Raw genomic sequence first — 57,671 nt, forward strand, 5'->3', positions numbered from 1 at the left:
ATAAATTGAAATGGTGGACAAGTACAAACTCTTTTTATTTTGGATATTCGATTGCTAATTCGACTTCAGCAGTAACGATCGCGCAACAAAAAGGATATCAGTCTTATTTTACGACCAACAATGATTTTATACTAAATTCAGACAAATCCTTTTTATTTAGTTTAAATTATTGGTATAGTTTTCCAGGAGTAGTTAGTTTGGCGCATAGCACAGCTTCACAATCATTGTCACTATCACTAAAATATATGTTGCTCAGCAAAAAACTTCAGTTAACACTTACTGGAGAAGATATTTTTAAAACAGAAATCGCTACTTATACCAAGTACAGCAATGGTATAAAACAAGAATTCCGTAATTATTACGACAGCCAAATGGTTCGATTATCACTAAAATATAAATTTGGGAATAAACAGCTGAAAGTTCAAGAAAGACGTTTTGGAAATGAAGAAGAACGATCTAGGGTTGAAAATTAAAAAAAAATTTAAACATTCTCGAGTCATGACAGAAAGCTACTGTTATGTATTTAGTTTGTTCTAAATAATGCTTGCGCAGGCGATGTCCAAGAAGGGGTTTACGACAATAAAAGGTATTCTATTATTTTAAACAATTAATATTAAAATTATGAAAAAAATTCAATTAAAAAAGGGGTTACAAATTAACAAAGATGCAGTTTCAAAATTACAAGAAAATCAAATGAAAGATATAAAAGGTGGACAAGCTCCAGCTGCAGTTTCTTGTGATGATCATTCTTGCAACAAAAAATAATAGACTGATTTAATTTAGAAGCAGTCGAAGGTTTTTTCGACTGCTTTCTTTTTACAATTACCTCTTTACAATACAAACTTAAGTGTGCACTAATCATAGTTTTATAGTAAAATAAAGTAATTAGTCTGCTTTTTTAAACTAGAAAACTAGCCAGTGTTTTTTGCAACTACCTAAAATATCTTTTTAAAAAGGTTTATGATTCTGGCAATATTTTTTGTTGAATTATTAGAATTGTAAAATTGATAGTTTTCAACAGTTACGACCTATTTTTTTAATGTGTTTTTTGTAAAATTTAATTTTGTTAATTATAAAAAAATGGTTAAAAATCAATATATTACTGAATCTCTTATCAAAATAGATGAAATTCAAAAAAGTATAGCAAAGAGTGAGGATTTAATTAATTACATTGGTTATTCTGATGGGATACTTGGTTTTTCATTGTTTTATTATTACGAATATTTATACTCAGCAAAAGAAAAATCTCTTCAAACTGCAGTCTATTACTTGGAACAGTCGATGTCTAAACTAGACGAAAATTATAAAAGTCCAAATCCTCAAATTGAAATCATAGAAATTGGCTTGTATCTAATGTTTCTCTATAAGAAGGGAATATTAAGTGATGATATTTTAGATTATTTGGATGATTTAGATGATGTTATTGAAGCCAACTTGTTAAAAAAAATAGATGAAGGAGATTTAGGTTATACAGCTGGTCTTTTGAAAGTGGGCTATTATTTTGTTAAAAGAGAAAACAACAATAGAAATCACCTACTTCATAAAATTCTTGATCGTATAGAGAACTTATCTTTATTTGAAGGGGATCTCAGATATTGGAAGTTTTACTTTAGAAATCCGAAAAACCCATATGTAGAATTAGGATTAGGACATGGTGTGGCAGGAGTAGTGTCTTTTTTGCTTCATTTATTTAAAGCTGGAATAGAAACAGAACGTTGTGAATTACTCTTGAACTCAAGTATTGCTTTTCTCTTATCACAGAATAATAAATCTGGGGTCAATTGGTTTCCTGTAAACGCCTTTGAAAATGATAGTTATCAATATCACAACCTTTCTTATGGAGATATTGGTATTGGATATACTCTCTATAAAGCAGGCCAGATTTTAAAAAATAAAAATTATTGTAAAGAAGCTTTATTAATACTCGAAAATGCGGCTTATTTTAGAGATGAAGACAGGGAATATATAAGAGATGCTAATTTAGTTTATGGAGCCTCGGGATTGTATATAGTCTTTAATTTACTATATGATTTAACACAGAGTGATAAAATTTTATGCGCTAGAGATTATTGGTATAATAAGATTTTAGAATTCGGTAATGAGACTGACTCAACTGATTCTGCAGGATACAACACTTATTTCAATGGGATTTACGATTATGCACAACTAGGATTTTCGCAAGGAATAGCTGGAATAGGTATGGCATTGATGGCACAGGAAATAAAGATAGACAATGACTATTTAAGCTTTTTAAATTATGATTTATAAAATAAATGAAACCGAAGAAAAAGCAATAGATTTAATTGAATCCTATAACAAAAAGATACTAGCTTTTGATTTCAATTCTATCCCAGATGATTTGTTAAAAGGAAAACTGGGTGTAATAATATATTTACTATCAATTTACGAAACTACAAATGATACAGTTTATGTTGATAAAATAGCTGAATTACTAGAATCCATATTTGAAAACTGTGATACTCAAACAGAAAACAGTTTATATTCTAATGCTACACTATCGCATGGGATTACCGGGTTAGGATATGTGTTGTCTATTCTTATGGAATTTGGAATTTTAGATGAGAATTTTAAGCAACAAATTGATGTTATAAGCGAGATAGTTTATGAGAAAGCATTAAAAATGCTTTCCGAAAATAATTTTGGCTATTTCAATGGACCTATCGGTATTCTTTTCTATTTAATAACCGTAAACGAGTTACAAAAAATTGATAACATAATAGAGTTATTGTTTGAGAAATGCAAAAACGATCATTTTTTGTTTTATACAGAAATGGACGATTCTTATGTCGAAGGAATGAATTTTGGATTAAACCACGGTCATCTAGCCCTTATTCAAACACTATTAAGGATTTATGAAAATAACAGCAAAGCTTTATTTATTATCAATAGTTGTCTGAAAAACATCAGCTCAAATTTAGACTATAACTATAAAGTAGAGGACAAACATATATTTAAACCTTATAAAATTTTCTTCAAAGAAAATGCATTAGTCAGACATCAAAACAATAGACTTTGTTGGTGTAATAGTGATTTGTCTTTTTCTTATATACTGCAAAGAACGGGGATATTGCTTAAGAATCCTGAGAACGTATGGTTGTCACAAATCATCGGAAAGGAAACCACCAAAAGAAAAACATTTAGGACTACAGGAATAGAGAACCATCATTTTTGCCATGGTAGTTCAGGGGTGGCACAATTGTATAAAGAATTATCATTATTTGGTCCTAGAGAATATTACGAGGAGAGTTATAACTATTGGATTAATAGAACCTTAGTATATATGAGCACAGATGATAATGACGATTTTATAGCTTCAGATCTATCTTTATTATATGGTAAGTTAGGCACATTAATGGTTATAAATAATAAAATTAACAAAAAAAAATATTTAAACTTTTTAATTTAGAGATATGAATCCAATTAAATTAGGTGTAATAGATTTAGGATATAGGGAAATTAATGCAGTAAATGCCATAGAAGAAATAATTGAATATGCAGTAGAGGCAGAAAGACTTGGATTTTCAAAATTTTGGCTGGCAGAACATCATTACTACCATATAAAGAACCACCCTTATACTACTCCCGACATATTAATCTCATTAATTGCAGGGATGACCGAAAGAATAAAGATTGGCTCAGCTGGTACTTGTGTAAGTGTACATTCGCCTTATACTGTGGTTACTAATTATAAATTTCTTAATAATTTATTTTATGGACGAATAAGTTTAGGACTTTCCAAAGGTTTTCCAGACAGTTCAGCTATAAATCAAATGTTAAATAAAGAACTGAAACTCGGAAATAGTATTTCGTTTTTTAAACAAAATTTAAACACTATTATTGATCTTTTAGATAATGAAGAAGAGAATCTAAAAACCAAGTCCATTTTAATACCTCCCTATGGTGGATTAAGACCCGATCTATGGTATTTGTCAACCTCTTTCAGTAATTTTCAGGAAGCTATAGATCTTAGGTTGAATTATTGCGTTTCTATTTTCCATAATTTCGGACAGGATATTAATAATTTAAACATTAAAAAAGAGGAAATAATGTTGCTGAAGGAAAGTTTTTACAAACAACATAACTATTATCCAGAAGTAGCAATTTCTTTGGCAATAATATTAAAAGATACTTTGGAAGAGGCAGAAAACCAGTATAATGTATCAATGGAATACGTGCTCAAAGAAGCAAAAGAACCATTTTATATCATACCAACTACATTAGATTTGTTACAGGAACGTCTAGAAAAATACCAAAATGACTTTGGGATAGATGAATTTATAATTTATGATTTATCCTCTAAGAACGAAGAAAAAATCAAAAACATTCAATTAATCGGTGAAAGATTTAATCTATCAGTCGAAGCAACTGTATAATTTATGAATCCTATTTGTAACTTAGAAAATGCATTGATAAGAAGGCCGCTATATTCTTTTAAAGATTATGGCTTGATTCCGAGTGATACAAAAAAATTAGATGCATTTATAAACGAATTATGGAAAGATGTTATTTTTAAAGAAGCTTTGCTGCTGGCCTCTTCAGAATTGTATCACGAATGGGAAAAATTAATTATAAGTAATAACTCGGAAAAAAGTAAAGTTTTAAAAATTAATTTTTCTATCCTAAAGTATTATATACGTATAACAACTAGAAGTACTCCTTTTGGTTTATTTTCCAGTTATTCCGATTTTAAAATTGGAGACGAAACTGCATCAGATAGTGAACTTAGAACAAGCGAGGATAGATTAGAAAGATTTACAACTTTTGATTTGGCTTTTCTTTATAATCTTATTCGTAATATCAACAATAATATTTCCGCTAGGGAAATACTTAGATATTCTATAAACAATTCTATTTATAAAATAGGAGATAGTTATAGATATGTTGAAGTACTATTTAAAAATAACAAAAGGGAGCATGTACTTACATCTTTAGAATCGGATGAAGTATTAGCTTTGATTTTTCCATATTGCGAAACTCCTCGAACAATTCATGAATTGTCGAATCTCTTGGTTGAAAATGTCGAAGAAGTTACTTATAGCCAAGTTACAGAATATATAAATGGCTTAATCGATTCTCAAATCTTAAAAAGTAATTTAGACATCTCCCTAAATGAAACTTCTCCATTAGAGCAAATCTTGACTTTTTTTGAAGAACATGCAATCGCTATAGAAAGAGATGACTATTTGAATACGTTATTTTCTGTTCTCAAAAAGCTTAAAACAAAACTAAATGAACTAGATGAAACCATCGGTAATGATTTTGAAAAATATAGTGAAATTTATGCTCTAGTGGATCAAACCAACATTAGTTATGATAAAAAATTCATTCTAAATGTTAACTTAAGAAACAATTTGAACAATCAGTCTTTAAATTCAAAGGATCTTAAGAATGTCAAAAAAGCTATAGAAGTTCTCAGTCATTTTTCAGAAGAACCATCGAATAAAAATTCAAATTTAGTAAGATTTAAAGAAGCTTTTTATAAAAGATATGAGGACAGAGAAATTCTTTTGGGAGTTGCTTTGGATAACGAAGTAGGGATAGGTTATATTCAATCAAATAATGAAAATAATGATTTCTCCGATTTAATTGATGACATAGAATGGGAATATAAAGAAAATAGACTAGAAGACATAAAATTTGACAATAAAATTCATCGCTTTTGGAATAATCATTTTAATAAAGCTTTAAAAAGCAATTTGAAAGAAATTGATTTAAAAAATGTTGATTTGTCTGCTTTTAAAGATAACAGTGATAAATTATCGAAGACTTTTTCGGTGATGTTCAATAAAACAGATGATAAAATCATTATCGATTCTATTGGAGGATCTAGTAGTTTAAATTTGATAACCCGCTTTTCAAGTGCAGATTCGAAACTTGAGAAAATGATTAGACAAAGTGCTGATTTTGAGGAAGCAAATGAAGATATAATTTATGTAGAATTGCTGCATGTTCCGAATGATAGACATGGTAATATATTGTTAAGAAAAATTGACAGACAATATGAATTGCCTTATTTAACAAAATCTTCAAAGGAGGCCCATAGTATATCAATTGAAGATATTTTTTTAAGCATAAGGAGAGGTAAAATTATTTTAAAAAGTAAATCTTTAAATAAACAAATAAAAATATACAATACCACGGCGCACAATTTTCATTATAACTCATTGCCAATTTATCAGTTTCTGTGTGACTTACAATATCAAGATATTTTGGGAGGACTATCATTAAATTTTGGGAGATTAAATAGCCATGCGTTTAACTATTCTCCTCGTGTCATCTACGGAAAGAACATCGTCTTGTCAGCCGCTTCTTGGAGAATAAATTATGATGACCTAAGATTTTGCTATAACGAAAAAGAGAACATTATAGATATTCGGAAATTTACAGCATTTAAGAAAGAGCATGATATACCGAAGCTTGTTTATTTATCCGTGGGAGATAATAAATTATTAATAGACACAGATAATGCAATACTTCTGCAATTTGTTTTTGAAGATCTCAAAAAGAAAAAAGAACTAGTTCTTACGGAATGTTTGTACGACTTGACTAAAGATTTTTCGGATAATGAAATAATAGTCCCATTTGTTAATAATAATTATGTAGAAAACAGTTTAGTTTTAAAAAATGAAACAGCGAAAAATATTAGAAGCAAATTTATTCCAGCAGAGGATTGGTTGTACTATAAAATATATACTGGTGTAAAAACAGCAAACAAAGTACTAGTTGAAACTTTAGCTCCATTGGTAGAGATATTAAAAGAGCAAGGTCTCATAAAAAAATGGTTTTTCATAAGATATCGAGATACAGATTTTCATTTAAGAATTAGATTTGCTTTTAACGAAAAGATGGAAGGAAGTGTCCAGAAAATAATGGAGTTGTTTAATAGTTATTTAAAAACCTATGTTGAAAATCATCTAGTTTGGAAAATTGAATTAGCAACCTATGATAGAGAATTAGAAAGATACGGATGGGAGCTTATCGATTTGGCAGAAACTTTTTTTTGTCGCGATAGTGATTTAATCATTAAATTGATCGAACTCACCAAAGAAAGAAAAGAGGAAAATGCACTTTGGATGTTGTCACTTAGATGTATTGATGGCTACCTTGATTTTTTTAAATTTTCGCCTGAGATGAAACACAAAACGATGGAATCTTTGTATAATTCTTTTCAACAAGAGTTTGAAGTTGGTAAAAGTGTAAGGAAACAAATAGATACAAAATATAGAACTTATCTGCCAATTATAAAAGAAATTTTGGAGACAAAGTCTGGTAATTATAATAGCTACGTTATGCTCATTGATAATTCGATTAAAGATATTTTTGAAGAAATGAGTCAATTACAAACTAAAAAAGCTCAAAAACTAATAAATAGCTTTATCCATATGCATATAAATAGGCTTGTTAAATCAAGTCCTAGAACCCACGAATTAGTGATGTACGGGATCTTAGAAAAATATTATAGAATGAAATTGACACAAGAGAAATATTTAACAAAATCAAATAATTACGATGAGGTTCATTCCGCAACATGATCAGATGGATTGTGGTCCCGCATGTGTGGCAATGATTTCTTCTATATACGGTAAAAAATATACATTGCAGTATCTTAGGGATAACGCATATTTATCTAAGGAAGGAGTGAGTCTTTTAGGTATTTCATTAGTTGCGAATAAAATAAATTTAGAAACCTACTCGAGTAAAATAGATATAGAAACTTTAGATAAGGAAGGTACGCTCCCTTGTATATTACATTGGAACCAAAATCATTTTGTTGTATTATATGATCATAAAAAATCATACTTTACTGGTAAATATAAATTCAAAATCGCCGACCCAGGACATGGCTTAATTTCTTTGAGCCAAGAAGAATTCAAAAAATCGTGGCTTTCAGATGACAACAAAGGCGTGGCACTTTTCTTGAGCCCAAATGAGGAGTTTTATAAGCAAACACCACCTAAAGAGGAAAAACTAAATCTAAAATTTATTCTTAGCTACCTGATACCTTTCAAAAAACAAATCGGAATCATGTTTGGATTGTTGTTTTTGGGGAGTTTGCTTACTTTAATTTTTCCGTTTTTAACCCAAAACCTCATTGACAAAGGTGTAAATCTCAAGAACATGAGTGTTGTTTCAATTATTCTGTTGGCTCAATTAGGTGTTTATCTAGGAACAATAAGTATTGAAATTATCCGAAACCAGCTGATGCTTTATGTAGGTACAAAAATAAGTATAACCATTATTTCCGAATTTCTAAAAAAGTTATTGCAGCTCCCTATCAAGTTTTTTGACACCAAAATGATGGGCGATTTCAATCAAAGAATTCAAGATAATGAAAGAATAGAGGAATTTTTGACCTCGCAAAGTCTGCTTACATTCTTCTCAATCATTAGCTTTTCGGTCTTCTTTGGTGTGCTTTGGTATTATGATTTTAAGATTTTGGTCGTTTATTTGGCATTAACATTCCTGTCTATAAGCTGGTCTTTTTATTGGCTGCATAAACGTAAGATTCTTGATTATTTTCGTTTCCAACAGCGCTCCCAAAATAAAGAATCTATTTATGAAATCATCAATGGGGTAACCGAAATGAAGCTTAACCAATTCGAAGATTTCAAACGTAAAGAATGGGAAAATATCCAACAGAAACTCTTCAAAATTAACATCAGAATCCTGAAAGTAGACCAATTTCAACTTTCTGGTTTTGAGTTTTTGAACCAAATAAAAAATATATTGGTAACATTTCTCGCAGCTACTTTTGTAATAAAAGGTAAGATGACACTAGGGGAACTTTTGAGTGTTTCTTATATTGTTGGGCAAATGAATTCGCCTGTAAACCAGTTAGTAAACTTCTTTCGTTCAATGCAAGATGCGAGACTGAGTTTAGAAAGGCTTAATGAAGTGCAGAATCATCCAGCTGAAGAAAACGCAAATGATACATCACTTATATTATCTAAAATAAATACAGATAAAGCAGAAATACAATTCAACAATGTAACTTTTCAATATGACGGACCAAAAGCACCATATGTTTTAAAAAATATTAACTTCCGAATTCCAAAAGGCAAAATAACTGCGATTGTTGGGGCAAGCGGTAGTGGAAAAACTACATTAATGAAATTACTGCTGAAGTTTTATGAACCAACGCATGGTGAATTGTTTTTTAATGATGAAAATATAAACAACATTTCAGCAAAAAGCCTCCGCCAAAACTGCGGTGTAGTTATGCAAGATGGTTTTATATTTTCTGATACCATAGAAAGAAATATTGCTACAGGTGATGAAAAGATAGATAAAGAAAAACTACAAAATGCCGTAAAAACTGCCAATATTAAAGAATTTATTGAAGCTTTACCATTAAAATACAATACTAAAATTGGAGCATCAGGTAATGGAATTTCAGGCGGGCAAAAACAGCGAATCCTCATTGCAAGAGCAGTTTATAAAAACCCGCATTATATCTTTTTTGACGAGGCAACATCTGCACTTGATGCCGAAAACGAAAAAATTATACATGACAATTTGCAGGAATTTTTTAAAGGAAAAACGGTCGTTATTATTGCACATCGTTTAAGTACCGTAAAAAACGCAGATAATATTATAGTATTAAAAAATGGCGAAATCGTAGAACAAGGAAATCATTCTAAATTGGTTTATAATAAGGCTGATTACTTTAATTTAGTTAAGAATCAATTAGAGTTAGGAAATTAATTAATTCTCATGTTATTTTTGAAAAGCACCTAGATATTAAAAGGAATAAGTCTTAAAAAAAACTCATCCCTTTTACTTATATAGAAAAATACTAAAGCTAACTTTAGATTTGAATAAGGAAGATTAAAACAAAAAAGCTCCAGATTTCTCTGAAGCTTTTTTATTTTTATAAGTAGTCCGTGGGGGAATCGAACCCCCCTTACCAGGATGAAAACCTGGCGTCCTAACCGATAGACGAACGGACCTGTTTTTCTAATGCGGGTGCAAAAATGTGATTAATTTTTGAAATGAACAAAGGATTTCAAGAAAACTTTTTTAGTTATTTTGAAGAAGTTAAAGGTCAGTAATTTAGGAATTACAAACGTCTCAAAAGTTTCTGACTTTTTTTGTTTTGATACATTATTTCGGTTGTTTGCTTGGTTCTTTCTGTTTCATTGTTTCCAAAATCAGAAATACTTTTTTTAAGTCTGCGGCAGAATTTGCACTGGCAAAAGCGTGAATATATTGGTTCCAGCCTTCATTGCTTCCGCTTTCAACAATTGACTGAATAGAATATTTGCCTTTGCAGTTATAGACTGTCCAATCTGCATTTTTGTTTAGAATCTTATGCTGCATTTTTTCTGTTTTACAGCTATCACTAGCTGATTCAAACTGACTTGGATGATTGCCAAAATAGAAACCGCCTGAAAAAGCCGCTGTAGCTGTCGTGTCTGTAGGATAGAAATAATAAACAGAAAAGTCAGGCCCTCTGTTTTCCTTAATAGTATAATTTTTTGGGATAGAAATATAGTAATTGGTATCTCCAATTTGCTTTTCGGTTAATTGCTTCAAATAAGGATTTTCTGGAATATGTTTTGTTTTTTTATCAGAACAGCCTAAAATGGTTAAGCTTAAAAAGACAGAAAGAAATGGAATTTTCAGATTGATATTCATACTTATTTAAATAAAGATTAATGTTCTTTTATTTGCCCATTGCATAGGTGATTCCTCCAAGCAAATGCTGTGTAAAAAGAGGATCGCTGTAACTTTCAGGGCTGTGTCCTAAAGCAGTATAAAACGCTCTGCCGCCATCATATTTGTGATACCAGGCCAAAGGATGATTATCGCCATGTTTACCACCTTTGTACGAAGTTTCATCAATTTTTATAAGCACATTTACGTCTGGATTTAAATATTTAAAATTGTACCATTCATCTTTTCGTTCCCAAATTGCTGGAAGATGTTTTGTAGATGGATGTTCATGATTGACAACTATTAGTTTAGCATTTTGCGGTTCAGGATGCCCTTCAAAAATTCCGCCGATCATTTGTGTATACCAAGACCATTCTGGTTCGCAGTTTGTAGCCGAATGAATGCCTACAAAACCATTTCCTTTTTCTATAAATTTTTGCAAAGCTAATTTTTGATTTTCGCCCAAAACTTTACCAGAAGCACTTAAAAATATAACGGCTTTGTATTGTTTCAAGTTCTTTGAATTAATTGCCAGAGAATCTTCAGTAGCATCTACCAGAAAATGATTTTCTTGTCCCAGTTTTTTTATCGCTGCGATTCCGGCAGGAATGCTTTCATGCCTGAAGCCGTTAGTTTTAGAAAAAATCAGCACTTTTTTGATTTTACCAGAAACAGGTTGTTCTGTTTTTTTTAAGTGAAAAGAAACTAGAAAATAGCTTGTCAGTATAATGAAGCTAAATAAAAATGATTTTTTTATTGAAAACAGGTGGTTCATTTTGCAAAATTTTATTTTGGGAAGATAGAAAAAAATATTCTTGCCGGTTGTATTTTCAGATGTTGAAGGCTTATTATTTTTTTCGGATTGTCAGTTTGCTCCTTATACAGAATGTGTAGCAGGAAAATATGCTTTCAGGAGATTTAAAGTTGTTTCATAGATCGATTTTTGTCTCACTTTTGCCAGTAACCAGGATAAAAAACTCATGATTACAATGTCTTTAGGGCCATTTTGAGCAGTAATTATAAAATCTTCTATTGCTTTTTGAAATTTTTGTGTTTGTATAATTTCAGGTTTCATTACATATTGTTCTACAAACAAAAGATATTGAACAACACGTTCTTCATTTACTGTTAAGAGGTATTTTTTATAACGTCGTTTAAAACTTTTTATTCGGGACAAAGCTAGTTCAATGTTTTCTTGCTGTGCGTGGAGGAGAATTTCAACAAGACACTTTTTTATTGTCCAGTCCATGCCCATTTTCTTTTCGTACCAGCTATCAGTATGGTTTAATTTTACCATTTCTTTTACAGCATTACGTCCGACATTTTGCTGTATATAAAAAACGATAAGCATAAGCCGAATGTCGTTACTGTCATTAGGATCTGCTTTTTTGTTTGAAGAAAGAGATTTTTCAGCAATTTCTATTGCTTTTTGAGCATTGCCAAGATAATTTTCATTGAAGGCTAATAATAAAAAATATCTAAGGCAGAAACGCTGATAATACTTGCTGGATTGTTTCTGAAGTTCTGTAAACATCAAATTAAGATAGTTTAAAGACTCAGTAAACTGCCCATTACGAAAATAGAAGTTAGCTATAAAATACAAGATGTAGATATGATAGTATAAATGCCTGTCGGTCAGATCGGTTTTTTTGCTAATAAACCTATAGCTTTTAACAACAAAAGGCTGTATAAGTGAGAAATTGTTGTTTATAGAAGCATATTCATTGGCAATAAATAATATTTGATATAGAGATTTAAAGGTTAATCCTTGTTTCAAAGATATTCCATGTGTTTCAATAGTATTTTTTATAAGTGCCTGAAAATCTACTATTCGGCCTTCATGATAAATAGCTGCAAGTTCCCGACGCAAAACGGCATAACCTAAATTAAGCTGTTCCTCATATTCGAGCTGTTTTTTATTCGCTTTAAATTTTGTTATTATTTTTTCGATTGGTTCTGACAAATTGAAATGAGCAAATTGTATCTGAGTCAAATATATTTCATTAAGAAGACTGAAATGTTCAATACTCAATGCAATCTCTTCAGCTTTTATAAGACATTTAAAAGCTGTTTTTATAAGTTTATGTTCAAAAAATAAACGACTTACAACAATAAAACGAAGTATTGAATTTTCTTCTGAACTATCATTTTCAAAACTCCGATTGGCCATGAAATTAATCATGTTGTCATAAAGTCTTTTTCTAAGAGCATGATAGGCATCAATATTTTTTTTATTTTCTAAAATCTTTTTGTTAAGTTTTATATCATCAGTTTTTAAAGAATTAAATAATTCGATATTACCTGTGTCTTTACGTTTATTCTTTTTTGATAAATACTGTATAAATGCCTTTTTTTCGACGTCATTCATCATATTTGATATTTCTTCAAGTGTATTCATAAGTATAGTTTTATCAGGATAAAAATAGTAAAATGGATTTTTATATCGTCAGTTTTATGAATAAATTAGTTTTTAGAACTCCTTTTTCATGCTGACATTTGCCTCATAATTATAAAACATAAAATTATGGAACCGCTAAAATCAAATGAATCAAACAACAATTCAGAATCAAAAAATGCAAGATCAAATTATGGAAACAACCCTTTAAAGCCAAGTGCCGCTTTCGTTGGCGCATCCTGGATGACGTTAATTATAGGTATGACTTCCTATTGTATTGGTCTTTATAATTCGGCTATGGCTTACAATGAAAAGGGATATTATTTTACTATTCTCCTTTTCGGTCTTTTCTCTGTAATATCAGTACAAAAAAGCGTGCGAGACAGGCTGGAAGGAATCCCCGTAACCGATTTATATTATAGTATAAGCTGGTTCAGTACCATAGCTTCGATAGTATTATTAATAATTGGGCTTTGGAATGCCAGTTTATTACTCAGTGAAAAGGGATTTTTCGGAATGTCATTTGTATTAGGACTGTTTTCTGCTCTTGCTGTACAAAAGAACACGAGAGATCTTAAACAATTTGAATCGACTAACATATAGTTTTAGCGGGCCTCATTACTGTCACACAATTGTGCAGTTTTGAGGTTTTCTAACTTTAAAAATCTATGTATATGAAATATAAATACAAAACGTCTATTTATATTCTTGGTGTATTGTTGCTGGTAATTAGCATCTTAGATAAGATTTACTGGATATATATGTGCACTAAATACACTGATTTCGAAGAAACCAAAGCAGCTTATCTTAGTTTATTTCCTGAGTTTATAGCTAATGCTTTTTTCTTAACTATTATTGATATAATCGTATCGGGAATAGCAGCTATTATCTTTTATGAATCTAAAAAGACAGGTTATTTGAAGAGACCATCTAAAGTTTTGATGATAGTATCTTTGATCCTTTGTGGATGGAGTATATTTTCTTTGATGTAACTGATATGTTTTTAATAATCAAGATTTAAGTAAAAAGAAAGCTTCAGAGAAATCTGGTGCTTTTTTAGTAACGGGAACCATTCTGACAAAAACTTTAGAATTAAAAACTGAATTCGTATATTGTTCTTCTAAAATCTGATAGGCAAAATATATACATTTTAAAATATTTGTCTTCAAACTTTTTCAGTTCATTTTAATAGAAATTATCTAGATTATGAAAAATTCATTAATACTCTTTATTGCAACCTTAGCTTTTACAGCGTGCTCAAAACATGAAGGAAAAAAAAGTATCGCGATCACAGGAATAGATTCTACATTGCGGCCTGGTGATGATTTTTTTAAATATGTAAATGGAAAATGGTATGATTCTGTATCAATACCTGCATCTCAAGCCGGAGTTGGCGCCTACATGTTTATGAATTTTCCACAACGAATTCGCCTGCAGGGAATACTGGATAGTGTTTCGCAAAGCAAAAATGCAACAGGAAGTATTGCACAAAAGGTAGGAGATTTTTATGCATCAGGTATGGATACTGTAACTATTGATAAACGAGGTTTTACGCCTATTAAACCTTTATTGTTTAAAATTGAGGCAATTAACGATTTGCCATCCTTAATGAACTTTGTAGTTAATGAAGTAAAAGCAGGTAATCCTTCTATCATTGCTTTTGGAGTATCACCCGATCAGAAAAACAGCAGCATGAACATTGCTGAAATCTATCAAACCGGTATAGGATTACCAGACAGGGATTATTATTTCAAATCAGATTCATCAACTGTTGCCATACAGGAATCATACAAAAAATACTTAACTGCATTATTTCAACAAACTGGCAGCGATGCTATAGAGGCTAAAAAAAATGCTGATTTGGTTTATGATATTGATAAACAACTTGCCGCTTCGCATAAAACAAAAGTTGAACTTAGAGATGTGCAGGCAAATTATAATAAAATAGCTGTAGCAGACCTTGTAAAAAGGCATCCCAACATAAATTGGACTACTTTTTTAAATAATTTAGGTGCTCAAACCGATTTTATTAATGTTGGTCAGCCGGCCTATTATGATGCCCTTAATAAGCTTTTAAAAACCATTCCCATTAATGATTGGAAAATTTACCTAAAAGCAAATTCTCTGGAAAGATATGCGGATGATTTAAGTAAACCTTTTGTAGATGCCTTATTTGAATATACCAAAGTACTTTCTGGTCAGGCAGTTCAAAAATCACGTGGCGAAAAAATGGCCAATGTCATTGACAATTACTTAGGCGAAGCATTGGGTGAATTGTATGTAAAGAAATATTTTTCGGAAGATGCCAAAAAACGTATGCTGGTTCTCGTGAATAATTTGCAAAAAGGCTATGCCAAAAGAATTGATAAATTGGAATGGATGAGTCCGATTACGAAGCAAAAGGCTAAAGAAAAATTGTTTGCCATTACTAAAAAAATAGGATATCCAGATAAATGGAGAGACTATAGTAATGTAGAAATAGCCAGAGATACTTATTTTGAAAATATGGTTTCGGCCTCTAAAGCTGCATATCAATTTCAATTGGCAAAATTGGGCAAACCAGTCGATAAATCAGAATGGTATACTACAACTCCAACAGTTACGGCCTATAATAACCCTACTGCAAATGAAATTGTTTTTCCTGCAGGTATTTTACAGCCTCCATATTTTGATAATAATGCAGATGATGCGCTGAATTACGGAGGAATTGGAATGGTTATAGGTCACGAAATAACCCATACTTTTGATGATCAGGGTGCTCAATATGACAAGGATGGAAACCTGAAAAACTGGTGGACAAAAGAGGATTATGCACAGTTTAAGTCAAGAATACAACAAGTTGTTAATTTGTATAATACCTATACTGTTTTAGGAGATTTACATATTAATGGCGCAATGACAGTTGGCGAAAATACGGCGGATATTGCCGGAATAGCAGTTGCCTACGACGCCTTTAAAATGACCGAACAAGGAAAAGGAAACACAAAAATCGACGGTTTTACTCCAGATCAACGCTTCTTTATTTCTATAGCCAAAATATGGAGAGTAAAAATGAAAGACGAGTTCCTGCGTTTGTGGATTAACAATAACCCACATTCGCCGCCAAACTGGCGTGTTAATGGCCCTCTAATGAATACGACACCTTTTTATAATGCATTTAATGTAAAACCTGGAGATAAAATGTTTTTGGCGGAGAAAGACAGAATAACGATTTGGTAGTATTCCGCTCTTACGAACATAAACACAACAATCATATAATCAAAAGTGAAAATTCAAAACTTATTCTTCTCACTTTTAGCTATTGTTGCATTTTCCTGTAATAAAGACGATGATAATAAAGAACGTGCCCTCGATTGTCAGCCAACAAATATATCAATGAAGATAAACGGCGAACTGCAAACTTTCCAGGCAATAGGTTATGGAATCGATCTCATTTCAGAGGGATACGTATTACACTTAAACGGTGCCAGAAGAAGTAATGATCCTCTTAAAGAACAAGGAATCGCTATTATTTTGCCGTATAAAAAAACCGGACAAAATGTAATCAAAAACTTTTTTTACCATCAATATATCAACGAAGTATCATTTGATGGAGATTTTACTGAAGGTGAATTTCAATGCAACGTTAAAATAAATAGAAAATCCTGTTTCTTGGCAACATTCTCAGGAAAACTAAGTGATGGCAAGCAGGAAGTAATCATAACAGACGGAATTATTAGTTATCAATATGAAGATCCTTTTGATAATTAAAAAGTAACATAGAGGATGCTGCGTACTATTTTTAATTCCATGCTGGCGTGAGTATCATGCTCGTGAACGTGACGAAAAATAGATGTACAGATAAAGTATCAATTAAATTTCTTAAAAATAAAAAAGCTTCAGAGAAATCTGGAGCTTTTTGTTTTAGTTTGTTATATCTATGTTTGATACTTATCTCAAATTTCACTTGAATTAATATCTTTTTATAAAGTTTATTTATCCTTTAATAATTTCTCTAAAACCTTAATATGTTCATCTTTGGTTTTCAAAAGTTCCAAATTTAAACGTTTAATTTCCTCTAAAGCTTCGATCCATTTTTCTATTGGATTTACATTGAAAGTTGGATAATAGTTGTAACCATTAGAAAGTATTTGAAATAATATTAATTGCCTGTTCCTCATCAAAATTCTGAAAAGCTTCAACAGGAATTCTCAATGAATTAGAAATTTGTTTAAGCAGATTATCTTCAATAACATCTTTCTGCTCCAGCAAAGAAATTTTCTTTTGATTTCAGTCTTCTCCCAAATCAAAAGCCAGTGCTTCCTGTTTGATGCCAAGCATTTCTCTAAACCGTTTTACGTTTCTTCCCTGATGTATTTTCTGTTCCGTAAATGAATTTAATTTTCCGAAAGCTCAAAGATAAAGCCATTTCGATTAAAAACCTGAATTTCAAAGATAAAAAATACCCGCTCCTAGAAGAATTCCAAACCTGAATAAAAGCTGCGCAAAGTCTAGAGACATTTGCGCAGCTTTTTTATTTACTTTTCAAAGTGTACAGCCTAATCATACTCTACAGAGTGTGCAGCATTAAAATAATAAGCCTTTGCAATTTCTTTGATTGCATCGATTCTTCTTTTTTCTAAATCAATTACTTTGTTTTCGTCTTTCTCTACTTTGCCAGAAATTTGACCAATCAGTTTTTCTACTTCTGCATAACAACTTGAATTGGTATCAATGATGTTCAAATACGACAAAGCATTTTCATAATTTTTTATTGCAATTTCTGCTTTTGCTTTTACAATATTTTCTTTACAAAGTTTAGATTGATATCCTTGATAATAAGTAAGTGCATTTTTTTGAGCTTCTAAATAACAACTATTTCCTGTTTCTGGAATTGACTGAGCTAAACTTAATGCTTGCTCAAAATCATGCTTAGCACTTAGTCCTTTTGCTTTGCTTAAAATATTTTTACAATTTTCGTTATAGTACTTAAAAATATTTTCTTTTCCTTTTGTTATAAAAGCCAACAGATCTTTATCATCTACTTTAATTAACGAAAAAGCATTTGTAACTGCAAGTTCTTCAGTTTTCCCACTTCCTTTTATCTTTTTTGAGACAATATTAAACGATTTATTTGATGAGATTTGTTTGATACTTAAGGTCAAATCAATTACTGCTACAGTAATTTTTTCAAGACCACCCTGCACAATGCTAACATCATCAACATTAATTACTGGGTGAATAACAAAATCATTATTGTAACCATAACTTACAACACCAGATCTATTTATTACATTAGAAAGTTTACTTTCTAATTTTGTAATTTGTGATTCGGTTATTTTTTGATTCGGTTCTGGCAAGATTAAACCAATTGTTAAATCGTTATGTTGTGCAAAACAAAAATTCGTAACAATAATGGTAATAATTAAAACAATTTTTTTCATTTCTAATTGATTGTAATATATATTGTACTTCCTTTTATTTCTTTACTAGGTTCAAGATTTATTGTCTTTAAATATTTAAAAATTTCAAGAGCAAACTTATTGGCTGTATAATTATTTTGATTTTTATCTTTTAGCGGTATTTTAACATCGTCAAAAATCATTTTTAAGTTTGTGGTACCTTGAATATGATAATTATTATTAAAAGAATTCATTGAGAACCATTCTTCAAGAACATCCGATAAAGGTAATTTATCATTGCCAACCTGACTAGTCATATTATAAGTGGAGTTTTCAGAAAAAGAAAAATCAACCAAAACAGAACGTCCATTTTTCGCAATTTCAGCAAATTTTACATTCATAACCGCGATAAATTCTTCCATTGTTTTATCGATTGCTTTAGAAACCAATCTTCCAACATCATTGGTTTCGAATTTACCAGAATTACTAACTTTATTTGAAAGTGAATTACCCGTTGAGGTATCATACGATGAAATAATAACACTGGCACTTGCCGTATTATATTCTTTTTTCACGTCGGTTTCTGCTACAACATAAACATCACAGCCTGACATTTCTATAATTTTTGATTTTATATCACTCTGATTATCTGATGTAAAAATTTGATTATCTTTAGCAGCTTTTAATTTCCCGACAAAATCTACTGTCGTAAAACCTCGAGTATCAAATCCTTCTTTTATTTTTGTAATTGCAATTCGGCTGTTTATATTTTCATCTAAAATCGTTCTTAGATCTTCTCCATCTTTTATAAATGGAATCACCATTATTTTTGGCAGTTGTACAGATGTCTGTGCAAAATTAATAAGAGTTGAAAAACAGACTATAAGTAGATAGATTAGTTTTTTCATAGTTTTACTGACTAATAATTTCGCATTTTAAGTTAGACCCTGATTCTGATTTTGCCGTAATAACAGCTCCTCCTGAAACAACATTACAGATAGAAAAATTCTCATCCTCTACTTTTTCTACAACAATCTGACCTATTTCTTTCTTTCTAGGTATTTTTTTACCGTCCACCATTAATGATGTCAATTCAAAAACTTTTAACGTCGTTTGAGGTTTTAAACCAATTCCTGTTCCGCCGGAAATCAAAATTTTTACAGCCTCATTTGATGCATTCTTTTCTTCAATACTTGCAATAGATGCCGTAATTTTAAAATTATCTTTTATGAATTTTTCAATATTAGGTTTAACAAGATCCAAAGCTTCATCGTAGCCATTTTTCCCTTTTCCTTCAGCAGAAAATTTTTCGCTTGCCATAATTTCTCCAGTCGAAACATCAATTACTTTTATATTAAATGATATCTTGGCTTTTCTGCTAGGAATACTAAAACCTCCAATACCACTCAATTCGCTTTGTTTCTCTTCAAATAATGCTTCTGTTACATTTCCGGTAACTATATAACTGGCTCCCATTGATTTTGATTGTTCAACAGTTTGTCCATCAATATAGTCTTCACCCATTTGTGTCTTTTTTTCGCCTTTAATCAATGCCATTTTTTCTCTTTCAACTAGCGTGAATCTTTTTGCTGCTAAAAAAGCATCAGAGACAGCATCTTGAATAGCAATTATATTTTTAGTCTGGTTTTGATTCTGGTTTCTGTTGTAATTGCTCTCATTACTGTTAAAAGGCATTATTCCTACAATCGTTTTTGATTGTGAAAATCCTGCAAATGTTAATAATGTAAAAATTGTAGTTAAGTAAATGTGTTTCATCGGTTTTATTTTATTTGTTCTTGATAATTCTTTGTTTAATAGTTCAATCGCATTTTGTAATTCTATTGCAATACTATGATCAATTTTAAAGTATTTTTTACGTTTTTCCGTAACTCAATATTTTTCAATTAAATTAAAATGAATCAGCTTAAATTTATTTTATACCATTTCCAAAAGAGTTCTAAAAAAATGCAATTAATTTATCATCATGAATTGAAATTTGCATGATAAAAATTGTTCTCAAAAATATAAATTCACCCATATAATCTGCCCCGTATATATACCTGTTTTTAACATATTTTTCACAAGAAATTTAAGCCTGCCAAAGCAGTTTCCCAATTGTAAAGAGTAGTATTATAAAATTTGATACCCGTAAATATTCTTTTTGTCAGATATTATATCCAAATCCGGAATGATTTGGCAAATCCGAATAATGGACTTAATTTAGTCCCAAACCTTTTCTAATAGCGGGATATTAGTTGCTGGCTTAGAAAAACCTAATAATATATGAAACACTTTTTTTTATCCATTATTTTTTGCTTTATAGGAAACATTGCTCTTGGGCAAAATAGTCCAAAAGAAATATCTCCGGAAATTTTAAAAAAAATAAAAGCAGAAGTAGAAGCCCAAATCCCTAAACTAAAACTAAAGCTTGCAAAACAAGAATTAAATCCTGATGAAATAGAATTCAAAATAGACACTTTCCGAATAGAAACAATAGCTTCTAAACGAATGGATATTGATTATTCGACAGCAGGAATGAATATAACAGTTGATGAATTGACTACTAGTTATGACAAGTTACTGAATAAGTATTATGGTAAACTTATGAAATCGCTAAAACCCGAAGACAAGAAGGTTCTTATCACTGCGCAAAAAGCCTGGCTAGCTTTTCGTGATGCCGAAATTAAGCTAATTGGGACAATGACTGAAGATCAATATTCTGGAGGCGGAACAATGCAGTCAAATATAAGAATGGGGCAATATTCCTCTTTAGTAGTTGAAAGAACGATTGATATTTTTCATTATTATAATGAAATTCTTAAAGATTGATAAAGTCAGCAGAGGAAAAATGATAAAATAAATTTAGTATATGCAAACAGAATATTCATTTAGAGAGGTTGTAAATAAAAGGGCTTATAGTGTAAGAATAGTATTTGATATAGACCGTTTTAATTATGAAGAAAGAAAAATTAGATAATTATGATTTTGTTTATTCTGCTGATGATAGATGGAGATTAACTTGTGAGTTTGCAGTTAAGCTTTTTTTCAATCTTTCGGAACTAAACTTATTGAAGAAAGAGTGATTATTAAAATACCTTTTATTGATTGGGACCCTTTTCATACAGTAGATACTATTGTTTTGTACTCAGTAATTAAAGGATTATCTGAAGCGTTTAATTTGAATTCTGATGAATTTGAGTTTAACATTGAAGATAGAAAAATTTGTTTACCGTTAATATAACTGATATTCAGATATTAATTATAATATAAGTTGATGAAAAAAAATAACTTAAGTTTTTTAAAGAATAAAACAGTTATAAACATTTATATGGTTTCTATTAAAGAAGACAATTCTTTATATGATCTGTCGGATACCTTAATATTGAGATTAAAGGATAATTCTATAATCCAAATTATAATTGACTATGAAATATCTATTTATGAATTATCTTCAATAGATAATCTCATCATTATTGGAGACTATGATCTAAAAAATATTGAAGTGACACTAATAGAACTAAATCAAATACAGAACGATCAAATAGTTTATATTCATAATTATTCGCAATCTGCTTATCATTTTGGATCAAAATTTTTAAACATAAATAATGAGTTTATATTTGGGTTTTGCTTTGGATGGGATGAAATTGTACTATTAAATGAAAAAGATTTTATGTTAATGTTAAATTCTTATGAAGACAAAGTAGAGGCAATTGTTTAGAATATTATATTCAATTCCCTAATGGCGTGAGCGTTCCGTTCGTGAACTCAAAGTTGGTTTATAAAAAATAAAAATTATGGCACGAGCGTGACGCTCACACCAGCAGGGGGCGTGGTTAAATAAAAGTCCTTTTGATAATTTATAATGAAAAAATTATATATTTGAAAGTATATGCTGTATAATTCTATTATACATATCAACTCAAATTTGGTTAGCCTTTTGCGTTATTGTCACACATATAAAAGTTTAACGGTAAAATTACTTTAAATGAACATAAAAGAGAAGATTTTAGACTTTAAAACCATTATACTTCAAAAATATTGGACTGACCCTGTTTGGAGCAAAGTAATATCTGCAATTATAATTGGAATTGGTACAACAATTTATCTTTTAGTAAAAAGTATTTATAATAAAGTGCCATTTAGTTATGTTACCCAACAACTACTTTCGTACTTACAATCGGGTACAGAAATAAATAATTTTATTGTTTGGATAAGCTTATTAGTTATTTTTTGGTCATCAATAACATTCATAAAACCTTTTGTCACGAAACTAAATAAAGGTAAAAAAGAAGTAAATCTCAAAGAAATTATTAATGAGCTTCCAAAAATACAAGAGCATTCGACTGTATTTTTTTCATATAGAATTGCAAGTGCTTTTCCAGGCCTTAGAGGTTTAAAATGGTATGATTCTAAAACATCTGTCGAAAGACTTGAAATCTTTTTTCAAGACCCAATTAATTTTGAGCCGAATACAAATACTGAATATGTAACAGACCCTTTATGGTGGTTTAGAGGACATTCAGCAATGTTTATTAAAAATTTTCAAAAGTTATCAAAAACAAAAATTTTATTGGGTGTTGAAGAATTAGAAATTAGTAGAATTGCCGTTTTTGCCAGTGAATCTTATTATAAATGTTTCATTTATGTTGAAGTAAAGGGTGAAAAACCCATTGGTCTATATAGTCAAACTAAAGAAGATTTACAGAGTCAAATGGATTACAGAGGATACTCTAGGGAAGAATATGCTCTTTTAGGAAAAAGGCCAATTAGTCGTGAAGATTATGATGATGGTGCAACAATTGTAAATGGAAAAGTTATTGAAGCTTTTGGAGCAAAATTAAGGGTCAGGTACTTGTCGAAATATAATTTTCTACTTTCAGCTAAAGAATCACCATATAACTCAAGAAAATTTGAAATGGAGTCAAAAAACTATTTTGAAAAAATACTTAAAGGAGAGATAACGGCAGAAACATTTTTTGATTATTTAGAAACTTATTCGAAAAATGAACAATAACCAGAAATAAAAAATGAAATTAACAATTACAATTGGACTTCTTTTAATTGCACATCTTACATTTGGACAAGACAGAATTCGAAAAATTGACAGTTTACTCAATTCTCTGTATTCAAAAGAGAAAATCAATGGAAATTTTCTAATTGCAGAAAAAGGGAAAGTTATTTATAGCCATAGTTTCGGACTTGCAAACGAAACAACAAAAGATAAATTGAACGAAAATTCGATTTTTGAATTGGCATCTTGCTCAAAGCAGTTCACAGCTATGGGGATAATGATACTTAAAGAAAAAGGGAAGTTGAATTTGGACGATGGCATCGAAAAATACTTACCCGAACTTTCTTTTTATAAAGGTGTAACTGTAAGAAATTTATTGAATCATACTGGAGGTCTACCAGACTATATGCAGCTTATGGATAGTTTATTTGACAAATCTAAAATTGCCACTAACAAAGACATAATTAATATATTTAGTAAACATCAACCAAAAATAGTATTTGAGCCAAATACTAAATGGGAATATAGCAACACGGGCTATGCACTATTGGCTTCAATAATTGAGAAAGCATCGGGTATGACATACGCTGACTATTTAAAAACAGCTATTTTCCAACCGTTGAAAATGAAAAATACCTTTGCGTACAATCGTAGATTATCGCCAAAGAAAATTGACAATTATGCTTTTGGATATGTTTACTCAGATAGTTTGAAAAAATATGTTTTACCAGACGAATTGGAAGAAACTAAAATAGTTATTTGGCTTGATGGTGTTGTTGGAGACGGAGGAGTTAATTCAACTGTAAAAGATTTATTGATTTGGGATAGAGCATTATACACCAATAAATTACTCACAAAAGAGGATATGAAATCAGTTTTTGAATTAGCAACTTTGAAAGACGGAGCTAAAAGGAATTATGGTTTTGGTTGGGGAATTGAAGAAAATGCTGATTTTGGAAAAATTGCAAACCATGATGGGGGTTGGCCAGGTTATGTAACTTTTATCGATAGACATATTACAAATGATAAAACAATAATAATACTTCAAAATCACAGCAACGTTACAATCCCTTCAAAAGCAATTAGAAGTATTCTATATAATAAACCATTGCCTGTGCAAAAAATTAGAAAAGAAATTAGTATTACTACTGAAGAACTTCAAAAGTTTGTTGGGACTTATGAAGTTGAAAAAGATTTTGAAATCAAAATTTCATTAGATAAAGACCAACTATTTTCACAATTGACAGGACAAGATGCGTTCCGAATATTTGTAGAAAGTGAAATGTTATTTTTCTATAAAGTAGTAGATGCACAAATTCAGTTTGAAAAGAACGAAAAAGGAGAAATTTCAAATTTGTTCTTATTACAGAATGGAAAAAAGATAGAAGCAAAACGGACGAAATAAAAACTCGCTCCCCGCAGAGTTCTTATGGAAAGCTGTGCGAATGTCGCCTGCTGGCGCGATCGTCACGGTCGTGAACCCAAGCTTGGTTATAAAAAAATAAAAATTTTAGCACGAGCGGGACGCTCGCGCTAGCAGGGAGTAAGTCGGATTTTATCAGATATATATACAAGTTAGCGATAATGCCACGGAAAATTAGAAAATTCAGCTATCTATAACTTAAAGCCCACTTTGAATTTTAAAAACACGAATGGAAAAGAAACTCAGAATATACACTCCAAACAATTCTTTTAAGATTGATAAGCGTTTACTAATTCTATTACTTTTATTTTCAATTGCGTTTTTAATCTATTCAACAAAATCTAACTTTCCTTCAAATGAAGAGAATCTAGAATTATTTGGATTTGTTTTTGTAATCATTACTTTTCTATATTCACTTTTTTTTATGATAAGCAACTTTTTTATTTGTGAAACCACAAATGGAGAATATAGTGGTTACTTGATTATAGATACCGATAAAATTACTTGTAATCTTGATGTTTACACAATTTACGATATTGAAAAAATAAGCATTTTAAGTATTTATTTTCGCGGAAAATTTAATGGTAATATAAAAGCTTGGGAACGTAAAAAATCAAATGGCGTTAAAAATTATATTGAAATATATAAAAAGGGTGGAGAATGTCAAAAATATTTTTTTCTACAGACTAAAACTGAAAACATAAGAATGTTTTCAGACGAACTTAGAACTTATTATCGATTTGGAAAATTAGAAGAGCAGAATTATAAAAATATTGTTAACTAAAGGTACTATCGCTAACAGCGATTACAACGGATTTGGGCAATTGGCTTAATGGAAATATGGTTTGTATTTGAATGATCAGCCCTTAATAGGACTCGAACCAAATTCTCTTGAAAATACAGGCTTTTAAATTTCCAAGAAACTGAAACAAAATTTATCGAACCACAAAAAAAGCCGATAATCTAGATTTATCGGCTTTTAATTTTTAATAGTAGCGGGAACAGGACTCGAACCTGTGACCTTCGGGTTATGAGCCCGACGAGCTGCCTACTGCTCTATCCCGCGATGTTTCGGGTGCAAAGATACGCCGATTTTTGAGAATTCCAATGAAAATTTTAAAAAATGTTTTATTTTCTGTATTAACTTGATATGACTACCTTTGCAAAATAAATAATATGCAAATGTCACATAAAGCAGGTTTTGTAAACATAATCGGGAATCCAAATGTTGGAAAATCGACACTAATGAATGCCTTTGTTGGAGAAAGATTATCCATCATAACATCAAAAGCACAAACAACACGTCATAGAATTCTAGGAATTGTAAATGGCGAAGATTTTCAAATGGTACTTTCAGATACTCCCGGAATTATAAAACCGGCTTATGAAATGCAGGAGTCGATGATGAACTTCGTAAAGTCGGCTTTTGAAGATGCTGATGTTTTAATTTACATGGTCGAAATAGGGGAACAGAACTTAAAAGACGAAGATTTCTTCAATAAAATCTTTTATGCTAAAATTCCCGTTTTACTATTGCTGAATAAAATCGACAACTCAAATCAGGAACAATTAGAAGAGCAGGTTGGTTTTTGGAAAGAGAAACTGCCAAACGCAGAAATTTTCCCAATCTCGGCTTTACAGAATTTTAATGTTCCGGAAGTTTTTGGCCGAATTATCGAATTGCTTCCAGAATCACCACCTTATTATCCAAAAGATCAATTAACAGACAAACCGGAACGTTTCTTCGTAAACGAAACTATTCGTGAGAAAATCTTATTGAATTACAGTAAAGAGATTCCGTATGCAGTAGAAATTGTAACAGAAGAGTTTTTTGAAGATGAAAAAATTATTCGAATCCGTTCTGTAATTATGGTAGAGCGCGAAACGCAAAAAGGAATTATCATTGGACATAAAGGCGCAGCACTAAAGAAAGTTGGAACCGAGGCCCGTGCCGATTTAGAAAAATTCTTCGGAAAACAAATTCACATCGAACTTTACGTAAAAGTGAACAAAGACTGGAGAAGTAATGCCAATATGCTGAAACGATTTGGTTATAATCAATAATCTAGTTTGGGCGTGTCCCTCCGGGTCGGGCTATCCGTTGCAATCTTTTGTTCCATTTCATTTCACAAAAGGATTTCCACTTCTATCCCTCACGCAAACAAAACTAATAAGAACTTTGATTTTATAAGAAAATAAATGAAAGTTAAAAAGACCGTTCTCATCATTATTTCAGTCTTAGCTTTGGGCTATGCAGGATTAAAAGCTGTCAAAAAAACAAATCTAAATTCAGATTATAAAATAGGGCAGGCGCTGGATAGTTTGAATGGTATAAAAGTTTATTATAATGGCGGTGTAGATAATGTCTCCGGAAGAAATGTTACAAAAGATAATTACAATTTAGGACTTAAATATCAATGTGTTGAATTTGTAAAACGATATTATTACGAGCATTACAATCATAAAATGCCGGATGCTTATGGTCATGCAAAAGATTTTTATGATTCGAAAGTTAAAGATGGTGATCTGAATTCAAAGAGAAATTTAATTCAATATACAAATCCAAGTAAAAAGAAACCTGAAGTTGGAGATTTGGTAATTTTTTCAGGATCATTATTAAATAGATTTGGACATGTTGCTATAATTTCTAGAGTTTCTGAAAATGAAGTTGAAATTATTCAGCAAAATCCCGGGCCTTTTAGTGATTCGAGAGAAACAATCACTTTAGAATTTCAAAAAGGAAACTACAAAATAGAAAATAAAAGGTTGTTAGGCTGGTTAAGAAAAGAAAAATAATTTGTAATAAACTTTTCCTGAAACCTAAAGCCCTAGCCCTGATAGAAGTGGAAATCCTTTTTTGACGCTTCTTTAGCGGAACAAAAGATTGAAACGGATAGCAGGAAATAGCTCCCAAAAAGAATATAAAAACTTAGGTACTTAGTCCCGATAGCTATCGGGATAGCAATTAGCAACTTTTTTTAACTACCTTTGCAAAAAATTAAAATAAAGCATTTTGGATTACAGATGGTTAGGTTTTTAGGAAGCTGAAAATCTAAAATCTAAAATCCAAAATCTAAAATTCAAAAAAATGAATAACATTGTTGCGATAGTAGGAAGACCTAATGTAGGGAAATCAACCCTTTTTAATAGGCTGATACAAAGAAGAGAAGCTATTGTAGATTCAGTATCTGGGGTTACCCGTGATAGAAACTATGGTAAAAGCGAGTGGAACGGAAAAGAGTTTTCTGTTATTGATACTGGTGGATACGTTCGCGGATCTGATGACGTATTTGAAGGTGAAATCCGTAAACAAGTTGAGCTTGCTATCGACGAAGCAGATGTTATTATTTTTGTAGTTGATGTAGAAGAAGGTATTACACCAATGGATGAAACGGTTGCAAAGTTACTTCGTAAAGTAACAAAACCAGTTTTATTGGCTGTAAACAAAGTAGATAACGCAATGCGTGAGAAAGATGCAATTGAGTTTTATAATCTAGGTTTAGGGGATTATTTTACTTTCGCAAGTATTTCAGGAAGCGGAACTGGAGATTTATTAGATGCTTTAATTGATGCTTTTCCAGAAAAAGAACCAGTTGAGGTTACAGAAGAATTACCTCGTTTTGCAGTTGTAGGACGTCCAAATGCAGGAAAATCTAGTTTTATCAATGCCTTAATTGGTCAGGATCGTTATATCGTAACCGATATTGCAGGAACAACACGTGATGCAATCGATACAAAATTTGACCGTTTTGGTTTCGAATTTAACTTGGTAGATACTGCTGGAATTCGTCGTAAAGCAAAAGTTAAGGAAGATTTAGAATTTTACTCGGTAATGCGTTCTGTAAGAGCAATTGAGCATGCTGACGTTTGTATATTAGTAATCGATGCAACTCGTGGTTTTGAAGGGCAGGATCAAAGTATTTTTTGGTTGGCAGAGAAAAACCGTAAAGGTGTTGTAATCTTAGTAAACAAATGGGATTTGGTAGAAAAAGATACCATGTCAAGCCGTGATTACGAAGAAAAAATTCGTAAAGAATTAATGCCTTTTACAGATGTGCCAATTTTATTCGTTTCGGCTTTAACTAAGCAGCGTTTATTGAAAGCATTAGAAGCTACAGTTCAGGTTTTTGAAAGCAGAAAACAAAGAATTGCAACTTCAAAATTCAACGAATATATGTTGAAAGTAATCGAAGCTTATCCGCCGCCGGCGACAAAAGGAAAATATGTAAAAATTAAATATTGTATGCAATTGCCAACGCAAACTCCTCAGTTCGTGTTTTTTGCCAATATGCCGCAATACGTTAAAGAACCATATAAAAGATACCTGGAAAATAAAATTCGTGATAACTGGGATTTCGCAGGAGTTCCAATCGATATTTATATCAGAGAGAAATAGATTTTCAAGAATCTAATCATAATAAAAAAGCAGTATTTCAATTCGAAATACTGCTTTTTTGATTTACAAAATGATTTTAAACATCATAAAAGAATAATTGTTCCAGAGGTGTTCCGCCGTCAGAATCTCCATAATCTCCATTATGTTTTCTGGTTGATGAATATAGTTTTAATGTATACGTACAACGCGTCATATCGGCCGGAGGATTGTTCAGCTGCGAACTATTGTTGGTTCTTTCATCAACTGCCGGAAGTGAATTTATTACGCCGTCCAGAATATCTCTTTCAACCGTATGGCTATTGTTGTTCAAGTGCAGACTGCAGCCAGCCAAATATGGATGATAAACAGTATATCGACCATGAATTGTTCCGCTTATAGGGCTGCAAAGACTGCTTTCGTCTAATTCTTTTATAGATAATTTTCTATAAATAGGATTATTATTCATCACGACAGAATTCAATGTTTTTCCGTTTCCACCAATAACTCCAAAATTATTAGAAGGTTTATCGATCACTTCTCTAATTTCAAATCTAATGGCAAATTTTTCTAGCGGAATTTTACTTCCCGCAGGAATGTTTTGTCCTGCATTTACACTGTTTGGCGGAATACTCGGAGCTGTTGTAAGTAGAGTTGTATTTAACGAAATCAGCGTATCTTCCTCAATAATATTATAAAGAGCCAAATCGGCAGGAGTTAATCCCACAGCAATTAAAGTTCTTTCAATAGCATGATTGACATCAAACCAACCTTCGGCATCAAAATCACTTTGGTCGCTCCAAACAAAAATATCGTTAAGAATAAAAGAGAAAACTTTACGCGTTAGTTTAGAAACTATGCTTGAAGAAAATAATCCGGGAGTTACACCAACAATTTTGGTAAAATTAGATTCTGGTAAACTAACCGTATTATTTGGTGCCGTTGTATCGCTTACTCTAAAACGATATTCAATAGGATTTCCTGTACCTGATTTCAGCGCAGCTTGTCCCGTTAATCGTATAACAGAGTATAAAACGTTTTTATCAGATCCGGCAAAACCATCAGCATCAAAATCATAACTGCTTGAACCGTAAGATGAACTAAAAGCAGCCCCAATTCCTGTCCATGCACTTGGGAAATTTGGATCGTTTGGATCTACAACATTTACATCAGAACATAAATTGACACATAAACAAAAACCAACATTTTTGCGTGCGTCTGCTTTGGTTTCGTCAACTAATTTTGTACCGCCTAGTTCGGCTTTAAAATAAACATCAGGTCCGCTTTGAAAAGAAAGAAAACTTGGATCAGTTTCTATGTTTATCCAAGGCGATAAAAATGTCTTTTTAAAATCGGCTGAAGTATAATCGATTCTAAAATGCCCGTTAGAATCGGTTGTTGCCGTTCCTAAATTGTCATCGGTTAAAAAATCGGCATCCATTGCTGTAACCTGTGCATTAGCAATTGGCTTATTGGTCTGGCAGTTCATTAAATGTCCGCAGATAACCCACGCATCAAAAAAGTGCCCGCGAATATAACACCACCATTTATAAGCAATAGCATAATTCCATCTGTATTTTTCGTCTTTTGCTTGCTTTTCAAGCTCTAAACGCATCGAAAAAGTCGTAATATGCAGCTGTACTATTTCGTCTCTTTTTGGTTTTGGATGTTTTGGCGGAACAGTACCGCATACAAAATCAATATCGAAGCTTGCATCAAGATGGTTTTCGCTAACTTCAATTTGAAAATTACCTTCCGCATCTGTTTTTGCTTTATACGCTAGTAATTCTGCTCTTTGTTTTGCTTCTTCTTTTGAAACAAAACGAAATGTATCTTTTGCATTTGATGATGTATTTGCAGTAGAATCAGCTTTTCTATAGGGATGATAAATTAGAATTTCTACTTCAGATACGGCTTCAAGACAATCTTCACATACATATCCTCTTAAGGAACCTTTAAAAATATTTCTCATGGTAATTGGTTTTAAGTTGCCTACTCTTATCAGTTTTCGACTTTTCTGTCATACTCTGTTTTAGGATTTTCTGAATTCTCCTTTTGGTTGTTGCTGCAAAGTTTTTGTATTTTGATGAAATAGGAGTTAGGTTAAATACTGTTTTTAAAAGGGTAGTTTTACCCTTTTTAAAAGGGTTTAAATTTTTGAAAATCAGTAATTTATGTTTTAAAATAATGAATTTTGAATATTTTTTGTTACCTTAATAAAGACTAAAATGGCATGCTATTTGAATAAATGTAAAAACTACAATTAAACCTTTTTGGTTTTTTGCAGTCTAAACATCTAACTAACCAAATTTTTTATGACTAAGATTTATTCATTTCTTTCGTTTTTCTTCCTTTTTGTCTTTACAGCCCATTCGCAGAATGATATCACTATTAGAGGGGCAATTTTAGATGTCAATACCCAATTGCCGCTGGAAATGGCAACCGTTTATTTCACCACAATTAAAGATTCTACTGTTATTGAATATGCCACCACAGATAAAAATGGTGCTTTTAGAATGGATATTAAAAAATATGACAAACCTGTATTTTTGAAGGTAAGTTATATGGGATATCAAACCTATTTTGAAGAATATAAAGGACTTACAGAAAGTAAAGATTTTGGTAAAATATACATGCTTGAAAATGTAAATGCCTTAAATGATGTTGTTATTAAAACAGAAGCAGCGCCCATAACCATCAAAAAAGATACTTTAGAATTTAATGCGGCTTCTTATAAAGTCCGTCCGGATTCTAATGTTGAAACTTTGCTGAAACAACTGCCCGGATTTGATGTCGATAATGATGGAAAAATTACTGTAAATGGGCGAGAGGTCAATCAGGTTTTAGTAAACGGAAAAACCTTTTTTGATAAAGATGGAGCCATTGCTATTAAAAATTTACCGGCAGATATTATAAAGAAGATTCAGGTTTCTGATTTTAAAACCAAAAAAGAAGAGCTGGCAAAACAAGAATCAACCTCAGATTTTTCGAGTATTAATATTACTATTGATGAAAAGAAAAACAAAGGATATTTCGGGAAAATAATGGGCGGTTATGGTACAGATGATCGTTATGAAGCCAATGTCAACCTCAATTATTTTAATAATAAACAAAAGATAAGCTTACTGGCTTCTTCCAATAATATCAATTCAACAGGATTTTCGATGGATGATGTTTTTGATAATATGGGAGGCGGCAGAAACAGCAGCGGAAGAGGAGGAAGCTCTGGTTCTGGCGGAAGCGGAAAGGGAATAACACAGTCAAACTTAGTAGGACTTAATTATTCTGATGACTGGACAAAGAACTTACTGGCGATGGGAAGTTATAATTTTTCGAATACGATTAATAATAACGACAGTAAATCAAATCAGCTTAGTTTTTTGCCAACTGGAAATATTATTACTGAGGCAGAGTCTAAAACAAGAAACGAAAGCACCGGGAATAATGTCAATTTTGAATTAGAATATAAAATTAATCCAACTATGCGAATTGTGGTGGCGCCAAAGCTGAATCAATCGCGAACAAACAGCAACTCGACTTCATCAAGTTCTTCTGAAGATGAAAACGGGAATGCATTAAACGAAAGCAATTCTAAATCGTATTCTGAAAGTGATAACTTTAATTTTGGGAACACAATCAATTTTAATAAAACTTTTGAAAAGAAATCTCGAAACTTAAGTTTTGTATTTACCAATAATAATACAAGTACGGATTCTAATGGTTTGAATCTTTCTGAAACAATTTTTTATCAGGACAATCAGCCAAATGATGAAAGAAATCAAACAACAAAAAAGAAAAGCAGCAGCGACGCTTATTCTGCAGATATCGAATATACAGAACCAATTACCGATTCTTTAAGAGTGAGATTTGGATCTGATTTTGACTGGAATAGTTCTGTAAACGATGAAAAAACTTTTAATTTCAATCCTGATACACAAGAATATAGTGATCTGAATTTATCTTTGAGTAATTATACAAGTTCTGTACAAAATTCGGTTGCACCAAAAGTTGGAATTACGCTGCAAAAAAACAAGTTCACATTAAATCTTGACAGCCGAACTTCAATTGTAAATTTTAATAATCATTCGTTGTATTTAAATAATGCAACCGATTTAAGTAAAAAATATGCATTGCCATTTGCGACAGCTATTTTTAGATACAAGTTTACACGTTCTAAAAATTTGTCGCTTAAATATGATTATTCAAATGCACTGCCGTCTGCAACGCAGTTAATGCCTGTTGTGAACCTTAATAATCCGTTGAATACAATTGTTGGAAATCCGAATTTACATCCGATAGAAAAGAGCAGTGTAAATTTCAATTTCAAAAATTATGATTTCCGTTCGCGTTCCGGTTATAGTTTATATTTAAAAGGAGATTATTATGATAATGATATAGTGTCGACTTCTATTTATGACGAAAGCGGAAAAAGAAATACAACGTATGTAAATATTTCCGGCGTTTACAATGCCTCTATTGGTGCAAACTGGAATCAGTCAGTAAAAAGCGGAGCACATACTTTACGATACGGTTTAGGATTAAACGCAGGTTATTCTTTCGATAAAGGATTTACAAATGCCGTTTTATACAATGCAAAATCGACTTCGATTACGCCAAAAGTTTATTTATCATATGATTATGGAGAAATATTGACTATTGCGCCATCTTATAACTTATCATACAATCAGTCGAAATATGAAAATTATTCACGAGATGCAACTTCAAATGTGGTTCACCGAATCAATTTGCAGACAACAACATACTGGCCGGAAAATTTAATCTTCGGGAATGATTTTGGATATACTTATAATTCGAATATTTCTGGCGATTTCAAAAAGGATTTTTACCTATGGAACACCAGTTTGTCATACGGATTCTTTGATAAAAAGTTATATGCAAAAGTAAAAGTGTACGATGTTTTAAATCAAAATTTGAGTGCGACAAGAACCATTTCGGCAACTGCAATACGCGATGAAGAAAATACTGTTTTAAGACGTTATGTAATGTTTTCTCTAGCCTATAAAATCGGAAACTTTACAGGATCTGAAAAAGGAGGAAAGAGAAGGCAGAGAGAGTAGGTTTTTTTGAGGTTCAGAGGTTCAAAGGGACAAAGGCTCAAAGTAACAAAGGAATACAAAAAACTCGGATCAAATTTTAATTTGATCCGAGTTTTTTGTAAAATCTAAAATCTAAATCGTAGAACAATATTTGGAGTCGAAAACAATGACTTTACTATTTAAGTTTAAAAAAGATTCCAGCTGCGGTATGATTTCCATTTCTAAAAAACGCACTTCGGGATTGGATTTATTTTCGTTTTTAATGCTGGCTGTCAATTTGATCTTTTTAATTTTGGTACTGTCTTTAGATGTAAGAACATAATGATAACTCATTGCTCTGGATTTTGAAATAATATCTATAACATTATTCAGGGAAGTTACTTTTTTATTACCCCACAACGTAATTTTGTACAAAGCGTTATCTGTTTTATCAAAAATAAATGTCGTTTTATTTTTAATCATGAATTTATAAATGCCATTAAAAATTAAAACAGCACTTATAAGAATAGAGATAATAAATCCGATATTGAAATCACTTAAGTGTGATAAAACAAATCCAGAAGCCAAAACTAAAATTCCTGATATACATTTTAAAATGATATTTGATTTTACGTACCAATAAGGATTGTATGATATTTGACTCGCTGAAACTGTAAAATTGTAGTAATTCTGCATTTAGTATTTTCTTTATATTGCTGATTATCTTTTGGCTAGAAGAAAAATCATTGCTACGAAATACTAAATTCATTGTTTGAGGCTAAAATGAAAGCCTCTATAAGTTTTTAAAATAACAGTTTAAGGTAATTTATGCTTTTGAAAAATATTATGTAAAAAAAAAACGAGATACGTTTTACCGTATCCCGTTAATTAGTTTTTAGTTTTAATTTTTATTTATTCTTATAAGTTGTATTTCAATGTGATTCCGTAAGTTCTTTGATCACCTAATACACCAGCATATTGTCCTGCGTTACCTCCTGCAGGCAATAACTGCTCATAATAATCTTTGTTTAAAAGGTTACGTCCCCAAAAGTGAACAGATAAACCTTGAGATGCACGGAAACCTAAACGAGCATTAAAAATAGCATAACCCGGAACAACTAAATATTTTGAAGCCGAAGGGCTTGAAGAAAATTCAGAACGAGCATAAGAATCAATAGCAAGGAAAACTTTTCCTGCGTTTCCAAAGAATCTTGCACTATCAGAAAGCTCACCGCCTAAAGATCCTGCCCATCTTGAAGCACCAGGAAGATCAGTTCCAGAAACATCTTTGAAAGATACCGGAGCTCCAGTTTCTTCTAACGGAAGCGGCGCATTAGTAAATTTTTCATAAATAGCATCTGTATAAGTTGCAGCACCATTTATCGTTAAATGAGAACTTACCACAAAACTTGCATCTAATTCAACACCTTGTACACGTACTTTATCTGCATTCGCAAGATAACCACGGTTTACACCCAATTCAGCAGCCTGAACGTTAGTTTGAAAATCTTTAATGTCTGTTCTAAACGCAGCAATATTGAAGATTGAATTTTTGAAAGGAGAAGTTTTTACCCCAACTTCATAGTGATATACTTTTTCAGGTCTAATAACTGCAAGATCTAATAAAGGAGCTCCTTTAGAATCTGTTGGAAGACCCGCAACGTTTACACCAACCGGTTTGTAGCTTTTTGCAAAAGTTCCGTAAGCATTGATTTTGTCAGAAGCTTTAACTGTAACAGTAATATTTCCAGAAAAGTCAGTATTATCAGTACTTGAATCAAATGCCTGATCAGAATAAACTAATTTTTTCAAGGCTAACAATGCCGGATCAGTAGTTTGTAAACCTCCGTATGTTGTACGAGCGTAATGTGCATCTTTTTTATCAAAGTTATATCTTAAACCTGGTAAAACGTGTAACCAATCTGTAATTGCCCAGTCAATTTGTCCAAATACCGCAGCACTCGAAGCTCTGATTCTTGCATCAGTTTTAATTCCGTATCCTTCAAAAAGACCCGGAGTTTTCCATAATGCACTTGTTGTACTTTGAGAGAATCTCCATTGTGCGTTTCCAGATTCTTCTGTTCCATCAGTTTGAGATGTTTGATCGATGAAGAATACTCCGGCAACACCGCTAATTTTTGATGTTAACTGTCCTGCGTAACGAACCTCTTGTGTAATTTGAGTTTGTCTTGTTGGGTTTTGAGATTTAGCTAATACTTGTAATCCTGTAAAATCTCTGTCATTTGACGGATCCCAATTCCAAAAACGCCATGCAGTTGTAGAAGTAAGAGTTCCGCCTCCAATTTTTGTATCAACATTTAAAGATAAACCTCCCATATCCTGATTAGAACGCCAAGGTGTATCCTGATCAATTCTACGATCAAAAGCATTTTGGCTTGGAAGCTGATAATTCAAATCTTTAATAATGGCATCAAATTGACGGTAAGCAGCTCTTTGAGTCGGAGCAACACCAGCAACAACTTGTGCATATCCATCAGGACGCTGCGTTGTAATATCAGCAGCAAAAATAACATTAGTATTTACAGTTGGAGTCCAAAGTAATTGACCTCTAATACCTTGATTGTTTAATGTATTTGTAGATCTTCCAGTTGCAACATTATCAACTAAACCATCACGTGATGTACCTGAGAAAGATAATCTACCTGCAACTTTGCTTCCTAAAGCACCAGTAACAGAAGCTTTAGCCTGCAGGAAAGAGTAATTTCCGTAGCTCACTTCAAAGTCAGCACCAGAAGTAAAACTTGGTTTACGAGTTGTAATATTGAACGCTCCGGAAGTTGTGTTTTTTCCGAATAATGAACCTTGCGGTCCGCGTAAAACCTCGATTTGTTCTACGTCGATAAAGTCAAGAGTTGTTGCAGCCGGACGTGCGTAGTAAACACCGTCAACATAAAATCCAACTCCAGGATCAATACCATCATTTGTTAAACCAAATGGAGAACCTAAACTTCTAATGTTGATTCCAGTATTTCTTGGATTTGAAGAATAAAGCTGAACTGAAGGAACTAATTCCTTAATACGGTTTACGTTAAAAGCTCCGGTTTGTTCTGCTTGCTTTCCTGTAATAACAGAAATTGCAATTGGCACATCCTGAACTTTTTCAATTCTTCTTCTTGAAGAAACGACAACTTCAATAAGTTCGTTTTCTTCTTTAAGCAAAACCTGAATAGGATTTACGGGAATTGAAGTAACTTCGATTTCAGAAGTTGTATAACCCACATACTGAATTAAAAGTGTTATTGGTAATCTTCCTTTTGAATCGATTATAAATTTACCGCTGTTATCAGTAACGGCACTATTTGTAGTTCCTTTAACTACCACGTTTACGGCTTCTAAAGGTACATTTTCGCTTGTTGTAACAACACCTTCAATGTTTTGTGCAAATGAAATAGAGAAGGTTAAAAAGAATAAAATTGTAAGTATATTTTTAGTAGAATTTTTCATGTTTTATAGTAAGTATATATGATTAGTAGAATTTAAAATAAAATTTTTTTAAATCAACAGCACATACATATCATAGATGAATTTCTATTTACAGAAGCAGAAAGCCCTGTTTGTTTATTTTGCAAAAGTTTTGATACACCCGATCGTCTAAAATGTACTTTCATGTTAAAAATTTTGTAAATGGTTAGTTAATTATTTTGTGCAAATATAAATATTAATTCTATCGATTTACTAGGAATTAGAAAATATTTTTTTATTTATTTACCAATGAAGCTATTGTGATACCTTCCATAGCCTTTAAAGTTTTGTCTCTAATAAGCATTAAACCGTGACGCAGACTGCATTCAGACTCGGTTTTACAATCAGAGCAAGGCTCGTAAAAATTTAAAGAAGCGCATGGCAAAAGTGCAATTGCACCGTCAAATAATCGGTGAATTTCTGCCAAAGTGATGTCATTTTTTGATTTTATCAGGTAATATCCGCCAAATTTTCCCTGCTTACTGCTCACAAAACGTCCTCGTTTTAGATCCAAAAGAATCTGTTCTAAAAACTTTTTAGGAATGTTAGCGCCATCAGCAATTTCTATAGTTCTAGAAATGTGATTTTCGTCTTGTTCTGCTAAATAAAGTAAGGCCTTAAGGGCGTATTTTGCTTTATGTGATAACATCTATATAATTAATTGTAAAATGTAAATGTATGAATTTAAACTTGAAACTGAAAACTGCGGCTGAAAACTGTTTTTCTTTTTCTACCAGCTTCCGCCAGAACCTCCTCCAGAGAATCCGCCTCCGCCAAATCCACCGCCGAAACCGCCTCCTCCGCCAGATGAACCTCCGCCAAAACCTCCAAAACCACCGCCGCTGCTTCTGCCAAGACTGCTTAAAAGAATTACATCCATCAGGCTTGGACCGCCGCCACTGCTGCCAGAATTTCCACCTCCTCTTTTGCCGCGAGAAAGCAAAATTAAAACAATTACAACAATAACGATAAATGGAAGTATAGGAAAGTCTTTTCCTTTAGATTGTTTACGTTCGCCTTTATATTTGCCTTTAAAAACATCAAAAAGCGCATCGGCACCTTTATCAAGTCCGCGATAATAACTTCCTGCTTTAAATTCCGGGATAATAATGTTTCGGGTAATTTCTCCTCCAATTCCGGCCGTTAAACGATCTTCTAATCCATAACCAGGAGAAATCCAGATTCTTCTTTCGGCTTTAGCCAATAAAATCAAAACTCCGTTATCTTCTTTTGCTTGTCCAATTCCCCATTCCTGAGCCCATTTTGGAGTAAGAATTCCAATATCTTCGCCTTTTAAGCTTTCAATAGTAATGACTACAATTTGGGTAGAAGTTGAATCAGAATAACGAACTAGTTTTTCTTCTAACTGCGTTTTTTCAGAAGCACTTAAAACATTGGCATAGTCGTAAACAGAAGTTTGAAAATCCGGTTTTTTTGGAATATCAAATTGAGCAAAAATACTATTGCTAATGAAAAGCGTGATAAACAAAAGAGTAAACTGAAAAATTCTATTGGAATTTAAAATTTTATTATCGGAATTTTTCATTATTTATCCTTTTGAAATTTCGTTAGATAATTCGTTTGTATCGTCTGCTAATGAAGGAAAATGTTTTTTTAACTGTTCGCCGGCATTCAAAATACCATCGACAATTCCCTGTTTAAAGTTACCAGATTTAAAATGATTGGTCATAATGTCTTTGGTACAATCCCAAAAATCATCAGCAACCAAATCATCGATTCCTTTGTCTCCGCAAATCACGAAGTTTTTATCATCAACTGCAAAATAGAGCAATACACCATTTTTTAGTCTGGTTTCATGCATTCGCAATTCATGAAAAACTTCTAAAGCTCGGTCATAATGAGCTTTAGAAGTTGTTTTTTCTATATGAACCCTAATTTCGCCAGAAGTATTATTTTCGGCCATGCGAATAGCTTCAACAATTTCCTGCTCTTCTGCTTTGGTTAAAAAATCTTCTACTTTTGACATGGGAATGATTTTAGAGTTTAGATTTATGATTTTAGATTATTTTCTAAAAATATTAAATTCTTAGAATTTTACTTCAACTGGTTTGTCTGCTCCGGTAGAAGCTTCGAAGTATGGTTTTTCTTTGTATTCGCTCAAGAACCAGTTGTTCGGAATTTTTAAGATGTAACCATTATAACCTTGTACAGATTCGTTAAAACGAGTTCTAGCCGTTAAAATTTGGTTTTCTGTGCTTGCTAATTCGTCTTGCAATTTCAAGAAATTCTCGTTTGCTTTCAATGTTGGATATTGTTCCACAGAAACCAATAATTTTGATAAAGAAGAAGAAACACCACTTTGAGCCTGATTGAATTGTGCCAATTGCTCTGGAGTTACATTACTTGGATCAATAGTTACAGAAGTAGCTTTTGCACGAGCTTCGATTACTGCTGTTAAAGTTGATTTTTCAAAATCAGCAGCACCTTTAACTGTATTTACTAAATTACCAATAAGGTCATTTCTTCTTTGGTAAGCTGTTTGTACGTTACCCCATTCTTTATTTACAGCTTGGCTGTATTGCAAAGCACTATTTTTAATTCCAATCGACCAAAATGCGATAATGGCAATAAATACGATAATAATTCCTACAGGGATTAACCACTTTTTCATATTTGTTTTGATTTAAGTTTATTTCTATTTTTAATTACAATTCGTTTTTGATCTCGTTCAATTGCGTTTTTATGGTCTCTAATTTACGTATTATTTCGAATTTATCTAACGTTTTCTTCTGACCTTCTTTTAAATGTGTTTTGGCACCTTCAAGCGTAAAACCTCTTTCTTTAACTAAATGATAAATCAATTGCAGATTGGTTACATCCTCTGGAGTAAACATTCTGTTGCCTTTGGCGTTCTTTTTTGGTTTCAGTATATCAAATTCGCTGTCCCAAAATCGTATCAAGGATGCATTGACATTAAAAGCTTTGGCAACTTCGCCAATGCTGTAATATCTTTTATCTTTTGAAAGCTCAATATGCATGTTTTTTTGTTTCTAATTTATTTCAAAAATAATACTTTTTGTAGTATTAATCTAATGACTGATTTTCCTGGTTTGCCATTTTCGAAATTGCCACGTATTCTGCTGCCGAAATATTGCCATAATAGAAGTTCAGCGGGTTTACAACTCTGCCATCTTTATGTACTTCATAATGACAATGCGGCCCTTCAGATCTTCCTGTGCTTCCTACATAACCAATTACATCGCCGCGTTTGACATGTTGTCCGGGTCTGCAGTTATATTTGCTTAAATGCGCGTACAAACTCTCATATCCAAAACCATGCCTGATCACAACATGGTTCCCAAAGCCCGAAGCCGTGTTGTCAGCCCTTGCCACAACGCCGTCACCAGTGGCATAAACAGGTGCTCCTGTGTTGGCAGTAAAATCCATTCCGTTGTGCATTTTTCGCACTTTCGTGAAAGGATCGATCCTGTATCCAAAACCAGATGCAACACGTTTTAAATTTTCATTCTGCACGGGCTGAATTGCCGGAATCGCTAATAATAAACTTTCTTTTGCGCCGGCTAATTTCAATATTTCATCTAAAGATTTCGACTGAATCGCCAATTCTTTGGAAAGTTTATCTACTCTTTTTGTCGTATTCAAAACCAGCTGCGAATTGTTGTAACCTTCTAAAGTCTTATATCTTTCAGGGTTTCTAAAACCTGCTTTTCTAATAGAATCCGGAATTTCGGCTTTATTAAAATATACTCTGTAAATATTATTGTCACGTTCCTCTAAAGCCTCTGCGGCAGCGTCAATTTCGTCCAGTTTTTTATTCAGAATTGAATATTGCAGCTTTAAATTTTCAATTTCACGTGCCTGTAAACGATCTTTTGGCGTTTCAAAATACGGAGTGTTAATTAAAAGTACAAAAACTAAAAATCCAAACAATGCCGAAGCCACTAAAAACAGTAAAGCATAACCGATTTTGATTCTTTTTCTGGTTTTTATTTTTGTATAAGCCAGATTTTCTGAGTCGTAATAATATTTTACTTTCGCCATATTTTAAAATACGCTATTTTTGCAGCTTGTAAAATCAATTAGTCGAACAAAAGTGCTAAATGTTTCAATTGTTGACCGCTTTTTTACAAGAACAAAATAATTTGATAATTTGGGGGAATTACATAATTATATAATGCGCAAAATAGGGAATTTATTGTTGAAAAGCATAAGTTTTAATTTTCGATTTTAAAATTAACGTATTATTAATTTGAGATTATTTCTAATTATCACATTATCAAATTGACACATTTGTAAACAGATACATTTTCTAATTTAAATATGAAATCACAAGACGTACGTAAGCAATTTTTAGACTTTTTTAAAAGCAATGGACACCTTATTGTTCCATCGGCTCCAATCGTTCTTAAAGACGATCCAACCTTAATGTTCAATAACTCGGGAATGGCCCAGTTTAAAGAATTTTTCTTAGGGAACGGAACTCCAAAAAGTCCAAGAATAGCCGATACGCAAAAATGTCTTCGTGTTTCAGGAAAACATAATGACCTTGAAGATGTAGGTTTTGATACCTATCATCATACTATGTTTGAGATGTTAGGAAACTGGTCTTTTGGTGATTATTTCAAAAAAGAAGCGATCAACTGGGCTTGGCAGCTTTTAACAGAAGTTTATAAAATCCCAAAAGAAAATCTTTATGTTTCTGTTTTTGAAGGAAGTAAAGAAGATAATGTTCCTTTTGACCAGGAAGCTTGGGATATTTGGAAAACATTAATCGATGAAGACCGAATTATTCTTGGAAATAAAAAAGATAATTTCTGGGAAATGGGTGACCAAGGACCATGCGGACCTTGTTCTGAAATTCACGTTGATTTGCGTCCGGAAGCTGAAAAAGCTCTGGTTACTGGAAAAAGTTTGGTAAACAACGATCACCCGCAAGTAGTTGAAATCTGGAATAACGTATTCATGGAATTCAACCGTAAAGCTGACGGATCTCTTGAAAAACTTCCTGCACAACACGTTGATACCGGAATGGGATTTGAGCGTTTGTGTATGGCTTTACAAGGAAAAACATCAAATTATGATACCGATGTTTTTACACCGCTTATTGAAAAAGTAGAACAAATTACAGGTTTAAAATATACATCTGATGAAGTAAAAAACATCAGCGAAGAACAAAATAAAACTAATATTGCAATTCGTGTTATTGTGGATCACGTTCGTGCGGTTGCTTTTGCAATTGCTGATGGACAATTGCCATCAAACACGGGTGCAGGATATGTTATTCGTAGAATTTTGCGTCGTGCAATTCGTTACGGATTCACATTCTTAAACACTAAAGAACCGTTTATCAATAAATTGGTAGAAGTTTTGGCAAACCAAATGGGAGAATTTTTCCCTGAAATTAAATCGCAGCAGCAATTAGTTACCAATGTAATTCGTGAAGAAGAAGCATCTTTCTTAAGAACTTTGGATCAAGGTTTACAATTGTTAGAAAATGTAGTTGCAGAAACTATAGGAAAAGAAGTTTCTGGTGCTAAGGTTTTTGAATTGTATGATACATTTGGTTTTCCAAAAGATTTGACTGCTTTGATTTTAAAAGAAAAAGGTTTCTCTTATAATGAAGCAGAATTTGAAGTTGAATTGCAAAAACAAAAAACACGTTCTCGCGCAGCTTCTGAAGTTTCAACAGAAGACTGGAATGTTTTGATTCCTGGAAATATAGAAACATTTGTGGGTTACGATAAAACAGAAAACGAAGTAAAAATCACTCGTATTAGAAAAGTTGATTCTAAAAAAGATGGTATTTTGTACCAAATCGTTTTAGATAATACGCCATTTTATCCAGAAGGCGGGGGACAAGTTGGTGATAAAGGAACATTGGTTTCGGCAAACGAAACAATCGAAATTATCGATACCAAAAAAGAAAATAACTTGATTTTACATTTTGCAAAACAGCTTCCTGAAAACGTAGAAGCAGGTTTTGTGGCAAAAGTAAATACTGATTTAAGAACGTCAACTTCTAAAAATCACTCTGCTACGCATTTAATGCATTTAGCTTTGAGAAATATTTTAGGAACGCATGTGGAGCAAAAGGGATCGTTAGTAAATCCAAATTATCTGCGTTTTGACTTTTCTCATTTCAGCAAAGTTTCTGATGAAGAAGTTAAACAAGTTGAAGCTTCTGTAAATGCTCAGATTGAAGCGCAATTGCAGTTGGTTGAACACAGAAATATTCCAATTCAGGAAGCATTAGATAAAGGCGCAATGGCTTTATTTGGTGAGAAATACGGCGATAATGTTCGTATGATTGAATTTGGTGATAGTAAAGAATTATGCGGTGGTATCCACGTAAAAAATACAGCAGAGATCTGGCATTTCAAAATTATTTCTGAAAGTGCTGTTGCGGCAGGAATTCGTCGTATTGAAGCAATCACTGGTGATGCGGTGAAAAACTTCTATCTAAACCAGGAAAATACATTGGCAGAGATAAAAGAAACGCTTAAAAATCCACAGGATATTTTGAAATCTGTTGCTTCTCTTCAGGATGATAATGCTAAGTTGAAAAAACAAATTGAGCAATTATTAAAAGAAAAAGTAGGCGCTTTAAAAATAGAACTAGAGAAAGATTTTCATGAAGTAAACGGAGTAAATTTCCTTGCTAAACAAGTAGATTTAAGCATGGCTTCTACAAAAGATTTAGCTTCGGCTTTAGGAAGTTCAAAACCAGATTCGTTTGTGTTTTTAGCTTCAGTAGAAGATGGTTTACCAAATATTCACTGTTATATCGCTAAGGAATTGGTTGCAAGCAAAAGCTTAAATGCTAATTCAGTTATCAAAGAATTAGGAAAATATATTGACGGAAATGGAGGAGGACAGCCTTTCTTCGCATCTGGAAAAGGAAAAAATGCTGCTGGAGTTGTAGAAGCTCTAGTTCACGCAGTTGATTTTGTGAAGTAAGTTTTTTTATTTCGCGCAAAGACGCAGAGTCGCAAAGTTTTTATAAGCTTTGCGATTTTTTTTGTTTTATAAATCTATATTTGTAAGTTTTTACTTTATTTTATAAGTATGACCGAAAATGAAATTTCAGCTGTCGTAGTAGATATCTGTTACAAAATGCATGTAAAACTTGGACCAGGTTTGTTGGAATCGGTGTATGAAGCAATTTTATATTACGAATTAACTAAAAGAGGATTAATTGTAGAAAGGCAAAAAACACTTCCTGTTGTTTGGGATGAAATAAAACTTGATATTGGTTTTCGAGCTGATTTAATTGTTGAAAATAAATTGATCTTAGAAATTAAATCAATTGAAAAAATAACATAAGTTCATGCAAAACAAATTATGACATACTTAAAGATTACAAAAATCAAATTAGGTTTACTTATAAATTTTAATGTACCGCTCATTAAGTTTGGTATTACAAGAATCGTTAATAATCTGTAGATTAATCCGTAAAAACCAAGCAAAAAACATTAGAAGGTGCAGAGTCAAAAGCTTTGTGACTCTGCGTCTTTGCGCGATTATTTTTTCCAAACTTAAAAACGTATAAAAACAGCAGAGTCGCAAAGCTTAAAAAAAACTTTGCGACTCTGCGACTTTGCGAGATTCTTTACACGCAACTATTTACGTTCCCCAATTTGCTGACGCCACATAGCGTAATACAAACCTCTCTCAACAATTAAATCATCATGTTTACCCTGCTCGATGATTTTACCTTGTTCAAGAACAAAAATTCTATCAGCATGCATTACAGTTGATAAACGGTGCGCAATTAAAACCGTGATTCTGTTTTTATCAGATATATTTCTAATTGTCGCATTAATTTCTTCTTCAGTAATAGAATCTAAAGCAGAAGTAGCCTCATCAAAAATCAATAAATTCGGGTTTCTAAGAATAGCTCTGGCAATAGATAAACGTTGTTTTTCTCCACCCGATACTTTAATTCCGCCTTCACCAATTGTGGTGTTTAAACCGTCTTCGGCACGTTTAAGAAGTTTGTCACAGCTTGCTCTTTTTAAAGCGTCGTATAACTCTTCGTCGGTTGCATTTGGTTTAACGAATAATAAGTTTTCGCGGATTGTTCCGGAGAATAATTGTGCATCCTGCGTTACAAAACCTAATTGTTTTCTTAAATCAAGTAAATCAATTTCTGTCGAGTCAATATCGTTATATAGAACCTGACCTTCGGCCGGAGTATATAAACCAACTAATAATTTAACCAAAGTTGTTTTTCCGGAACCAGATGGGCCGACAAATGCAACAGTTTGGCCTTGTTTGATTTCAAAATTGATATTTTCAACGGCTTTGAATTTTGCCGTTTTATGCTGAAAACTAACATTCGAAAATAATAACGACTGAATTGCTCCAACATGTTTTGGACTTTTTGGACGGAATTCTTTTGGAGCGCTTAATAATGTTTTAAAGTTTTCCATCGATACTTTGGTTTCATTCAAAGCAATAATGAAATTTCCAAGTTCCTGAAGCGGACCAAAAATGAAAAACGTAAAGAAAACCATTGTAAGCAAATCACCCACAATAATTTTTCCTCCAAATAAGAAATAATACAAAGTAAAAACAACACAAGTTCTTAAAAAGTGAACCGTTGTTCCCTGAATAAAACTCAAGCTTCGGATAAATCGGATTTTTTCTAATTCTAACTGTAGAATTTTAAAAGTGTTTAAGTTCAAACGTTTCTCTTCTTGATACGTTAAACCAAGACTTTTTACCAATTCGATGTTTCGTAAACTTTCTGTTGTAGAACCTGCCAAAGCATTCGTTTGATTGACAATTTTCTTAGAAACAATCTTAATCTTTTTACCTAAATACGAACTTACCAAAGCAATAATTGGAGCTGTAATTAAAAAGATAAGCGAAATTCGAAAATCAATTCGGGCAACATAAAGAATTACAAAAATGAATCCGATAACGGTTTGAAAAATCAAAGAAATAGAAAGCGTGATTAATTTTTCAGAATCAGATCTAACTTTAGTTAGCTTACTTAAAGTTTCACCGCTTCGCTGATCTTCAAATTCGGCATAAGGTAAATCGAGGGATTTTTTAATTCCGTCGGTATACATTTGAGCGCCGGTTCTCTGGATCACAACATTCGTGAAATAGTCCTGGAAGTTTTTGGTAATTCTGGAAATCATAGCGGCACCAAGCGAAAGCCCAAGCCAGAAAGAAAGTGATTTGATAAAACCAGCTGGATTTCCTTCGTATTTGTGTAATCCAACACCACAATCCTGCATTAATTTACCGGTAATAATAGAGTCTGATAAACTAAAACAAATGTTTATAGAGGCCATAATCAACGCAAAAAGCAAAAGCATTTTGTGTTTGATTATATAAGAATATAATAATTTCATAGATATTTTAAAAAAATGGAAGATGCAAAAGTAAGCAAATGTTTTAGTTTCTGAACTTGATTATTGTTATTAAAAATGTAAAAAATTGTCGAGGTCTAATTTTCTATTATATTTACCCAAATAATACTACAATAACCTAATTTAAAATGAAAAAAACTTCACTTCTTTTATTTGTCTTAACTTTTGTGATTTCATCATGTTCTAATGATGATAAAGATTCTGAAAAAGTAGAAAATATTATTTTGCCAAATAAAATAACACGAATCAATCCTGAGATTAGTGTAAATAATGTTTTAACAATGCAATATGATGGACGTAAATTGATTAAAAGCAGTGATAATTTTGGTTATGTAACTGAATATACATACGAAGGAAATTATATAACAAAGGAAGAGTTATATATAGACAATAAAAAAGCATCTATAATAGAATACTCCTATCTTAATGGAAAATTAGATTTTGAATTATTTAAAGATGGCGGAAATCCCAGTAGAACAAAGTATTTGTATAATGAAGATGAATCTATTTCTTTTGAGACCTCATTGCTTGATAAAATGGGTAATAATGTTATTGGAATAACATTATTTGGAAAATACACATATAAAAACGGAAATATGATAAAAATGGAATCTAGTTATTCTAAATACTACCCTGCTGATATTTATACTTATGAATATGATAATAAAAACAATCCATATAAAAATATTTTAGGGATGAACTTATTAGTTGGAGAGCGAGAAAAGATTTCAACAAATAATGTCGTTAAAATGGATTTGTCAGCCGGAACTACTTTTATAAATACTATTTCTTGTACATATGATTCAAATGGTTTTCCAATTGAAAAAAAATATATGGATATTAAGAGCGGAAAAGTACATGAAATTTATAAGTTTGATTATAACTAGGAAACAATAGTATTAAATTTATTTGAAGCCAGAAGCAAAAAACTTCTGGCTTTTTTGTTTGTAAAAAATAACCGAAATTTACAGAAAAGAATCAAATGCAATTCAGAACCCAAATCCCAATTTCAAAAAGTAACAATCCAATCGATTATAATTCGAAGATACTTTCTGTTGGTTCTTGTTTTGCAGAAAATATGGCAGAGAAATTCGATTATTTCAAGTTTCAAAATGTAACTAATCCGTTTGGAATTATATTCAATCCCGTTTCGATTGAAAAATTATTTGGCAGAGTTTGCAAAGAAGAATTGTTTACAGAAAAAGATGTTTTTTTTCACAACGAACGCTGGCATAGTTTCGAAGTTCATTCAGACTTAAGTAATGCTGACCGACAAGAATTATTAGAAACACTCAACAAAGCCATTACAGAAACCAACAAAAAAATCAAAGAAGCTACACATATTATTATCACATTTGGAACTTCCTGGATTTACAGAAATATCGAAAGCACAGAAATTGCCGCCAATTGCCATAAAGTGCCTCAAAAGCAATTCTCAAAAGAATTATTATCAGTTGAAATAATCCAAAAAAGCATTCAAAACACAATTGATTTAATTCAGGTTTTAAACCCAAATATCAATTTCATTTTCACGATTTCACCAGTGCGTCATATCAAAGATGGTTTTGTAGAAAATCAATTAAGCAAATCGTATTTATTTGCAGCTTTGCATGCTGCGTTGAATACTGAACACTTAAAACTGAACACTGAATACTTTCCGTCCTACGAAATCATGATGGATGAACTTCGCGATTATCGCTTCTACAACGAAGATATGCTGCATCCTAACCAAATCGCGATCGATTATATCTGGAAACTTTTCAGTGAAAATTATATTTCACAAGAAAGTATTTCAACAATGCAGGAAGTAGATGAAATTCAAAAAAGCCTGCGTCACAGAAGCTTCAATCCCGAATCAGAACAACACCAAAAATTCCTTGCCAAACTCCAGCAGAAAATGAATCTTTTAGAAGAAAAGATTTCCCATATTAAATTTTAATTTTTAGCAAGCATTGGTTTCAACCATGCGACAGCACAAAATTTTTTATGAAATATTTAGGCATAAAAAAAACTTTGCGCCCTAGCGCCTTTGTGGCTAAATTATAAAAGTAAGAAATTAACTATTTTACAGTGAAATTTTAGAATAATTGCCAATAATTATGTAAATTGTTAAAGGCTTAAATTTTCCATTTTTGTAAGATGTGTAACTATGCTTTTTTCAGAAGCAATTAAATCCTGTATTTTATTGACCTATGAATAAGAAAACCATTCATTATTTAAAAAAAACACTTCGTGTACTATTATGGTGCGTGGTTTCTGTAGTGGCGCTTTTATTACTTCTTATCATCTTAATTCAGGTTCCGTCAGTTCAAAATTTCGCCAAAGACAAAGCGATTTCGTATCTCCATAAAAAAATTAAAACGAAAGTTTCCTTAGATCATATTTCAATTAAATTCCCTAAAGATGTAGTTCTCGAAGGTTTTTATTTTGAAGATCAAAAGAAAGATACGCTGCTGGCAGGGAAACGTTTAGAAGTAGATGTTGACCTTTTTAAACTAGTAAGCAGCGAACTCGAAATCAATTCTGTTTCGCTTGAAAATGTAAAAGCCAATATTTCCCGAAATAAAGAAGGGGTTTTCAATTTCGATTATATCATAAAAGCATTCGAATCAAAAGAACCCAAAGTTGAAGATCCAAATGCTAAACCATTTAAAATTTCAGTTGTAAAAGTAAATCTGGATAACATCAAATTTAATTTTAAAGATGATTATGCTAAAAACGATATTGCCGTAAAACTGACACATTTTGATACCAAATTCAATAAATTCGATTTGGATAAAATGGATTTTGATATTCCCAATATCGATTTAAACGGATTAAAATTAATTTTAAATCAAGATGTTGTAGAACAAATTGCAGTTGTTTCGGTAAAAACAGTAGATACAATTTCTAAACGAAAAGACTTCAAATTAAAATTAGGCAAAATCAGTTTATCAAAAATTGATATTGCGTACGATAATAAAGATTCAAAATTAGATTCAGGAATAAAACTCGGAAACCTGAATTTATCTGTCAATGAAATTGACTTAAACAAACAGCTTTTAGATTTCGATACTTTCGAACTTAAAAATCTTAGTGGAAATCTGCGTTTAGGTGTAAAAGACAAACAAATTCAAACACCAAGTTTAGATACAACAGCTATCAAACAAGCAGGCTGGAAAGCCAAACTAAACAAAGTCAACATACAAAACATAGCTTTTAGATTTGATGATATGCAATCGAAACCAACTTCAAAAGGAATCGATTACAGCCATTTAGATTTGAGTAAATTCAATCTTGAAGCTGAAAAATTGTATTATGGCAACGATATCATTTCTGGAAATATAAAATCACTCGCCGCAATCGAAAAAAGCGGTTTAAACATTCAGTCTTTAAAAACAAATTTTTTCTACGGGCCTAAAAATGCCTCTTTAGATAATCTGTATTTAAAAACACCGCAAACGCTTGTAAAAGATAAAATTAAAGTAGAATACAAATCACTCGCGACGCTTCAAAAAGATATTGCCAATCTTGCTGTCGATGCCAATTTAAAAGATTCGAAAATAGGGTTTAAAGACATTTTGTTATTTGCTCCCGATTTACAAAAAACAAACCCGTTTAAGAGTAATCCAAATGCCATTTTATACATAAACAGCCGTTTGACCGGAAAAGTAAAAGATTTGAATATTCCGAAATTCGAAATGAGCGGAATTGGAACCACAAAAGTTTCCCTTTCGGGGAAAATAACCGGACTGCCTGATGCTCAAAAAGCGTATTATGATTTAGATATCAAAAAAATTGCTACGACTTCTAAAGACATAAATACTTTTGTACCAACCGGAACAATCCCGAAAAACATACAGCTTCCGTCACAAATAAACCTGCAGGGAAAATTTAAAGGTTCTGTTCAGAATTTCAAAACCAATCTGGCTTTAAACAGCAGTTTCGGAAATGCAAAAGTCGACGCTTTATTCGATCAGCGAGTTAAGAAAAAAGAGAAATACGATGCAACGGTTTATTTACTTGATTTTGATTTAGGCCGATTAATCAAAAACGATTCAATTGGAAAAATTACGCTTAAAGCGAAAGTAAAAGGAAATGGTTTAGACCCGAAAACGGCGCAGGCTGAATTGGACGGAATTGTTCAAAAAGCAGTTTTCAACAGATATACCTACAGAGATTTAGCATTAAAAGGAAATATTGCAAACGGTTCATTCGCAATAAAATCTGGAATGAAAGATCCGAACTTGAATTTTAATTTGACAGCAAGCGGAAATACACAAGAAAAATATCCATCAATTAAATTAAAACTAAACCTGGATATTGCCGATTTGGAAAAACTAAATCTTCATGCCGGACCAATGAAACTTCGCGGTAATGTCGATGCCGATATTGCGAATAGTAATCCGGATTTCCTGAACGGAAAAGTATTTCTCTCAAACGTTCAGATTTTACAGGACAAAGAACCAATCGTTTTAGATTCTGTTCGTGTGATTGCTTTTTCAGACAATACACGAAATAATATTAAAATCTCGTCTCAGTTTTTAAAAGCTGAAGTCGACGGAAAATACAAATTGACGACATTGACAGCTGCCATTAAAAAATCATTGTCAAAATATATCGATTTGAAAACTCCGAAAGCAAGCGGAGAATCTGACGAGCAGCGTTTGGCTTTTACATTAACGGTTGATAATGACCCGATTCTTTTTAAACTAATTCCGAAACTGACAGGTTTGGAACCAATTAAAATCACTGGAAAATACAACAACGTAGCCGATTCTTTAGAAATAAGAGGAATAATTCCGAGAATTGTGTATGCAGAAAATACAATTTCCGACGGAAAAATTAATATTGAAGCCAAAGAAAATGCTTTAGAATATTCTGTTTCTGTGGCAACGATCGAAAGCGGTTCATTAAAAATTCCGTTTACCAGTTTATCCGGAAAAGTAGAAAATAATATTTTGACTTATGCGCTTGAAGTTCAGGATGCAAAAGAAAAACCTCAATATTTTATTGCAGGAGAATTTAAAGCAGAAGATTCGAAAAATATATTTAAAATCGATGCCGAAAACTTCATTTTAAATTATGATAAATGGAATATTGATCCTGAAAATGCCATAGAATTTGGAGACAAACGATTATACGTCAATAAATTTTTCCTGAATAATAACGGAAACGAATTAAAAGTTCAATCGCAGGGAACACAGGATAATGCGCCATTGCAAGTCGATTTTGTAAACTTCAAAATCGAAACCATTATGAATATGGTTAAAAAAGACAAACTGCTGATGCAGGGTTTAATTAACGGAAATGCTGTTGTAGAAAACGTTATGGCAAGCCCAACTTTTACTTCTGATTTAAAAATTGATGATTTTGCTTTTAGAGGAGAAGCCGTTGGCGATATTGAAATAAAAGTTGATAATAAAACCAATAATTTACTAAATGCAAATGTGGCATTAACCGGAGAAGGAAACGAAGTAAACCTGACCGGAAATTATAAAATGGACGACGGAAACCTTGATTTAAATTTAGATATCAATAAATTGTATATCAAAAGTATTCAGGGTTTTACAATGGGCAACGTGACAGATGGAACGGGATATTTGTCAGGAAATTTTAAAATTCTCGGAAATGCATCAAGTCCAAAAGTTGCGGGCGAATTAAACTTTAATGATGCCGGTTTTAGAATCACACAGCTGAATTCCTTCTTTAAAACAGATAATGAAAAAATCACTTTTAATAATGATGTAATCACGTTTGATAAATTCACGCTTAATGACGAAAACGACAACGAATTATCTGTAGACGGAACGATTCAGTCTCCTGATTTCAAGAGTTATAATTTTGATTTAGTTGTTACAGCTGATGATTTTAGAGCTATACATTCTAAAGAAGCCGATAATGATTTGTTTTATGGGGATATGTTTTTGGATACCAAACTAAATATTAAAGGAAATTTAGATAGTCCGGTTGTCGACGGAACAATTAAAATCAATAAAGAAACCAAGTTTACAGTCGTAATGCCACAGTCAGATCCTTCAATTGCAGATCGTGAAGGAATTGTAGAGTTTGTTGATGAAGATAATATGTATTTAAGACAAACCGTTGATTTGCAAAATAAACTAGATCAGTCTGATGTAAAAGGAATGGATGTAAATGTTGCCATTTCGATTGATAAAGAAGCAGAACTCACTTTGTTAATAGATAAAGCAAATGGGGATTATTTAAAATTGAAAGGTGAAGCAGAATTAGTTGGCGGAATCGATAAATCTGGAAAAACAACTTTGACCGGAAAATATGAGTTTACAGATGGTGCGTATGAAATGAACTTTAACGGAATCAAAAGAAAATTTGATATCCAAAAAGGAAGTTATATTACCTGGAATGGTGAACCAACAATGGCAAATTTAAATATTACGGCAATTTATAAAGTAAATGCCGCGCCAATTGATTTGCTCGGAAATCAGCTTGGAAGCGATGATTCAGCTACCAGAAACAGATACAAACAAAAACTTCCGTTTCAGACTTTATTGAAAATGAAAGGAGAATTATTGAAACCGGAAATTTCTTTTGGAATTGTACTTCCTGAAGGAAATTATGATGTTTCTTCGGATGTTGTAGAACTTACACAATCAAAACTAAAACAATTAGAACAAGACCCGGCAGAATTAAACAAACAGGTTTTTGCTCTTTTATTATTAAACCGATTTGTGGGCGAAAATCCTTTTGCAAGTGAAAGCGGTGGTACAAATGCCGAATCTTTGGCAAGACAAAGTGTGAGCAAAATTCTTTCACAGCAATTAAACAATCTTGCCGGCGAATTAATTACAGGATTTGAAGTCAATTTTGATTTAGAATCTACAGAAGATTATACTTCTGGAACCATGCAAAACAGAACCGATTTGAATGTCGCTGTTTCTAAAAAACTGCTTGATGACAGATTGAAGGTAACCGTAGGAAGTAGTTTTGGCGTTGAAGGTGCAGAACGTGCCAACGAAGAAAGTACCAATATTGCGGGAGACGTTGCGCTGGATTATCAGCTTACAAAAGACGGCCGTTATATGGTTCGTGCTTACAGAAAAAATCAATATCAGGTAGCGGTTGAAGGTCAGGTTGTAGAAACGGGTGTTGCTTTTATTATTACGATGAGTTACAATAAATTCAGAGAACTTTTTCATCGTTCAGAACAAGAAAAGCAAATGATTCGAGAAGAAAAAATCCGCAAGGAGAAAGAAAAACAAAAAAAGAAAGAAGCAAAAGAAAAGGAAAAATTAGAAGAAGATCAGCAGGAAAATCAAATTGAAGGAAATGAACAAAAAACATAATCATATAGAAAATCAATATATAAAGTATTTTGTACTGTTCTGCCTGTTTTTTGTTTTAGGCTGCAGTAATACAAAATATCTGCCGGAAGGCGACTTGCTTTACGTTGGCGGTTCTGTAAAAGTCAAAGATTCTTTAATAAAGAAAAAAGAAAGAAAAGCACTCGAGAAAGAATTAGAAGATTTATTACGTCCAAAACCAAATAAACAAATCTTGGGATTACGCCCTAAATTATGGATATACAACCTTGCAGGCGAACCTAAAAAACAAAAAGGAACCAGATATTGGCTTCGTAATAAAGTAGGCGAGCCACCAGTACTTTTCAGTAAAGTCGATTTAGATTATAATGCTTCGGTTTTACGAAATTTTACCGAAAACCGAGGCTACTTTAAAACCCGTGTAAGTGCCGATTCGACCGTTAGAAATAAACGTGTTACAGCAGAATATACCGTAATTCCTAAAAAACAATACATCATCAAAAGCGTGACTTTTCCTGATGATTCCTTAGCAATGTCCAGAATTATAGGGAGATCAAGCCGAAGAAGTTTATTGAAAGTGGGAAAACCGTATGATTTGGACGTTATAAAAGCCGAAAGAGAACGAATTGACGCAAGACTTAAAGAGAAAGGATATTTTTACTTTAACCCTGATTATCTTTTGGCACAAGTAGATAGCAGTAAAGGCGATCACGAAGTAAAAGTCAGAATTATAATAAAACCAGATACGCCGCCAAAAGCCCTTACAGCTTATAAAATCAATAATATTTATGTGTATCCGAATTATTCTCTTTCGAATGACAGTGTGGTTTATCGAAAAAGAGATATTACACAATATAAAGATATTACGATCATCGATACAACAGAAACCTTTAAACCAAGGATTTACGACCGAACGATATATTTTAAAAAAGGAGATTTGTATAACAGAAAAGACCATAATCTAACTTTAAACAGGTTTGTGAATCTGGGGACTTTTAGTTTTGTAAAAAATGAATTTAAACCTTCAGATAGTATTCCAAAGACTTTAGATTCCTATTACTACCTAACGCTTCTGCCGAAAAAGTTTATTCGTGTTGAAGTTTTAGGAAAAACTAATTCAGCCAGTTATACAGGGACAGAAATTAATCTAAACTGGAATAATCGAAACTTTTTTAAAGGGGCGGAACTATTTACAGCTTCTGTTTTTGGCGGTGCCGATTTCCAGCTTGGCGGAGTTAACAAAGGGAAAAATATTTATAAACTTGGAGGAGAAGTTAGTTTGACCTGGCCGAGATTTATATCGCCTTTTAATATTCAGGGAAACAGTGAATATGTGCCAAGAACCAAAGCGACACTACGATATGAATATCAAAAAAGAACACAATTGTATGCGTTGAATTCCTTTAATGCCTCTTTTGGATATTTATGGAAAGAAAATATTCGAAAAGAGCATCAGTTAAATGTGATGGATATAACTTATGTAAGCCCCAATCATGTTACGCCCGAGTATTTAGAAGATATTGACCAAGATCCTGCATTAGGGAAAGTAATTGAAAAACAGTTAATTTTTGGCCCGACTTACAGTTATACGTACACCAATACGATGCAGAAACGTCGCAAAAATACAATCTACTTTAATGGAGAATTAGATTTAGCTGGAAATCTTACAGGTTTAGTTACAGGGGCAAATATTAAAAAAAATGATACCATAAAAATATTCGATGTTCCGTTTAGCCAATATGTAAAAATCAAAACAGATTTCAGACATTATTTGAAATTAGGAAAAGAAAGCGAACTAGCCAGTAGATTAATCGTTGGTGCCGGATTTGCTTATGGAAATTCAAATACATTACCTACATCAAAACAATTTGTAGTGGGAGGAACCAATAGTATTCGTGCCTTTAGAGCCAGAACTTTAGGGCCGGGAAGTTATGTTATTCCGCCGACAACAAACAATAATTATACTCCAGATCAATCAGCAGATTTAAAACTGGAATTCAATACAGAATATCGTGCAAAATTATTTAGTATTGTAAGAGGAGCAATATTTTTAGATGCAGGAAACATTTGGCTCTTAAATGCAGACCCTAATAAACCCGGAGCCGAAATATCAAAAGATTTTATGAAAGAGCTTGCCATTGGAGCAGGTGCAGGTTTGCGTTTCGATTTGTCATTCCTGGTTTTAAGAACAGATTTGGCTTTCCCTCTTCGAAATCCAGCTCTTCCAGACGGACAAAGATGGGTAATCGATGATATTAATTTCGGAAGCGGACCATGGCGAAAAGACAACCTGATTTTGAATATCGCGATTGGATATCCTTTTTAGAAAAAGTTTGACACGAATTTCACGAATTTTCACGAATTTTTTTGAGATGTTTAATTTATGAATTGCCCTATAAATACAACACATAGAATTAGTGAAAATTAGTGAAATTCGTGGCAAAAAAACTTTAGTAAGCTTCGAAAAAAAGAAGTAAATTCGTCTAAATAATTTATTGGAATGCAAAACTTGATCAAAAGAATTATTAGTATCGGTATTACTATTTTAGTCATTGTTCTGGCTTTTAAATACTGCCAGTTTAAAAAAGATGACGACTCTACAATCGATTATAATACCAATTTAATTCAGCAGCAAATTTTAAATGTTGGAAAATTGGTTGTTACCGAAGGACATTTCTCTGAAGTGATCACTTATAAAAATCAGCAGAAGTATCTGATGGATATGATTTCATTTGAAAAAAAGGCACTTATTGTGGTCAATGCCAATGTTACCGTTGCCTACGATTTGCATAAAATGAAATACGATATAGACGAAAAAAACAAAACCATTACGATTTTAAATATCCCAAAAGAAGAAATCACAATCAATCCCGATATTCAGTTTTATGATGTCGAACAAAGTAAACTGAATCCGTTTACTGGCGACGATTACAATAAAATCAACAAATCGGTAAAAGCCAATCTGGCAAAAAAAATCGAAAAATCAACCCTAAAAACAAACGCCCAAAACCGATTAATAAGCGAATTGTCTAAGATCTTAATTATGACAAATTCAATGGGCTGGAAATTACAATATAATGGAAAAACTATTGAATCTGAAAGTGAGTTGAATCAGGATTTGAAGCTTTAATTTAAGGTTCAAAGGAGCAAAAAGGCAGAGGTTTTTGATTTACTGTGCATTAATCTGAAAAGATAAAATACTAAGAATAGAAGGAATATATGAAAATAACTTTACAAAGAAAAAT

Annotated in this window: 43 protein-coding genes, 2 tRNA genes and 2 pseudogenes (2 of these 47 cut by a window edge); 28 read left to right on the forward strand and 19 right to left on the reverse strand. The window is 32.1% G+C overall.

Annotated elements, in window-relative coordinates:
* The 7 genes from J2Y38_RS20180 to J2Y38_RS20210 form a co-directional block, all read left to right on the forward strand.
* A protein-coding gene (locus J2Y38_RS20180; protein ID WP_309846126.1) for a TonB-dependent receptor crosses the window boundary here: on the forward strand, nucleotides 1–473 show its 3' end. The gene continues 1,918 nt to the left of window position 1, outside the view; only the last 473 of its 2,391 coding nucleotides appear in the window; its start codon lies beyond the left edge, outside the window; its stop codon occupies nucleotides 471–473.
* A 148-nt stretch (nucleotides 474–621) separates the two neighbouring features.
* On the forward strand, nucleotides 622–765 hold the full coding sequence (locus J2Y38_RS20185; protein ID WP_165593038.1) for a class I lanthipeptide: 144 nt from the start codon (nucleotides 622–624) through the stop codon (nucleotides 763–765).
* Nucleotides 766–1,080: 315 nt separating this feature from the next.
* The gene (locus tag J2Y38_RS20190) at nucleotides 1,081–2,268 is read left to right on the forward strand and encodes a lanthionine synthetase LanC family protein (protein WP_309846131.1); all 1,188 of its coding nucleotides are present in this window, start codon (nucleotides 1,081–1,083) and stop codon (nucleotides 2,266–2,268) included.
* Nucleotides 2,258–3,427 carry a lanthionine synthetase LanC family protein gene (locus tag J2Y38_RS20195; protein WP_309846134.1) on the forward strand — a complete coding sequence of 390 codons (1,170 nt, stop codon included), beginning with the start codon at nucleotides 2,258–2,260 and terminating at the stop codon, nucleotides 3,425–3,427. Before J2Y38_RS20190 ends, J2Y38_RS20195 begins: the two co-directional genes overlap by 11 nt.
* 4 nt (nucleotides 3,428–3,431) lie before the next feature.
* Nucleotides 3,432–4,394 (forward strand): LLM class flavin-dependent oxidoreductase, encoded by a 963-nt coding sequence (locus tag J2Y38_RS20200; protein WP_309846136.1) that lies wholly within the window; start codon nucleotides 3,432–3,434, stop codon nucleotides 4,392–4,394.
* 3 nt (nucleotides 4,395–4,397) lie between these two features.
* Complete coding sequence (locus J2Y38_RS20205) at nucleotides 4,398–7,553, forward strand: lantibiotic dehydratase (protein WP_309846139.1); 3,156 nt, start codon at nucleotides 4,398–4,400, stop codon at nucleotides 7,551–7,553.
* The gene (locus J2Y38_RS20210) at nucleotides 7,531–9,726 is read left to right on the forward strand and encodes a peptidase domain-containing ABC transporter (protein WP_309846142.1); all 2,196 of its coding nucleotides are present in this window, start codon (nucleotides 7,531–7,533) and stop codon (nucleotides 9,724–9,726) included. Before J2Y38_RS20205 ends, J2Y38_RS20210 begins: the two co-directional genes overlap by 23 nt.
* 173 nt (nucleotides 9,727–9,899) lie before the next feature.
* On the opposite strand, the gene J2Y38_RS20215 is transcribed toward J2Y38_RS20210, so the two are convergent.
* The 4 genes from J2Y38_RS20215 to J2Y38_RS20230 all read right to left on the reverse strand — a co-directional run bounded on the left by J2Y38_RS20215 (nucleotide 9,900) and on the right by J2Y38_RS20230 (nucleotide 13,075).
* Nucleotides 9,900–9,971, reverse strand: a tRNA-Glu gene (locus tag J2Y38_RS20215).
* Nucleotides 9,972–10,125: 154 nt separating this feature from the next.
* Nucleotides 10,126–10,659, reverse strand: coding sequence for a hypothetical protein (locus J2Y38_RS20220; RefSeq protein ID WP_309846144.1), 534 nt, complete (start codon nucleotides 10,657–10,659; stop codon nucleotides 10,126–10,128).
* Nucleotides 10,660–10,687: 28 nt separating this feature from the next.
* Nucleotides 10,688–11,452, reverse strand: coding sequence for a ThuA domain-containing protein (locus tag J2Y38_RS20225; RefSeq protein WP_309846148.1), 765 nt, complete (start codon nucleotides 11,450–11,452; stop codon nucleotides 10,688–10,690).
* Nucleotides 11,453–11,554: 102 nt separating this feature from the next.
* Nucleotides 11,555–13,075, reverse strand: a complete 1,521-nt coding sequence (locus tag J2Y38_RS20230) for a hypothetical protein (RefSeq protein ID WP_309846150.1) — start codon at nucleotides 13,073–13,075, stop codon at nucleotides 11,555–11,557.
* 126 nt (nucleotides 13,076–13,201) lie between these two features.
* Between J2Y38_RS20230 and yiaA the strand changes: the two genes are divergently transcribed.
* The 4 genes from yiaA (at nucleotide 13,202) to J2Y38_RS20250 (ending at nucleotide 16,822) form a co-directional block, all read left to right on the forward strand.
* Nucleotides 13,202–13,675, forward strand: a complete 474-nt coding sequence (gene yiaA, locus J2Y38_RS20235; protein WP_309846152.1) for an inner membrane protein YiaA — start codon at nucleotides 13,202–13,204, stop codon at nucleotides 13,673–13,675.
* Nucleotides 13,676–13,746: 71 nt separating this feature from the next.
* A complete protein-coding gene (locus tag J2Y38_RS20240) occupies nucleotides 13,747–14,064 on the forward strand; it encodes a hypothetical protein (RefSeq protein WP_309846153.1) in 318 nt (105 codons plus the stop codon).
* 214 nt (nucleotides 14,065–14,278) lie between these two features.
* Nucleotides 14,279–16,291, forward strand: coding sequence for a M13 family metallopeptidase (locus tag J2Y38_RS20245; RefSeq protein ID WP_309846155.1), 2,013 nt, complete (start codon nucleotides 14,279–14,281; stop codon nucleotides 16,289–16,291).
* 45 nt (nucleotides 16,292–16,336) lie between these two features.
* The gene (locus J2Y38_RS20250) at nucleotides 16,337–16,822 is read left to right on the forward strand and encodes a hypothetical protein (RefSeq protein ID WP_309846157.1); all 486 of its coding nucleotides are present in this window, start codon (nucleotides 16,337–16,339) and stop codon (nucleotides 16,820–16,822) included.
* A gap of 221 nt (nucleotides 16,823–17,043) precedes the next feature.
* Here J2Y38_RS20250 and J2Y38_RS20255 read toward each other — a convergent pair.
* From J2Y38_RS20255 to J2Y38_RS20270, 4 genes and pseudogenes are all read right to left on the reverse strand, one after another.
* Nucleotides 17,044–17,392 (reverse strand): annotated as a pseudogene (locus J2Y38_RS20255) (XRE family transcriptional regulator).
* Between the two features lie 218 nt (nucleotides 17,393–17,610).
* Complete coding sequence (locus J2Y38_RS20260) at nucleotides 17,611–18,495, reverse strand: hypothetical protein (RefSeq protein WP_309846159.1); 885 nt, start codon at nucleotides 18,493–18,495, stop codon at nucleotides 17,611–17,613.
* A 2-nt stretch (nucleotides 18,496–18,497) separates the two neighbouring features.
* On the reverse strand, nucleotides 18,498–19,361 hold the full coding sequence (locus J2Y38_RS20265; RefSeq protein WP_309846162.1) for a DUF6175 family protein: 864 nt from the start codon (nucleotides 19,359–19,361) through the stop codon (nucleotides 18,498–18,500).
* Nucleotides 19,362–19,365: 4 nt separating this feature from the next.
* Complete coding sequence (locus J2Y38_RS20270) at nucleotides 19,366–20,229, reverse strand: CsgG/HfaB family protein (RefSeq protein ID WP_309846165.1); 864 nt, start codon at nucleotides 20,227–20,229, stop codon at nucleotides 19,366–19,368.
* 507 nt (nucleotides 20,230–20,736) lie between these two features.
* Between J2Y38_RS20270 and J2Y38_RS20275 the strand changes: the two genes are divergently transcribed.
* The 5 genes from J2Y38_RS20275 (at nucleotide 20,737) to J2Y38_RS20295 (ending at nucleotide 25,674) form a co-directional block, all read left to right on the forward strand.
* Nucleotides 20,737–21,282, forward strand: coding sequence for a lysozyme inhibitor LprI family protein (locus J2Y38_RS20275; protein ID WP_309846167.1), 546 nt, complete (start codon nucleotides 20,737–20,739; stop codon nucleotides 21,280–21,282).
* A gap of 445 nt (nucleotides 21,283–21,727) precedes the next feature.
* Nucleotides 21,728–22,174 (forward strand): hypothetical protein, encoded by a 447-nt coding sequence (locus tag J2Y38_RS20280; protein ID WP_309846168.1) that lies wholly within the window; start codon nucleotides 21,728–21,730, stop codon nucleotides 22,172–22,174.
* A gap of 267 nt (nucleotides 22,175–22,441) precedes the next feature.
* Nucleotides 22,442–23,470 (forward strand): hypothetical protein, encoded by a 1,029-nt coding sequence (locus tag J2Y38_RS20285; protein ID WP_309846170.1) that lies wholly within the window; start codon nucleotides 22,442–22,444, stop codon nucleotides 23,468–23,470.
* A 13-nt stretch (nucleotides 23,471–23,483) separates the two neighbouring features.
* Nucleotides 23,484–24,872 carry a serine hydrolase gene (locus J2Y38_RS20290; RefSeq protein WP_309846172.1) on the forward strand — a complete coding sequence of 463 codons (1,389 nt, stop codon included), beginning with the start codon at nucleotides 23,484–23,486 and terminating at the stop codon, nucleotides 24,870–24,872.
* 247 nt (nucleotides 24,873–25,119) lie between these two features.
* Nucleotides 25,120–25,674 (forward strand): hypothetical protein, encoded by a 555-nt coding sequence (locus J2Y38_RS20295; protein WP_309846174.1) that lies wholly within the window; start codon nucleotides 25,120–25,122, stop codon nucleotides 25,672–25,674.
* A 209-nt stretch (nucleotides 25,675–25,883) separates the two neighbouring features.
* On the opposite strand, the gene J2Y38_RS20300 is transcribed toward J2Y38_RS20295, so the two are convergent.
* A tRNA-Met gene (locus J2Y38_RS20300) sits at nucleotides 25,884–25,956 on the reverse strand.
* 116 nt (nucleotides 25,957–26,072) lie between these two features.
* Between J2Y38_RS20300 and era the strand changes: the two genes are divergently transcribed.
* From era to der, 3 genes are all read left to right on the forward strand, one after another.
* Entirely contained in the window at nucleotides 26,073–26,954 is an 882-nt protein-coding gene (gene era, locus J2Y38_RS20305; RefSeq protein WP_309846177.1) for a GTPase Era, read from the forward strand.
* A 135-nt stretch (nucleotides 26,955–27,089) separates the two neighbouring features.
* Nucleotides 27,090–27,686 carry a CHAP domain-containing protein gene (locus tag J2Y38_RS20310; protein ID WP_309846179.1) on the forward strand — a complete coding sequence of 199 codons (597 nt, stop codon included), beginning with the start codon at nucleotides 27,090–27,092 and terminating at the stop codon, nucleotides 27,684–27,686.
* Between the two features lie 292 nt (nucleotides 27,687–27,978).
* Nucleotides 27,979–29,286: a ribosome biogenesis GTPase Der gene (gene der / locus J2Y38_RS20315; protein ID WP_073488678.1), complete on the forward strand. Its 1,308-nt coding sequence runs from the start codon at nucleotides 27,979–27,981 to the stop codon at nucleotides 29,284–29,286.
* 76 nt (nucleotides 29,287–29,362) lie between these two features.
* On the opposite strand, the gene J2Y38_RS20320 is transcribed toward der, so the two are convergent.
* Nucleotides 29,363–31,234 (reverse strand): hypothetical protein, encoded by a 1,872-nt coding sequence (locus J2Y38_RS20320; protein ID WP_309846184.1) that lies wholly within the window; start codon nucleotides 31,232–31,234, stop codon nucleotides 29,363–29,365.
* A 343-nt stretch (nucleotides 31,235–31,577) separates the two neighbouring features.
* Here J2Y38_RS20320 and J2Y38_RS20325 point away from each other — a divergent pair, with 343 nt between their 5' ends.
* Nucleotides 31,578–34,340, forward strand: coding sequence for an outer membrane beta-barrel protein (locus tag J2Y38_RS20325; RefSeq protein ID WP_309846186.1), 2,763 nt, complete (start codon nucleotides 31,578–31,580; stop codon nucleotides 34,338–34,340).
* 111 nt (nucleotides 34,341–34,451) lie between these two features.
* Here J2Y38_RS20325 and J2Y38_RS20330 read toward each other — a convergent pair whose 3' ends face one another.
* From J2Y38_RS20330 to J2Y38_RS20365, 8 genes are all read right to left on the reverse strand, one after another.
* Nucleotides 34,452–34,994, reverse strand: coding sequence for a hypothetical protein (locus J2Y38_RS20330; protein WP_309846189.1), 543 nt, complete (start codon nucleotides 34,992–34,994; stop codon nucleotides 34,452–34,454).
* A 222-nt stretch (nucleotides 34,995–35,216) separates the two neighbouring features.
* A complete protein-coding gene (locus J2Y38_RS20335) occupies nucleotides 35,217–37,763 on the reverse strand; it encodes a TonB-dependent receptor domain-containing protein (protein WP_309846191.1) in 2,547 nt (848 codons plus the stop codon).
* 253 nt (nucleotides 37,764–38,016) lie between these two features.
* Complete coding sequence (locus tag J2Y38_RS20340; RefSeq protein ID WP_053470541.1) at nucleotides 38,017–38,430, reverse strand: Rrf2 family transcriptional regulator; 414 nt, start codon at nucleotides 38,428–38,430, stop codon at nucleotides 38,017–38,019.
* A gap of 81 nt (nucleotides 38,431–38,511) precedes the next feature.
* Complete coding sequence (locus J2Y38_RS20345; RefSeq protein WP_309846198.1) at nucleotides 38,512–39,327, reverse strand: TPM domain-containing protein; 816 nt, start codon at nucleotides 39,325–39,327, stop codon at nucleotides 38,512–38,514.
* A gap of 3 nt (nucleotides 39,328–39,330) precedes the next feature.
* On the reverse strand, nucleotides 39,331–39,768 hold the full coding sequence (locus J2Y38_RS20350; protein WP_291143079.1) for a TPM domain-containing protein: 438 nt from the start codon (nucleotides 39,766–39,768) through the stop codon (nucleotides 39,331–39,333).
* Between the two features lie 60 nt (nucleotides 39,769–39,828).
* Nucleotides 39,829–40,413 carry a LemA family protein gene (locus J2Y38_RS20355; RefSeq protein WP_232682918.1) on the reverse strand — a complete coding sequence of 195 codons (585 nt, stop codon included), beginning with the start codon at nucleotides 40,411–40,413 and terminating at the stop codon, nucleotides 39,829–39,831.
* A 34-nt stretch (nucleotides 40,414–40,447) separates the two neighbouring features.
* Nucleotides 40,448–40,780 carry a MerR family transcriptional regulator gene (locus tag J2Y38_RS20360; protein WP_309846201.1) on the reverse strand — a complete coding sequence of 111 codons (333 nt, stop codon included), beginning with the start codon at nucleotides 40,778–40,780 and terminating at the stop codon, nucleotides 40,448–40,450.
* Between the two features lie 46 nt (nucleotides 40,781–40,826).
* Nucleotides 40,827–41,804: a peptidoglycan DD-metalloendopeptidase family protein gene (locus J2Y38_RS20365; protein WP_309846203.1), complete on the reverse strand. Its 978-nt coding sequence runs from the start codon at nucleotides 41,802–41,804 to the stop codon at nucleotides 40,827–40,829.
* 279 nt (nucleotides 41,805–42,083) lie between these two features.
* Between J2Y38_RS20365 and alaS the strand changes: the two genes are divergently transcribed.
* On the forward strand, nucleotides 42,084–44,720 hold the full coding sequence (gene alaS, locus J2Y38_RS20370; RefSeq protein WP_309846206.1) for an alanine--tRNA ligase: 2,637 nt from the start codon (nucleotides 42,084–42,086) through the stop codon (nucleotides 44,718–44,720).
* Between the two features lie 108 nt (nucleotides 44,721–44,828).
* Nucleotides 44,829–45,206, forward strand: a pseudogene (locus tag J2Y38_RS20375) (GxxExxY protein).
* Nucleotides 45,207–45,382: 176 nt separating this feature from the next.
* Here J2Y38_RS20375 and J2Y38_RS20380 read toward each other — a convergent pair.
* On the reverse strand, nucleotides 45,383–47,128 hold the full coding sequence (locus tag J2Y38_RS20380; protein WP_309846209.1) for an ABC transporter ATP-binding protein: 1,746 nt from the start codon (nucleotides 47,126–47,128) through the stop codon (nucleotides 45,383–45,385).
* Nucleotides 47,129–47,313: 185 nt separating this feature from the next.
* Between J2Y38_RS20380 and J2Y38_RS20385 the strand changes: the two genes are divergently transcribed.
* The 6 genes from J2Y38_RS20385 to J2Y38_RS20410 all read left to right on the forward strand — a co-directional run.
* Nucleotides 47,314–48,033: a hypothetical protein gene (locus tag J2Y38_RS20385; RefSeq protein WP_309846211.1), complete on the forward strand. Its 720-nt coding sequence runs from the start codon at nucleotides 47,314–47,316 to the stop codon at nucleotides 48,031–48,033.
* A gap of 95 nt (nucleotides 48,034–48,128) precedes the next feature.
* Nucleotides 48,129–49,085, forward strand: coding sequence for a GSCFA domain-containing protein (locus J2Y38_RS20390; protein ID WP_309846214.1), 957 nt, complete (start codon nucleotides 48,129–48,131; stop codon nucleotides 49,083–49,085).
* Nucleotides 49,086–49,338: 253 nt separating this feature from the next.
* The gene (locus J2Y38_RS20395) at nucleotides 49,339–54,450 is read left to right on the forward strand and encodes a translocation/assembly module TamB domain-containing protein (RefSeq protein WP_309846215.1); all 5,112 of its coding nucleotides are present in this window, start codon (nucleotides 49,339–49,341) and stop codon (nucleotides 54,448–54,450) included.
* The gene (locus J2Y38_RS20400; protein WP_309846219.1) at nucleotides 54,434–56,752 is read left to right on the forward strand and encodes a BamA/TamA family outer membrane protein; all 2,319 of its coding nucleotides are present in this window, start codon (nucleotides 54,434–54,436) and stop codon (nucleotides 56,750–56,752) included. Before J2Y38_RS20395 ends, J2Y38_RS20400 begins: the two co-directional genes overlap by 17 nt.
* A 174-nt stretch (nucleotides 56,753–56,926) precedes the next feature.
* Nucleotides 56,927–57,556, forward strand: coding sequence for a DUF4230 domain-containing protein (locus J2Y38_RS20405; protein WP_291143049.1), 630 nt, complete (start codon nucleotides 56,927–56,929; stop codon nucleotides 57,554–57,556).
* 89 nt (nucleotides 57,557–57,645) lie between these two features.
* Nucleotides 57,646–57,671: the 5' end (the start) of a hypothetical protein gene (locus J2Y38_RS20410; protein ID WP_309846223.1), read on the forward strand. It continues 526 nt past the right edge of the window; the window shows 26 of its 552 coding nt (coding positions 1–26); its start codon is at nucleotides 57,646–57,648; its stop codon lies off the right edge, out of view.

The organism is Flavobacterium sp. 2755, from assembly GCF_031455715.1.
Lineage (GTDB): Bacteria > Bacteroidota > Bacteroidia > Flavobacteriales > Flavobacteriaceae > Flavobacterium.

What these genes read in the sequence shown, in the direction of transcription:
- J2Y38_RS20335 (WP_309846191.1), bottom strand. Translation starts at nt 37,763, where the DNA reads ATGAAAAATTCTACTAAAAATATACTTACAATTTTATTCTTTTTAACC.
- J2Y38_RS20230 (WP_309846150.1), bottom strand. Translation starts at nt 13,075, where the DNA reads ATGAATACACTTGAAGAAATATCAAATATGATGAATGACGTCGAAAAA.
- J2Y38_RS20265 (WP_309846162.1), bottom strand. Translation starts at nt 19,361, where the DNA reads ATGAAAAAACTAATCTATCTACTTATAGTCTGTTTTTCAACTCTTATT.
- J2Y38_RS20195 (WP_309846134.1), top strand. Translation starts at nt 2,258, where the DNA reads ATGATTTATAAAATAAATGAAACCGAAGAAAAAGCAATAGATTTAATT.
- J2Y38_RS20200 (WP_309846136.1), top strand. Translation starts at nt 3,432, where the DNA reads ATGAATCCAATTAAATTAGGTGTAATAGATTTAGGATATAGGGAAATT.
- yiaA (WP_309846152.1), top strand. Translation starts at nt 13,202, where the DNA reads ATGGAACCGCTAAAATCAAATGAATCAAACAACAATTCAGAATCAAAA.
- J2Y38_RS20405 (WP_291143049.1), top strand. Translation starts at nt 56,927, where the DNA reads ATGCAAAACTTGATCAAAAGAATTATTAGTATCGGTATTACTATTTTA.
- J2Y38_RS20190 (WP_309846131.1), top strand. Translation starts at nt 1,081, where the DNA reads ATGGTTAAAAATCAATATATTACTGAATCTCTTATCAAAATAGATGAA.
- J2Y38_RS20185 (WP_165593038.1), top strand. Translation starts at nt 622, where the DNA reads ATGAAAAAAATTCAATTAAAAAAGGGGTTACAAATTAACAAAGATGCA.
- J2Y38_RS20245 (WP_309846155.1), top strand. Translation starts at nt 14,279, where the DNA reads ATGAAAAATTCATTAATACTCTTTATTGCAACCTTAGCTTTTACAGCG.
- J2Y38_RS20325 (WP_309846186.1), top strand. Translation starts at nt 31,578, where the DNA reads ATGACTAAGATTTATTCATTTCTTTCGTTTTTCTTCCTTTTTGTCTTT.
- J2Y38_RS20270 (WP_309846165.1), bottom strand. Translation starts at nt 20,229, where the DNA reads ATGAAACACATTTACTTAACTACAATTTTTACATTATTAACATTTGCA.
- J2Y38_RS20390 (WP_309846214.1), top strand. Translation starts at nt 48,129, where the DNA reads ATGCAATTCAGAACCCAAATCCCAATTTCAAAAAGTAACAATCCAATC.
- J2Y38_RS20285 (WP_309846170.1), top strand. Translation starts at nt 22,442, where the DNA reads ATGAACATAAAAGAGAAGATTTTAGACTTTAAAACCATTATACTTCAA.
- J2Y38_RS20330 (WP_309846189.1), bottom strand. Translation starts at nt 34,994, where the DNA reads ATGCAGAATTACTACAATTTTACAGTTTCAGCGAGTCAAATATCATAC.
- J2Y38_RS20260 (WP_309846159.1), bottom strand. Translation starts at nt 18,495, where the DNA reads ATGAAAAAAATTGTTTTAATTATTACCATTATTGTTACGAATTTTTGT.
- J2Y38_RS20345 (WP_309846198.1), bottom strand. Translation starts at nt 39,327, where the DNA reads ATGAAAAATTCCGATAATAAAATTTTAAATTCCAATAGAATTTTTCAG.
- J2Y38_RS20340 (WP_053470541.1), bottom strand. Translation starts at nt 38,430, where the DNA reads ATGTTATCACATAAAGCAAAATACGCCCTTAAGGCCTTACTTTATTTA.
- J2Y38_RS20295 (WP_309846174.1), top strand. Translation starts at nt 25,120, where the DNA reads ATGGAAAAGAAACTCAGAATATACACTCCAAACAATTCTTTTAAGATT.
- J2Y38_RS20290 (WP_309846172.1), top strand. Translation starts at nt 23,484, where the DNA reads ATGAAATTAACAATTACAATTGGACTTCTTTTAATTGCACATCTTACA.
- era (WP_309846177.1), top strand. Translation starts at nt 26,073, where the DNA reads ATGTCACATAAAGCAGGTTTTGTAAACATAATCGGGAATCCAAATGTT.
- J2Y38_RS20355 (WP_232682918.1), bottom strand. Translation starts at nt 40,413, where the DNA reads ATGAAAAAGTGGTTAATCCCTGTAGGAATTATTATCGTATTTATTGCC.
- J2Y38_RS20275 (WP_309846167.1), top strand. Translation starts at nt 20,737, where the DNA reads ATGAAACACTTTTTTTTATCCATTATTTTTTGCTTTATAGGAAACATT.
- J2Y38_RS20205 (WP_309846139.1), top strand. Translation starts at nt 4,398, where the DNA reads ATGAATCCTATTTGTAACTTAGAAAATGCATTGATAAGAAGGCCGCTA.
- J2Y38_RS20225 (WP_309846148.1), bottom strand. Translation starts at nt 11,452, where the DNA reads ATGAACCACCTGTTTTCAATAAAAAAATCATTTTTATTTAGCTTCATT.
- J2Y38_RS20310 (WP_309846179.1), top strand. Translation starts at nt 27,090, where the DNA reads ATGAAAGTTAAAAAGACCGTTCTCATCATTATTTCAGTCTTAGCTTTG.
- J2Y38_RS20280 (WP_309846168.1), top strand. Translation starts at nt 21,728, where the DNA reads ATGAAAAAAAATAACTTAAGTTTTTTAAAGAATAAAACAGTTATAAAC.
- der (WP_073488678.1), top strand. Translation starts at nt 27,979, where the DNA reads ATGAATAACATTGTTGCGATAGTAGGAAGACCTAATGTAGGGAAATCA.
- J2Y38_RS20240 (WP_309846153.1), top strand. Translation starts at nt 13,747, where the DNA reads ATGAAATATAAATACAAAACGTCTATTTATATTCTTGGTGTATTGTTG.
- J2Y38_RS20395 (WP_309846215.1), top strand. Translation starts at nt 49,339, where the DNA reads ATGAATAAGAAAACCATTCATTATTTAAAAAAAACACTTCGTGTACTA.
- J2Y38_RS20360 (WP_309846201.1), bottom strand. Translation starts at nt 40,780, where the DNA reads ATGCATATTGAGCTTTCAAAAGATAAAAGATATTACAGCATTGGCGAA.
- J2Y38_RS20400 (WP_309846219.1), top strand. Translation starts at nt 54,434, where the DNA reads ATGAACAAAAAACATAATCATATAGAAAATCAATATATAAAGTATTTT.
- J2Y38_RS20320 (WP_309846184.1), bottom strand. Translation starts at nt 31,234, where the DNA reads ATGAGAAATATTTTTAAAGGTTCCTTAAGAGGATATGTATGTGAAGAT.
- alaS (WP_309846206.1), top strand. Translation starts at nt 42,084, where the DNA reads ATGAAATCACAAGACGTACGTAAGCAATTTTTAGACTTTTTTAAAAGC.
- J2Y38_RS20365 (WP_309846203.1), bottom strand. Translation starts at nt 41,804, where the DNA reads ATGGCGAAAGTAAAATATTATTACGACTCAGAAAATCTGGCTTATACA.
- J2Y38_RS20210 (WP_309846142.1), top strand. Translation starts at nt 7,531, where the DNA reads ATGAGGTTCATTCCGCAACATGATCAGATGGATTGTGGTCCCGCATGT.
- J2Y38_RS20220 (WP_309846144.1), bottom strand. Translation starts at nt 10,659, where the DNA reads ATGAATATCAATCTGAAAATTCCATTTCTTTCTGTCTTTTTAAGCTTA.
- J2Y38_RS20380 (WP_309846209.1), bottom strand. Translation starts at nt 47,128, where the DNA reads ATGAAATTATTATATTCTTATATAATCAAACACAAAATGCTTTTGCTT.
- J2Y38_RS20350 (WP_291143079.1), bottom strand. Translation starts at nt 39,768, where the DNA reads ATGTCAAAAGTAGAAGATTTTTTAACCAAAGCAGAAGAGCAGGAAATT.